The following is a 57,671-nucleotide window of genomic DNA, read 5'->3' as shown; positions in this document are numbered from 1 at the left end:
GGCGGCCGCACCCCGTCGGACTTCCCGCTCGCCACGCTCGACCAGGCCACCGTGGACCGGCTGGCGGGCGACGGCTCCGGGGTGGAGGACATCTACCCGCTCACCCCCACCCAGGCGGGCATGCTGTTCCACCGGCTGTCCCAGGACGACCGGCGCGTCTACTTCCAGCAGTTGGCGTTCGTGCTCGACGGGGTGCCGGACCCGGAGGCGCTGGCCGCGGCCTGGCAGCGGGTCACCGACCGCACCCCGGTGCTGCGCAGCCGCGCGGTGTGGGACGGGGTGGCCGAACCGCTCCAGGTGGTGGAGCGCGCGGTACGGGTGCCGGTCATCCATCTCGACTGGCGGGAACTGACCGGGGACGGCCGCCGGGAGGAGCTGCGGCGGTTCCTGGCCGAGGACCGGGAGCGCGGTCTCGACCCGGGCGCGGCACCGCTGTCGCGGCTGGCGCTGGCCCGGCTGTCGGCCACCGAGGTCCAGCTGGTGTGGACCTTCGACCATCTGATCCTGGACGGCTGGAGCCTGTTCCAGGTGCTGTCGGACGTCTTCCACTGCCATGCGCGGGCCCGTGAGGGCGCGGGCGGCGCGGCGATGGCCGACGGACTGCCCAGCCGCCGTCCGTTCAGCGACTATGTGGCGTGGCTGCGGGAGCGCGACGGGGAGCGGGCCGAGCGGCACTGGCGGTCCCGGCTCGCCGGGCTGTCGGAACCCACCACGCTGCCGTTCGACCGGGAGCCCACCGAGACCCATCACGCGGAGTCCACCGAGGCGGTGCGGACCACCCTGTCCGCCGACACCTCACGTCGGCTGGCCGAGCTGGCGCGGGACGAGGGGCTGACGGTCAACACACTCCTCCAGGGGGCGTGGGCGCTGCTGCTGTCCCGGCAGACCGGCCGGGCGGAGGTGGTGTTCGGCACGACGGTGTCCGGCCGCCCCGCCGAACTCCCGGGCGCGCCGGACATGAACGGGCTGTTCATCGCCACCCTGCCCACCCGGGTGCGGGTGCCCTCCGGTGCCACCGTGCTGAGCTGGCTGCGGGAGCTGCAGTCGGCGCAGACCGAGGACCGGCGGTTCGACTTCGTCGGTCTGCCCCGGCTGCGGTCGTGGACCGGGCTGGCCGAGCGGGTCAACCTGTTCGACAGCATCGTGGTGTTCGAGAACTATCCGGTGGGCGGTGACCTGGCCGCCGCGCACGGGCTGGAGCTGCGGGAGCTCGACGGTGTCGAGACCACCAACTACCCGCTGAGCCTGGTGGTCTACCCGGGTGAGGAACTGACGCTGCGGCTCGGCTACGACCCGGCGCTGTTCGACGCGGCCACCGTGGAGCGGATGGCGGAGTACCTGTCGGTGCTGCTCTCCGCCATGGCCGAGAGCCCGGACCGGGCACCGGCCCGGCTGCCGATGCTCACCCCGGAGCGGCTGCGCGTGCTCCAGGAGTGGAACGACACCGCGGTCCCGGTGGCCGGGGGCACCCTGCCGCGGCTCTTCGCCGACCGGGTCCGCGAGACCCCCGACGCCATCGCGCTGGACGGCGCGTGCGGTCCGGTGACCTACCGGGAGCTGGACGTCCGCGCCAACCGGCTGGCCCACCGGCTGACCGGACTCGGAGTGCGTCCCGAGCACCCGGTGGCGGTGCTCATGGACCGTTCGGTGGAGCTGATCGTGGCGCAGCTCGCGGTCGTGAAGGCGGGCGGGGTCTACGTCCCGCTGGATGTGCGCGCGCCCGAGGACCGGCTGCGCACGGTGCTGGCCGAGGCGTCGGCGCCGGTGCTGCTGACCGACCGCGCCTGGGAGCGCACGGCGGCCGGGATCCCGCACGGCGGCCGGACCGTGGTGGTGGCGCCCGGGCGGGACGGCGCGGAGGACGACGGTCCGTGCGATCCGCCGCGGGTGGCGGTCTTCCCCGACTCCGCCGCGTATCTGATGTTCACCTCCGGGTCCACCGGGCGGCCCAAGGGGGTCGCGGTGCGCCACCGCGACGTGGCCGCGCTCGCCGCCGACCGCGCCTTCGCCGGGCACGACCGGGTGCTGGTGCACTCCCCGCAGGCGTTCGACGCCTCGACCTACGAGGTGTGGGTGCCGCTGCTGCGGGGCGGCACCGCGGTCCTCGCGCCCGAGGGGGACGTGGACGCGGACACCGTGCGCCGGGCGATCGACGACCACGGGGTGAGCTGTCTGTGGCTGACCGCCGGGCTGTTCCGGCTGCTCGCACAGGACGCGCCGGAGTGTCTGCGCGGTGCCCGGGAGGTGTGGACGGGCGGTGACGTGGTGCCCGCGGCGGCGGTGCGCCGGGTGCTGGACGCCTGCCCGGAGCTGACGGTCGTCGACGGCTACGGACCCACCGAGACCACCACCTTCGCCACCCGGCGGGCCTTCCGCGCCGGGGAGGAGCTGCCCCGCGCGCTGCCCATCGGACGGCCGCTGGACAACACCCGGGTCCATGTCCTGGACACCGCCCTCCAGCCCCAGCCGCCGGGCATCCCGGGCGAGTTGTACATCGCGGGGGCGGGACTCGCGCGCGGCTACCGCAACCGCCCGGGGGCCACGGCCGAGCGGTACGTGGCCGATCCGTTCGGTCCGCCGGGGTCCCGGATGTACCGCACCGGGGACATCGTGGCGTGGACCGACGACGGTGAACTGACCTTCGTGGGGCGGGCCGACGACCAGCTGAAGATCCGGGGCTTCCGGATCGAACCGGGCGAGATCGAGGCCGCGCTCGTGCGCCACGAGGCCGTGGCGGAGGCCGTGGTGAACCTCGCCCGGGACGGTGCACGAGCCCTGCTGGTGGCCTACGCGGTCCCGGTCCGCGGCGGTGTGCTGCCCGGGGCCGAGGAGCTGCGGGAGTTCCTCGGCGCCGCCCTGCCGGACTACATGGTGCCCGCGGCCTTCACGACCCTGGACGAACTGCCGCTCACCGGCAACGGCAAGGTGGACCGGCGGCGGCTGCCCGCACCGGACTGGACCGCGGCGGCCGGCGCCGGATACGTGGCGCCGCGTACCGACGCCGAACGCGCGCTCGCGGAGATCTGGGCCACCCTGCTGGGCCGGGAGCGGATCGGGGTCGAGGACAACTTCTTCATGCTGGGCGGGGATTCGATCCTCAGCATCCAGGTGGCGTCCCGGGCCCGGCAGGCGGGGCTCTCGCTGACGCCCCGGGAGCTGTTCCGGCACCCCACGATCGCCTCGCTGGCGGCCGTGGCGCGCAGCGACGCCCGTCCCGCGGCCGACACCGGGCCGGTCTCCGGGGAGCTTCCGCTCACCCCGATCCAGCACTGGTTCTTCGCCACCCAGACCGCCCGGCCCGGCCATTTCAACCAGTCCGTGGTGGCCGAACTCGCCCCGGACACCGATCTTCCGGCGCTGCGCACGGCACTGGCCGCGCTGCCCGTCCACCACGACGCGCTGCGGATGCGCTTCGAGCGGCGGGCGGACGGCGGCGTGCGGCAGTACTGCCCGCTCCCGGACCCGGCGGCCGCGGTACCGCTGCGCGAGGTGGACGTGTCCGGCCCGGACGCGGCGGAGCGAAAGGCCGCGCGGGACGCGGCCATGGCCGGGGCCAACGCCGGACTCGCCCTGGAGGAGGGGCCGATGCTGGCGGCGCTGCTGCTGCGCGGCGCCCCCGGTGAGCCTCTCTCGCTCTTCCTGACCGTGCACCACCTGGTGGTGGACGGGGTCTCCTGGCGGGTGCTGCTGGAGGACCTGGACACCGCGTACGGCCAGACCGTCCGGGGGGAGCCGGTCGCCCTCGGCGCGCGGACCACCTCGCTGCGGGACTGGTCCCGGCGGCTGGCCGAGCACACCGCCGCGGGCGGCTTCGACGGCGAACTGCCCCACTGGGCCTCGGTGGCGGCCGAATGCGCCACCGAACTCCCGGTGGACGGCGCCGGGGAGAACACGGTGGCCGCCATGGGGACGGTCACCGTGCGGCTGGACCGTGAGCTGACCACCGCGCTGCTCCAGCGGGTGCCCGGGGTCTACCGCACCCGGATCGACGACGTCCTGCTGGCGGCGCTGGGCCGGGTGCTGACCGACTGGACCGGGCGCCGCCGGGTCGCCGTCGACCTGGAGGGCCACGGGCGGGAGGAGTACCTGCTCGACGGGGCGGATCTGTCCCGCACCGTCGGCTGGTTCACCACCATGTTCCCGGTGGCCCTGGATGTTCCGGCGGGCGGCTGGGGCGAGACGCTGAAGTCCGTCAAGGAGCAGCTGCGGGCGGTGCCCGCGCGCGGTATCGGTTACGGGGCGCTGCGCCACCTCGCCCCGGCGGACCACCCCGCGGCCGGGGTGCTGCGGGACGCCCCGGCGCCCCGGATCAGCTTCAACTACCTCGGGCAGTTCGACTGGTCGGACGCCGGGGAGGACACCGCGTCCCTGGTGCGCGGCGTACGGGGCGGGCTGGGCGGCGACGCCGCGCCGGAGTCCGCGCGCGCCCATCTGCTGGACGTGGTGGGCCGGGTGGAACAGCGGCGGCTGGAACTCACCTGGTACTACGGCACGGCCACGCACACCGAGGAGACGGTGTCCCGGCTGGCCCGGGAGACCCTCCGCGCCCTGGAGGAGATCGTCGGCCACTGCGCCGGACCCGGCGCCGGGGGCCGCACCCCGTCGGACTTCCCGCTGGCCCGGCTGGACCAGGCCGCGGTGGACCGGATCGCCGCCGACGGCCGGGAGGTGGCGGACATCTACCCGCTGACCCCGATGCAGGCGGGCATGCTCTTCCACCACCTGGTGGACCCGGCCTCGGACGCCTACGTCAACCAGGTGCAGCTGACGATGACCGGGGTGACCGACCCCGGGGCACTGGCCACCGCCTGGCAGCGCACCGCTGACGCCAACCCGATCCTGCGCACCCACCTGGTGTGGGCGGACACCCCGGAACCCCTCCAGGTCGTCCGGCGGCGGGCCGCGGTGCGGATCGTCCACCACGACTGGACCGAGCGGCCGGAGCGGTGGCGGGACGCCGAACTGGACCGGCTGCTCGCCGAGGACCGGGCCGAGGGGATCGACCTGGGGACCGCCCCGCTGATGCGGCTGGCCCTGATCCGGCTGTCCCCCGACGAGGTACGGCTGATCTGGACCTTCCACCACGTGCTGCTGGACGGGTGGAGCGCGGCGCAGGTCTTCGACGAGATCTGCGAGCGGTACACGGAACTCACCACCGGACGCGCCGCGGTGGTCCCCTCCCGGCAGCCCTTCCGGGCCTATCTGGGCTGGCTGGCCGAACAGGACACCGCGGAGGCCGAGCGGTTCTGGCGGGAGGCGCTGGCGGGCTTCACCTCGCCGACCGGACTGCCCCGCGACCGGCCCGCGGTGGAGGCGCACCGCACGGCCTCCTCGGGCACCCACAAGGTCACCCTCGGGGCCGAGGAGTCGGCCCGGCTGCGGACCGCGGCCCAGCGCAACGGGCTGACCATGAACACGGTGGTGCAGGGGGCCTGGGCGCTGCTGCTGGCGCGCTACAGCGGCACCGACGACGTGGTGTTCGGCACCACGGTCTCCGGGCGTCCGGCCGCGCTGGCGGGTGTGGAGTCGATGGTCGGGGTGTTCATCAACACGGTGCCCACCCGGGTCCGGGTGGACGGCGGCACACCGCTGCTGGCCTGGCTGCGGGAGCTGCAGACCGCCCAGTCGGAGTCCCGCCGCTTCGACTTCGTGTCCCTGGCACAGCTGCGGAGCTGGAGCGATGTGCCCGGCGGGAGCAACCTCTTCGACAGCATCGTGGTGTTCGAGAACTACCCCTTCGACAGCGAGGCCATCGCCGCGCACGGTCTGGGCATCCGGCAGGAACGGGATCTGGAGCCGACGAACTACGCGCTCAGTGTGGTGGTGGCGCCCGAGGAGCGGCTGTCGGTCTCACTGGACTACGACCCGGCCGCGTTCGACGCGCCGACGGTCCAGCGGCTGGGCGCCACTCTGCGCGGACTGCTGGCGGAGATGGCGGCCGATCCGGCGCGCCGGGTGGCGGAGCTGCCGCCGGCGGACGCGGAGGAGACCCGGCGGATCCTGGAGGAGTTCAGCGGACCGGTGGCCCCGGCGCCGCACGCGGTGTTGCCGGAGCTGTTCCAGGCGCGGGCGGCCCTGACCCCGGAGGCGGTGGCCGTCCGCGGGGAGGGCGGATCCCTCACCTACCGGGAGCTGAACGAGCGCGCCAACCGGCTGGCCCGGCTGCTGGTCGCGCGGGGCGCGGGACCCGAGCGCTTCGTGGCGCTCTCCCTGCCGCGCACCCCGGACCTGGTGGTGGCGCTGCTCGCGGTGCTGAAATCGGGGGCGGGATACCTGCCGGTGGATCCGGCGTACCCGGCGGAGCGCATCGCCTTCATGCTCGGGGACATCGCCCCCGACATCGTGCTCACCACCGGGGAGCAGGCGGCGCGGATCCCGGCCGGGAGCGCCGCTCTCCTCCTGCTGGACGGCGCGGAGTGCGCGGAGCGGATGGCCGGGGAGGACGCCCACGACCTCACCGACGCCGCGCGGCACCGCCCGCTGGACCCCGCCCACCCCGCCTACGTCATCCACACCTCGGGCTCGACCGGCACCCCCAAGGGCGTGGTGGTCACCCACGCCAGTGTGGCGGCCCTGGCGGCCTGGGCGGCGGCGGAGTTCGGTGCGGAAGGGCTCTCCCACGTGGTGGCCTCCACCTCGCTCAACTTCGATGTGTCGGTGTTCGAGATCCTCTGTCCGCTGCTGGCCGGGGGCTCCCTGGAGATCGTCCGCGATCTGCTCACCCTCACCGAGCGGACCGGCCCGTGGTCGGCGAGTCTGCTGAGCGCGGTGCCGTCCGCGCTGGGCCAGGTGCTCGGCAGGGGTGCGGTGTCGGTGTCCGCCGACACCGTGGTGCTGGCGGGCGAGGGGCTCGCCGCCCGCACCGTCCAGGAGGTGCGCGCGGCCGTCCCGGGCTGCCGGGTGGCCAATATCTACGGGCCCACCGAGGCCACCGTCTACGCCACCGCGTGGATCTGTGACCCGGCGGACCCCGGCCGGACCCCGCCCATCGGGTCCCCGGTCGCCGCCACCCGGGCGTACGTCCTGGACGCGCGGCTGCGGCCGGTGCCGGTCGGCGTACCCGGGGAGCTGTACCTGGCCGGGGCCGGACTGGCCCGCGGCTACGCCGGACGGCCGGGGCTGACCGCGGACCGGTTCACCGCCGACCCCTTCGGCCCCGCGGGGGGCCGGATGTACCGCACCGGCGATCTGGTGCGCTGGGACGCCGAAGGGCAGCTGGAGTACCTGGGCCGGACCGACGACCAGGTCAAGGTGCGGGGGTTCCGCATCGAACTGGGCGAGGTCGAGGCGGCGCTGGCGCGCCACCCGGAGGTGGCGGAGGCAGCCGCGTCCGTGGTGGACACCGCGGGCCACAAGCGGCTGGCCGGCTATGTGGTCCCGGCCCCGGGCGCGTCGGTGGACCCGGCGGCGCTGCGGGCGTTCCTCGCCCGTACGCTGCCCGACCACATGGTCCCGGCGGCCGTGGTCTCCCTGGAGCGGCTGCCGCTGGGGCCGAGCGGCAAACTCGACCGGCGGGCGCTGCCCGCGCCGGACTGGGCCGCCCCCGCGGCGGGACACGTGGCGCCGCGCACGGAGACCGAGAAGGCGCTGGCCGGGATCTGGGCCGAGGTGCTGGGTCTTGAGTCGGTCGGGGCCGAGGACAACTACTTCGCCCTCGGCGGCGATTCCATCCTCAGCATCCAGATCGTGTCCTCGGCCCGCCGTGCCGGGATCGAACTGACACCGCGCCATCTCTTCGTCCACCAGACCGTGGCGGCGCTGGCCGCCGCCACCGAGGGCGCGGTGTCCTCCGCGGCCACCGCGGAACAGGGTCCGGTCCTCGGCGAGGTGCCGCTCACCCCCATCCAGCACTGGCTGTTCGAGAGCCTGCCGGAGAGCCCCTGGCACTTCACCCAGTCGCTCTCCGCCGAGCTGGCCGGACCGGTGGACACCACCGCGCTCGGCGCCGCGCTGACCGCCCTGCTGGAACACCACGACGCCCTGCGGCTGCGGTTCGAGCGCACCGGGGACGGTCCGTGGCGGCAGCACAGCGCCCCGCCCGGTGCGGAACCGGTGCTCGAACGGATCGATCTGTCCGGCCACCGGCCCGCGGGCCGGGAGGCGGCGCTGCGGGAGGCCACGGCACGGATCGAGGCCGGATTCGACCTGGTCCGTGGCCCGTTGCTGCGGGCCGTCCTGTTCACCCGGGGCGACGGGGAGCGCCCCGTCCTGCTGCTCACCGCCCACCACCTGGTGGTGGACGCCGTCTCCTGGCGCATCCTGCTGGAGGACCTGGACACCGCCTACCGGGCGCTGGCCGAGGGCCGCACACCCGAACTCGGGCCCAAGACCACCTCGTTCCGCGAGTGGTCGCTGCGGCTGCGCGATCACACCGCGGCCGGGGGCTTCGCCGCCGAGCGGGAACACTGGGCGGCGGTGGACGGCCACGGTGAACTGCCCACGGACAGCGAGGGGCCCAACACGGTGGCCTTCGAGGAGTCCGTGGCCGTCCGGCTGGACACCGGCACCACCCGCGCCCTGCTCCAGGACGTGCCCGGGGTCTACCGGACCCGGATCAACGACGTCCTGCTGTGCGCGCTGGGGCGGGTGCTGGGCCGCTGGACCGGCCGGGACCGGGTGCTGGTGAACCTGGAGGCGCACGGCCGCGAGGAGATCTTCGAAGGCGTGGACCTCTCCCGTACCGTCGGCTGGTTCACCAGCATGTTCCCGGTCGCGCTGGAGGATTGCGGCGGGGACGGGCTCGCGGAGTCGCTGAAGTCGGTCAAGGAGCGGCTGCGGGCGGTGCCGCGGGGCGGACTGGGCCACGGCGCGCTGCGCCATCTGCTGCCCGGCGGCGCGGACCTCCCGGCCGCGGCACCGCGGATCAGCTTCAACTATCTGGGGCAGCTGGACTGGAAGCTGCCCGGCGCGGGCCCGGACGGCGGACTGCTGCACTCCCTGCGCGACGGTCTGGACGGCGGGATGAGCGCGGACGCGCCCCGGGCCCATCTGATCGACGTGGTCGGCCGGGTGACCGGTGGCGAACTGGAGCTGTCCTGGGCGTACTCGCGCAGTCTGCACCGGCGCGACACCGTCCTGCGGCTGGCCGGGGAGATGGCCGCGGAGCTGCGGTCGATCGTCGCGCTGTGCGCCGCTCCGGGCGCGGGCGGCCGGACGCCGTCGGACTTCCCGCTGGCCGCCCTGGACCAGGAGACCGTGGACCGGCTGGCGGGCGACGGACGGGACGTGGCGGACATCTATCCGCTCACCCCGACCCAGTCCGGGCTGGTCTTCCACGGACTGGCCCAGCGGGGCCAGGGGCTCTACGTGGAGCAGGCTACGTTCGTCCTGGACGGGGTCCGGGACATAGCCGTGCTCGCCGCCGCGTGGCAGCACGTGGTCGACCGCACCCCGGTGCTGCGCAGCGAGGTGGTGGTACACGGGGTGCCCGAACCCCTCCAGATCGTGCGGCCCGCCGCCACCGTGCCCGTCGGGGAACACGACTGGACGGCGCTGGACGAGGACGGCCGCGCCGCCGCGCTGGAGCGGCTGCTCGAGGAGGACCGCGCCCGCGGGATCGACCTCACCGCGGCGCCGCTGCTGCGGGTCGCCCTGGCCCGGCTGTCGCCCACCGAGGTGCGGGTGCTGTGGACCTTCCACCATGTGCTGCTCGACGGGTGGAGCGTCTTCCAGGTGCTGTCGGACGTGTTCGCCGCGCATGCCGCGCTGGCCGCGGGGACCACACCCCGTCTGCCCTCCCGCAGGCCGTTCGCGGACTACGTGGCCTGGCTGGGCCGTCAGGACCGCAGCCGGGCCGAGGAGCACTGGCGGACGGTGATGGCCGGGTTCGCGGCGGCCACCGCGCTGCCGTATGACCGCAGGCCCGCGCCGCACACCCCGACCCGCTCCGCGCGCTGGCTCTCCCGGCGGCTCGCCGAGCGGGAGACCACGGCGCTCCAGGAGTTCGCCCGGCGTCACCGGCTCACCCTGAACACCGTGGTCCAGGGCGCCTGGGCGCTGCTGGTGGCGCGCTGGAGCGGTGAGCGCGACGTGTGCTTCGGGGCCACGGTCTCCGGACGGCCGACCGAACTGCCCGGCGCCGACGACATCACCGGCATCTTCATCAACACCCTGCCGGTGCGGACCGAGGTGGACGGCGACGCCCCCACCGCGGCCTGGCTGCGGACGCTCCAGACCCAGCAGGCGGAGGCGCGCGGCTTCGGTCACGTACCGCTGTCCCGGATCCAGGGCTGGAGCGGGGTGCCGGGCGGCGCCAACCTCTTCGAGAGCCTGGTGGTGTTCGAGAACTACCCCATCAACAGCTCGGCGGCGGCGGAACACGGACTCGCGGTCCGCGACCTCCATGCCCTGGAGAGCACCAACTACGCGCTGACCGTGGTGGTCTCCCCCGGCGCCGAGCTGGCGGTGGAACTCGGCTATGACCCCCGGCTGTTCGACGAGATCACCGCCGAGCGGCTGGCCGGCCAGCTGACCCAGGTGCTCGGCGCCCTCGCCGCGGCCCCCGACGAACTGCCCCTGGACCGGATCGACATCCTGCCCGCCGCCGAGCGGCTGCGGATCCTCGCCGAGGGGGACGACACCGCCCGCGAGGCGCCGCTCGCCACCCTGGCCGAGCTGTTCGAGGCGGCGGTGGACCGTCATCCCGACGCCCTCGCGGTCCTCTCCCCCGGCGCCGAGCTGACCTACGCCGGGCTGGAGCGGCGGGCCAACCGGCTCGCCCACCACCTCATCGCCCGGGGGGTCGGTCCGGGCGGGATCGTGGCGCTGGTCCTGCCGCGTTCGGTGGAGATCGTGGTGGCCCAGCTCGCGGTGGCCAAGGCGGGGGGCGCCTATCTGCCCGTCGACCCCGACTACCCGGCCGGGCGGATCGACCTGATGCTCCGGGACGCCGCACCGCTGGTCACCCTGGAGGGCCCGGACGCGGTGGACGTGCCCGGCGGACCGGACCACCGGCCCGGCGAGGCGGACCGGCGCGGTCCCGTCGGCCCGGACGACGCGGCGTACGTCATCTACACCTCGGGCTCCACCGGGACCCCCAAGGGGGTGGTGGTCACCCACCGCGGGCTCGGCGGCTTCGCCGCCGCCGAGGCCGAGCACTACCAGGTGCGGCCGGGCGACCGGGTGCTGCAGTTCGCCTCACCCAGCTTCGACGCCTCCGTGCTGGAGCTGTGCATGTCGCTGCCGGCCGGGGCCACCCTGGTGGTACCGGAACCCGGTCCGCTGCTGGGCGGTCATCTGGCGCGGGTACTGCGGGAGCGGCGGATCACCCACACCCTCATCCCGCCCGCGGCCCTGGCCACGCTGCCCCCGGGCACCGAGGAGGAACTGCCGGAGCTGCGGACGCTGATCGTCGGAGGGGACGCCTGCGGTGCGGAGCTGGCAGGCCGCTGGGCCCCGCACCACCGCATGATCAACTCCTATGGCCCCACCGAGACCACGGTGGTGGCCACCTGGTCCGACCCGCTGGAGCCGGACGGCACCCCACCGCCGATCGGACGGCCGGTGCCGGGCACCCGGGCGCGGGTGCTCGACCGGCGGCTGCGCCCGGTGCCCCCAGGGGTCCCCGGTGAGCTGTGGATCTCCGGCCCGTCGCTGGCCCGCGGCTATCTGGGCCGTCCGGGACTGACCGCAGAACGGTTCGTGGCGGACCCCTACGGACCGCCCGGGAGCCGGATGTACCGCACCGGCGATCTGGCCCGCCAGGACTCCCGGGGCCGGATCCACCACCTGGGACGCACCGACCACCAGCTGAAACTGCACGGCTACCGGATCGAGGCCGGGGAGGTGGAGACCGCGCTGTGCGGCCATCCGGACCTGGTGGATGCGGTGGTGACGGTCCGGGAGGACGAGCCCGGAGTGCGCCGTCTGGTGGCCCATGTGGTCCCCGGCGCCGGGGTCACCGCCCCGGACGGAGCCGAGCTGCGCGCCCTGCTGGCCCGCACCCTGCCGGACCACATGATCCCGTCGGCCTTCGCCGTCCTGGACCGGCTGCCGCTCACGGAGAACGGGAAGACCGACCGGGCGGCGCTGCCCGTGCCCACCCCCGCGACCGCCCCCGCCGCCCGCTTCGTCGCCCCGAGCACCCCCACCGAGGAGGTGCTCGCGGAGATCTGGGCGGCGGTGCTGGGCGCGGCACAGGTCGGCGCGGAGGACGACTTCTTCGCTCTGGGCGGTGACTCGGTGCGCAGTCTGCTCATCGCATCGAGGGCGAAGGAGACGTTCGGTGTCGAGCTGACCCCGCGGGACATCCTGACCGCGCGCACCGTCCGCGGCCTCGCCGACCTGGTCGAGGAGTACGTCCTGCGCGAACTCGAAGACGCCGCCGTGAGCGGCGACCACGACGAACGGTAGAGGACACAACAGACGATGACGTCTTCGAGGAAGAGCCGCGCCGCCGCCCTGCCGGAGGAGTTGCAGGAGGCGCTGCGGCGCCGGCTGGCGGGCAGGGCCGGACGCGCCGAGGCGATCCCCCGCGCGGACCGCGCCCGGCCGCTTCCGCTGTCCTTCGCGCAGACCCGCCTGTGGTTCCTGCACACCCTCCAGCCGGACGAGGCGGGGTACAACAGCGCGGTGGCGCTGCGGCTGACCGGTGTCCTGGACCGCCCGGCGCTCTCCCGGGCGCTGGACGGTCTGGTGGCCCGGCACGAGGCGCTGCGGACCACGTTCGAGGAGAGCGGCGGCCGTCCCGTACAGGTGGTGTCCGAACCCGCCCCGCTGCCGCTGTCGGTGACGGACCTCGGCGGTGCGGCGGACGGCGCGGCGGAGCTGGACCGGCTGCTGCTGGAGGAGTACTCCCGGCCGTTCGACCTGCGGACCGGACCGCTGCTGCGGGCGCTGCTGATCCAGGTGGCCGACGAGGCCCACGTCCTGTTGCTGACGGCCCATCACATCATCACCGACGGCTGGTCGATGGGGGTGCTCACCGATGAGCTGTGCGCGCTGTACGGCGCCGCGGCGACTCCCGGGGCCCAGGATCCGCTGCCGCCGGTGCCGGTGCAGTACCCGGACTTCGCGGTGTGGCAGCGGGACCGGCTGTCCGGGGAGACACTGGAGCGTCAGCTCGGCCACTGGACGGAGCGGCTGAAGGACACCGTACCGCTGGCGCTGCCCACCGACCGGCCGCGGCCCGCGGTGCGCACCTCGGCGGGCGCGGTGCACACCTTCACCGTGTCCGCGGCCACCGCGTCCCGGCTGCGGGCGCTGGCCACCGAGCGGCGCACCACCCTCTTCGCCGCGCTGGTGGCGGTCTGCCAGGGGCTGTTCGCCCGCTGGTCGGGGCAGGACGACATCGCGATCGGCACGGTCACCTCGGGGCGGAGCCGCACCGAACTGGAGCGGGCCGTCGGCTTCTTCGTGAACACGGTGGTACTGCGGTCGGCGGTGGACACCGCGCGCCCGTTCCAGGAACTCCTCGATGACGCGGGCGCCCTGGTGCTGGACGCCTTCGCACACGACGAGACCCCCTTCGAGCGGCTGGTGGAGGCGGTGGGGGCGCGCCGGGAGGCGGGCCGCAACCCCCTGTTCGACGTGATGGTGCTGCTGCACAGCACCCCGCGGGGCACACCCCGCCCCGCCGGGCTGACGGCGGAGGGCGTGGACGTGCCCCGGCGGTCCTCGACCTTCGACCTCAGCATCGAGTTCGTGGACGACGGGGCGGAGGGCGGTGAGCTGCGGGGGCTGCTGGAGTACAGCACCGAGCTGTTCGACACGGCGACCGTCGAGCGGATGGCGGGCCATCTGCTGACGCTGCTCGACGGGGTGACGGCCGAGCCGGAGCGGCCGCTGCGGGAGGTGCCGCTGCTGACCGACGCGGAGCGGCGCCGGGTCACCGAGGCCGGGCGCGGTCCCCTCCGCGCGATCCGCCCGACCACGTTCCCGGAGGTGTTCGCGACACAGGCGGCCCGTACCCCGGAGGCCACCGCCCTGGTCGCCGGGGAGACGGAGTACACCTTCGCGGAACTGGACGCGGCCGCCGACCGGCTGGCCCGACTGCTGACCGGGCGCGGGGTGGGCCCCGAGCGGGTCGTGGGGGTGCGCCTGCCACGCACCGCAGACATGGTGGTGGCGATCCTGGCCGTGCTGAAGGCCGGCGGGGTCTATCTCCCGCTCGACCCCGAACTCCCCGAGGAGCGGCTGGCGTTCCTGGTCGCCGACGCGGAACCGGCACTGGTGCTGGACGAGGCCGCGCTGCGGGAGCTGTCCGCCGAGGCGCCGGTGACCGGTCCCCGGGACACCGGCCGGACCGCCGCACCGCACCCGGACGGCGCCGCGTACATCATCTACACCTCCGGTTCGACCGGCCGCCCCAAGGGGGTGGCGGTGTCCCATCGGGCGATGGTGAACCTGCTGGTCAACCACCGTCATGGGCTGGTGGCCGAGGCCGGTGGCGGACGGCTGCGTGCCGCGCTGACCGCCTCGTTCTCCTTCGACACCTCCCTGGAGGGCCTGCTGCTGATGGCCGACGGCCATGAGCTGCACCTGATCGACGAGGCCACCCGGCTGGACCCGGCCGCCCTGGTCCGCCGGGTCGTCGAGCGCCGCGTCGACTTCCTCGATCTCACCCCCTCCTATCTGCGCCAGCTCCTCCCGGCCGGACTGCTCAGCGACTCCCGCCACCGTCCGCGGGTGCTGATGCTGGGCGGCGAGGCCGTCGGTGAGGCGCTGTGGCGCGAGCTGGCCGAGGTGGACGGCACCACCGCCTACAACTTCTACGGCCCCACCGAATGCGCGGTCGACGCGCTCTCCGCCCGCGTCACGGGGACCGGGCGGCCGGTGGTGGGGCGGCCGCTGGGCAATCTGCGCGCCCAGGTGCTGGACGCCCGGCTCCATCCGGTGCCGGTGGGCGTGGCGGGTGAGCTGTATCTCTCCGGTGAGCAGCTCGCACGCGGCTATGTGCGCCGCCCCGGGCTGACCGCGGAGCGCTTCGTGGCCGACCCCTGGGGACCGCCCGGCAGCCGGATGTACCGCACCGGCGATCTGGCCCGCTGGACCGCCGACGGGGAACTGGACTACCTCGGCCGGGTGGACGACCAGGTGAAGATCCGCGGCCACCGGATCGAACCGGGCGAGATCGAGGCCGCGTTGCTCGCCCTGCCGTCGGTGGCCGAGGCGGCCGTCGTCGCCGTGGCCGACGACCGGGGCCACGCCCGGCTCGCCGCGTACTACGTCCCGTCGCCCGGCGGGGAGCCGCCGGCCGCCGCCGAGTTGCGGGCCGCCCTGGGACGGACCCTGCCGGGCCATATGGTCCCGGCGGTCTTCACCGCGCTGGACACCATGCCGCTGACCACCAGCGGCAAACTGGACCGGCGGGCCCTGCCCGCCCCGCGGGCCGAGGCGGACCGGCGGGAGCACGGATACGTACCGCCGCGCACCCCGGTGGAGAAGGAGCTCGCGCGGATCTGGGCCGAGGTGCTCGGCGCCGGGCCGGTGGGCGCCACCGACAACTTCTTCGAGCTCGGCGGGGATTCGATCCTCGGCATCCAGACCGTCTCCCGGGCCCGCCAGGCCGGGCTGCGGCTCACCTCACGCGATGTCTTCCTCCATCAGACCGTGGCCGAGCTGGCCACCGCGGTGGCCGAGCGGAGCGCGCCGGACACCACGGACACCGAACCCGCCGACGACACCGGGCCCGCACCGCTGACCCCGATCCAGCACTGGTTCTTCGCCACCCACGGTCCGCTGCGCCACTTCACCATGTCGATGGTGGCCGATCTGCCCCACGACCTGGACGAGACCGCGCTCGCCGCCGCCCTGGACGCCGTGGTGGCCCACCATCCGGCCCTGCGCACCCGGTTCACCGCCACCGACGGCACCTGGTGGCAGCGGACCGACGGCGCCGCGTCCGGCCCCCTGCTGCGCCGCCACGACCTGTCGGCGCTGGACGGCGAGGAGGAGCACACCGCCGCGGAGGCGGCGGCCGGGGCCGCCCGCGCCGAACTCGACCTGGAGAGCGGCTCCTTGCTGCGCGCCGCGCTGCTGCTGCGCGGTGCCGGGGCCCGGCCGCGGCTGTTCCTGACCGCACACCACCTCGCCGTGGACAGCGTCTCCTGGCGCATCCTGCTCGGCGATCTGGAGGGCGCCTACCGCCGGGCTGCCGCCGGGGAGCCGATACGGCTCGAAGCGGCCGGAACCCCCTTCACCCGCTGGGCCCACCGGCTCACCGCCCAGGTGCGCGCCGGCGCACTGGACGGTGCGCTGCCGTACTGGGAGGGCGTCGGCCGGACCGGCGGCGCCCCGCTCCCGGTGGACCTCCCGGGCCGGGCGACCGCGGGCTCCACCCGTACCGTCCGGGTGCGGCTGGACCGGGAGACCACCGACGCACTGCTGCGCCGGGTGCCCGGGGTGTACCGCACCCAGGTCAACGATGTGCTGATGAGCGCGCTCGGACGGGTGCTGGCCGACTGGACGCGCGATGACCGGGTGCTGGTGGCCATGGAGGGCCACGGCCGGGAGGAGATCGACGAAACGGTCGACCTGTCCCGTACCGTCGGCTGGTTCACCACCCAGTACCCGGTGGCGCTCACCCTGCCCGGCCAGGACTGGGGTGCGGTGCTGAAGTCGGTCAAGGAGCAGTTGCGCGCCCTGCCCCACCGGGGGCTGAGCTTCGAGGCGCTGGCCCACCTCGGCACGCACGGTTCCCCCGCCCGCGCGCTGGCCGGGCTGCCGCTGCCCGAGGTGTGCTTCAACTACCACGGCCAGTGGGAGTCCTCCGGGGACGAGGACGGGTTCACCCTCACCGGCGAGAGCCTGGGACCGGACCTCGCGGCCGGGGAGCCGTCCACCTACGCACTCGATGTCTCCGGTCTGGTGGCCGACGGCGAACTGGAGCTGACCTGGCTCTACTCCGACCAGGTGCACCACGCCGCCACGGTGCGGCGGCTGGCCGAGGCCATGCTCGGCGCGCTGCGGGAGATCGTGTGGCACTGCGGACGGCCGGACGCCGGCGGTCGCACCCCCTCCGACTTCCCGCTCGCCCGGCTGGACCAGGCGGCCGTGGACCGGCTGGCCGGGGACGGCCGCGAGATCGAGGACATCCACCCACTGACCCCCCTCCAGGAGGGCATGCTCTTCCACCGGCTGGTCGGCGGCGCCGAGGACGTCTACCTCGACCAGGCCACCCTGGTCCTGGACGGGGTGGCCGACCCGCGGGCATTCGCCGCCGCCTGGCAGGAGACGGTGGACCGCACCCCCGTGCTGCGCGGCGGTGTGGTGTGGGAGGACGTCGAACGGCCGGTGCAGGTCGTCCACCGGCGGGTGGACGTCCCGGTGACCCACATCGACTGGCGCGCGCTGTCCGGGGAGCGGCGCGAGGAGGAGCTGGAGCGGGTCCGGGCCGAGGACCTGGCGCACGGTGTCGAGCTGAGCGCACCACCGCTGATGCGGCTGACGCTGGCCCGGCTCACCGATGACCGGGTGGCGCTCATCTGGACCTCGCACCATCTGGTCCTGGACGGCTGGAGCCTGGCGCAGGTGTTCACCGAGGTGTGCGAGCGGTACGCCGCGGGGACGCGGGGCGACCGTCCCGTCCTGCCCTCCCGCCGTCCGTTCCGCGACTACCTCCAGTGGCTGGACGGCCAGGACGAGGCGGAGGCGCGGGAACACTGGCGCGCGCTGCTCGCGGGCTTCACCGCGCCCACCCCGCTGCCCTGGGACCGCGGCCCCCTGGAGTCGCACCGGGCCCGGTCCTCCGCCACCCTGGCGGTGGCACTCGGCAAGGACGCCTCGGACGAGCTGCGCCGTACCGCGCAGGGCCACGGGCTCACCGTCAACACCCTGGTGCAGGGCGCCTGGGCGCTGCTGCTGTCGCGGTACAGCGGTGAACGGGACGTGGTCTTCGGCACCACCGTCTCGGGCCGCCCGGCCGAACTGGCCGGGGTGGAGGCGATGGTGGGCATGTTCATCAACACCCTGCCCACCCGGGTCCGGGTGGACGGGACCCGCAACACCGTGGAGTGGCTGCGGGAGCTCCAGTTGGCCCAGGCCGGGTCACGGCGGTACGAGGCGGTCTCGCTGGCCCAGCTGACCGGCTGGAGCGAGCTCCCGGCGGGCACCGCGCTCTTCGACAGCATGGTGGCCTTCGAGAACTACCCGTTCGACGACTCCTCGGCGCGCGAGGCGGGTCTGCGGATCGCCGAGGTGCGGTCGACCGACGCCACCAACTTCCCGCTGAGCCTGCGGGCCCATCTGTCGGACCGGCTCGGCTTCGACCTCGGCTACGACCCCGGTCTGTTCGACGAGCGGACCGCGGCCGACCTCGCCGACCGGCTGTGTCTGCTGCTCCGCCAGATGGCCGCCGACCCGGCCCGGCCCTTGCGGGCACTGCCGTGGACCACCGACGCGGAGCGCGCCCGGCTGGTGGGCGCATGGGCCGGAGGGGACACCGCACGGTGGCCGTCTCCCGAGCGGACCGTGGTGGAGGCGTTCGCCGAGCAGGTGGCCCGCACCCCCGGCGCCACCGCCGTCAGCTGCGCCGGGGAGACATTGTCCTACGCCGAACTCGACGCGCGGTCCGGACGGCTGGCCCACCGGCTCACCGCCCAGGGCGCCGGACGGGAGCGGTATGTGGCGCTGGCGCTCCCCCGGTCGCTCGACATGATCGTGGCCATCGTGGCGGTGCTGAAGACGGGTGCGGCCTATCTGCCGGTGGACCCCGATCTGCCCGCCGCCCGGATCGCGCATCTGCTCGCCGACACCGCACCGGTGCTGGTGGTGACCACCCGTGAGCTGGCGCCACGGTGTGCCGGGGAGGTGGCGGCGCTGTGCCTGGACGACCCGGCGGTGTCCGGGGATCTGGCGGGCCGTCCCGCCACCGTCCCGGCCGGGTGCGGACCGCTGCCGGACAGCCCCGCCTACGCCATCTACACCTCCGGCTCGACCGGACTGCCGAAGGGCGTGGTGGTGCCGCACCGCAACGTGGTGCGGCTGTTCACCGCCACCGACCCCTGGTTCGGCTTCGGCCCGGACGACGTGTGGACGATGTTCCACTCCTACGCCTTCGACTTCTCGGTGTGGGAGATCTGGGGCCCGCTGCTGCACGGCGGACGGCTCGTGGTGGTGCCCTACGCCGTCTCGCGCTCCCCGGAGGAGTTCCTGCGGCTGCTGGCCGAGGAGCGGGTCACCGTCCTCAGCCAGACACCCTCGGCGTTCGCCGCGCTGGCGCGCGCCGACGAGGAACACCCGGGCACCGGACTGGCCCTGCGCACCGTGGTGTTCGGCGGTGAGGCGCTGGAGCCCCGGCGGCTGGCGGGCTGGTACGCGCGCCACGGCGACACCGCGCCGGTGCTGGTCAATATGTACGGCATCACCGAGACCACCGTGCATGTCACCCACACCGCGCTGGACCGGGCGGGCGCGGCCCGCGCCACCGGCAGCGGGATCGGCACCGGCATCCCCGATCTGCGGGTGTACGTGCTCGACGAGGGTCTGGAACCGGTGCCGCCTGGCGCCGCCGGTGAGCTGTACGTGGCCGGGGCGGGGCTGGCCCGAGGCTATCTGCGCCGCCCGGGGCTGACCGCGTCCCGTTTCGTCGCGGACCCGTTCGGCCCGCCCGGCACCCGGATGTACCGCACCGGCGACCGGGCCCGCTGGACCGCGGACGGCACCCTGGAGTACCTGGGCCGCGCCGACCACCAGGTGAAGATCCGTGGCTTCCGGATCGAGCCCGGTGAGGTCGAGGCGGCCCTGACCGCCCGTCCGGACGTGGCCGACGCGGTGGTGACCGTGCGCGAGGACCAGCCCGGGGTGCGGCGGCTGGTGGCGTACACGGTGGCGGCGGAGGAGTCCGCACGGCCGTCCGCCGCCGAGCTGCGGGAGACGCTCGGCCGCACCCTGCCCGCGCATATGGTCCCGGCCGCGTACGTCCCGCTGGACGCGCTGCCACTGACCGTCAACGGCAAACTGGACCGGGCGGCGCTGCCCGCGCCCGGCGCGGAGGGCTTCGCCACCAGCGGGGAGCGCGTCGCCCCGCGCACCCCGGCCGAACGGACCGTGGCCGGGGCGCTGGCCGAGGTGCTGGGCGTCACCGAGGTCGGCGCGGAGGACAACTTCTTCGCGCTGGGCGGGGATTCGATCCTGGCGATCCGGGTGGCCTCGCGGCTGCGGACCGCGTTCGGTACGGAGGTGTCCCCGCGCGCCCTGTTCACCCATGCCACGGTGGCCGCCCTGGCCGCCGCGCTCACCGCGCCCGCCGCGGCGGAGACCGGGCGGGCCATCCCGGCCGTTCCGCGCGGCGGGGACCTGCCGCTGTCCTTCGCCCAGCAACGGCTGTGGTTCCTCGACTCCTTCGACGACGACGGCACGGAGTACCTCACCCCGTTCGGACTGCGGCTGCGCGGAGAGCTGGACACCGCCGCGCTGGGCGCCGCGCTGGACGGGCTGGTGGCCCGGCACGAACCGCTGCGCACCACCTTCGCCGAGGTGGACGGGCGCGGTGTGCAGCGGGTGCGGGAGCCGTACCGGGTGGAGCTGCCGCTGCGCGACCTGAGCGGGACCGACGGGGCCGGGCGCGCGCGGGAGCTGGAGGAGTTGCTGGCGCGGGAGACCGCGACCCCCGTCGACCTGCGCACCGGCCCGCCGCTGCGGGCATCCCTGATCCGGCTGGCGGACACCGAGCACATCCTCACCCTGACGATGCATCACATCGTCACGGACGGCTGGTCCACCGCCGTCATCGGCACCGATCTGACCGAGCTGTACGCGGCGGCGGTGGCCGGCCGGCCCGCCGCACTGCCCGCACTGCCCATCGGTTACGCCGACTACGCGGCCTGGCAGCGCGATCCGGACGGCGGGGCCGCACCGGTGGAGGCGCAACTGGAGCACTGGCGGCAGCGGCTGGCGGGGCTGGTCCCGCTGGAGCTGCCGACCGACCGCCCCAGGCCGCCGGTCCAGACCCGGAACGGGGCGCTGCTGGAGTTCGCCCTGGACGCCGAGCTGGTGGCGGGGTTGCGGGAGACCGGCCGCCGCGCGGACGGCACCCTGTTCACCGCCCTCCTCGCCACCTGCCAGGTGCTGTTCGCCCGCTGGTCGGGACAGGAGGACATCACCGTCGGCACGGTGACCTCCGGCCGGGAGCGGTCCGAACTGGAACATCTGGTGGGCATGTTCGTGCACACACTGGTGCTGCGGAACCGGGTGCGCGCCGACCGGCCGTTCCCGGAGCTGCTGGCCGAGGTGCGCGCCACCGTGCTGGACGCCTTCGCCCACCAGGACGTGCCGTTCGAGCGGATCGTGGACGAGCTCCAGCCGGAGCGGGACACCAGCCGCAGCCCGCTGTTCCAGGTGATGGTGGCCCTGCACAACCTGGGCGGAGAGGTGCCGCGGCTGCCCGGTCTGACCGTGGAGGCCGTCCGGATGCCCGGCCGCACCACGGGGTTCGACCTCGGGATCGACTTCGTGGAGCACGGGGACACGGTCACCGCGTTCGTGGAGTACAGCACCGATCTGTTCGATCCGGAGACCGTGGAGCGGATGTGCGCGTCGCTGCGGCTGCTGCTGGCGGCGGTGGCACAGGACCCGGACCGCACGGTGGGCGAACTGCCGCTGCTCTCGGAGGATGAGCGCCACACGGTGCTGGAGGAGTGGAACGCCACCGCCCTCGCGGTGCCGGACACCACCTTCCCCCGGCTGTTCGAGGAGCAGTCGGCCCGGACCCCGCACGCCACCGCGCTGGTGGCCGAGGACGCGGCCTGCGACTTCGCGGAGCTCAACGCCCGCGCCAACCGGCTGGCCCACCATCTGATCGGCCTCGGGGTCGCCCCGGAGACGGTGGTCGCGGTCCGGCTGCCGCGCACCTCCGCGCTGCTGGTGGCGCTGCTCGCCGTCCTCAAGGCGGGCGGGGCATATCTGTACCTGGACCCCGAACTGCCCGAGGAGCGGTCGCGGTTCCTGCTCGAGGACGCGGGCCCGGAGGTGGTCCTCACCCCGGAGAGCCTGGCCGCCGCGCCCCTCGGCGGACTGCCCGCCACCGATCCGGTGGACGGCGACCGGCGGGCCCCGCTGTGCCCGGAGCACACCGCGTACCTCAACTACACCTCGGGCTCCACCGGCCGCCCCAAGGGCGTGGCCGTGGAACACCGCCAGCTGGTCAATCTCTGCCATGACCACCGGACCGCACTGGTCGAGCCGCACACCGCCGGGGGCGGCCGGCCGCTGCGTACCGCGCTCACCGCCGCGTTCTCCTTCGACACCTCCTGGGAGGGCCCGCTGATGCTGGCCCTGGGGCAGGAGGTGCATCTGATCGGCGATGCCGAACGGCTCGACCCGGCCGCGCTGGTGGAGCTGATCCGCGGCCGCGAACTGGACTTCCTCGACCTCACCCCGTCCTATCTCCACGAGCTGGTGGCCGCCGGGCTGTTCGCCCCCGGACATCACCACCCGCGCGTGGTGATGGTGGGCGGTGAGGCCCTGGACCCGGCGCTGTGGCGGGAGCTGCGCGCCCTGCCGGAGACGGCCGCGTACAACTTCTACGGACCCACCGAGTGCACGGTGGACGCGGTGTACGGACCGCTGGCCGGGCTCGGCGACCGGCCGCTCATCGGGCGGCCCGGGCGCAATCTGCGGGCCTATGTCCTGGACGGCGCACTGCGGCCGGTGCCACCGGGGACACCGGGCGAACTGCATCTGGCCGGTGCCCAGATCGCCCGCGGCTACCACGGCCGCCCCGGGCTCACCGCGGAGCGGTTCGTGGCGGACCCGTACGGTCCGCCCGGCACCCGGATGTACCGCACCGGCGACCGGGCCCGCTGGACCGCGGACGGGACGCTGGAGTTCCTGGGCCGCACCGACGAGCAGGTCAAGATCCGTGGCTTCCGGATCGAGCCCGGTGAGATCGAGTCGGCGCTGCGCGACCATCCGGCGGTGGCGGACACCGTGGTGGTGGTCCGGGAGGACACCGGCCACCGGCGGCTGGTGGCCTACCTGGTGGCCGGGGAGCCGGGGTCCCCGTGCGATCCGGTGGAGCTGCGCGCCTGGCTGAAGCGGACCCTGCCCGACTACATGGTCCCGTCCGCCTTCGTCACCCTGGAGCGGATCCCGCGCTCGGACAGCGGGAAGGCGGACCGGCGGGCGCTGCCCGCACCGCCGCTCCCGTCCGAGGACGGGGAGTACACCGCGCCGCGCACCCCGGTCGAAGCCGAACTGGCCCGGATCTGGGCCGAGGTGCTGGGCGTCCCCCGGGTCGGCGTGGCGGACAACTTCTTCGCGCTGGGCGGCGATTCGATCCTCAGCATCCAGATCGTCTCCCGGGCCCGTCAGGCCGGTCTGCGGCTGACCTCCAAGGACATCTTCCGCCACCAGACGGTCGCGGAACTCGCGGTCGGCACCGTCGCGCTCGCCGCTCCGGGGCCCGTGGCCGCCGCGGCACCCTCCGGTCCGGCACCGCTGACCCCGATCCAGCACGCGTATCTGGAGCACCGGCGGCCCGGCGAGGCGCACCACTTCACCATGACCCACCGGCTGCGGCTCACCGACGACCTCGACGTGACCGCGCTGCGGCGCGCGGTACACGCCCTGGTGACCCACCATCCGGCGCTGCGCACCCGGTTCACCGTCCGCGACGGGCAGTGGCGGCAGGAGGTGCTTCCCACGGCCCCGGCCGAGGTGTTCCAGCGCTACGACCTGTCCGGACTCGGTGACGAGGCGCGGGAGGAGGCGGTGCGGGAGGCCACCGTCCGGGCCCAGACCGGTCTGGACTTCGGCGCGGGAGCGGTGGTGCGCGCGCTGCTGTTCACCGCCGGCCACCAGCAGCCGCCCGAGCTGCTGCTCACCGCCCACCACCTGGTGGTGGACGGGGTGTCGTGGCGCGTCCTCCTGGGCGATCTGGAGACCGCGTACCGGCAGGCGGCCGACGGTGGCACGCCCGAACTCCCGCCGGTGGGCAGTGGCTGCGCCCAGTGGGCGGCCCGGCTGGCGGAACACGTACGCTCCGGCGGCCTCGACGACGAGCGGGCGTACTGGACGCGCACCGCGCGGACACCGGCCACCGCACTGCCGGTGGACCGGGACGGCGTCAACACCCAGGAGACCGCCGCCACGGTGACCGCCGTCCTCGGGCGGGCCGAGACCGGTGCGCTGCTGCGCGATGTCCCCGGGGTGTACCGCACCCGGATCAACGATGTGCTGCTCAGCGCCCTCGGCCGCACCCTGGCCCGGTGGACCGGCGGGGACACCGTGCTGATCGGGGTGGAGGGCCACGGCCGTGAGGACCTGTTCGACGACATCGATCTGTCGCGCACGGTCGGCTGGTTCACCGCCGAGTTCCCGCTCGCGCTGACCGTGGCGGGCGACGCGGACTGGCGGGACACCCTGCGGTCGGTCAAGGAGCAGCTGCGGGCGGTGCCCCGGCGCGGTCTGGGCCACGGCGCGCTGCGCCAGCTCGCGGCGGAGGGATCCGGGGCCGGGGCGCTGCGCGCCGGTCCGGAGCCGCAGGTGTCCTTCAACTACCACGGCCGCTGGGAGGTGTCCGACCGCGGCGCCGCGTCCGGCCTCTGCCGCGAGACACTGCCGGTGACCGGCCGGGACACGCCGGGCGGGGAGACCCGCGGCTGTCTGCTGGAGATCACCGGCGCGGTCCAGGACGGCCGGCTGGAGCTGGGCTGGACCTATCCGTCCCGGATGTACGACGAGGCGACGGTGCGGGGGCTGGCCGACGGCGTGATGGCCGCGCTGCGGGAGATCGTGGAGCACTGCGCCACGCCCGGTGCGGGCGGCCGCACCCCGTCCGACTTCCCGCTCGCCGGACTGGACCAGCACCAGGTGGATCTGCTCGCGGGCGACGGCGCCGCGGTGGAGGACATCTGTCCGCTGACGCCGCTGCAGTCCGGGATGGTCTTCCACGGGCTGGTGGAGACGGACACCGGCGAGGGTGGTGGCGCCTACGTCGACCAGATGGCGCTGCGCATCGGCGGGATCACCGATCCGCACGCCTTCGCCACCGCCTGGCAGGCCGTGGTGGACCGGACGCCGGTGCTGCGCAGCGCGGTGCGCTGGCAGGGGCTGGCCGCCCCGGTGCAGGTGGTGTACCGCGAGGCGGTGCTGCCGGTGGCGCACCACGACTGGCGGGAACTGTCCCCGGCGGCGCGGGAGGCGGCGCTGCGGCGGCTGCTGGCCGAGGACCGGGCGGCCGGGATGGAGCTGACGGCCGCACCGCTGAGCCGGATCGCGCTGGCCAGGCTCTCCGACGACGAGATCACCCTGGTGTGGACCTCGCACCATGTGATGCTGGACGGCTGGAGCACCGGCCAGGTGTTCGCCGAGGTGTGCGAGGGCTACGCCGCGCTCACCGAGGGCCGCACGCCCCAGCCGCCCGCGCGCCGTCCGTTCCGGGACTTCCTGCACTGGCTGGGCGAACAGGACCAGGAGCGGGCCGAGGGCTGGTGGCGGGAGGCGCTGGCGGGGTTCACCGAGCGCACCCCGCTGCCGTACGACCGGCAGCCGGCCGGGGCGCACCGCGCCGACTCCGGTGAGCTGACCCGGCTGGAGCTGAGCCGGGAGGTGTCCGCACGGCTGCGGGAGACCGCACGCCGCCACGGGCTGACCGTCAACACGGTGGTGCAGGGCGCGTGGGCGCTTCTGCTGTCCCGTTACGGCGGGGTGCCCGACGTGGTGTTCGGCACCACCGTCTCGGGCCGTCCGGCCGAACTGCCGGGTGTGGAGACGATGGTCGGCATGTTCATCAACACGGTGCCGACCAGGGCCGTGGTGGAGGGCGGCCGGGAGGTGGCGGCGTGGCTGCGGGAGCTCCAGGAGCACCAGAGCGACTCCCGCCGCTTCGACTTCGTGTCGCTGCCGCGGATCCAGGCACTGAGCGCGCTGCCGCCGGGTGAGGCGCTCTTCGACAGCATGGTGGTCTTCGAGAACTACCCCTTCGACGAGTCCTCCGCGGCCGGGGCCGGGATCGTCCTCCACGAGGTGCGGGCCGAGGACTCCACCAGTTTCCCGCTGTGTCTGCGCGCCTATCTGGGCGAGACGCTCGGCTTCGACATCGCCTACGACCCGGCGCTGTTCGACGCGGCCACGGCGGAGCGGGCGGCGGGCCATCTGCGGACCCTCCTGACCGGTATCGCCGACGGCGCCGGGGGCACCGTGGACGCGCTGGAGCTGCTGACCGGGCCGGAGCGCCGGGCGGCCGCGGCGCAGTGGCACACCGCGGCCCCGCCGCCGCCCGCCACCTCGCTCCCCGGGGCGTTCGCCGCACAGGCCGCGCTGACCCCGGACGCGGTGGCGGTCACCGACGGCGCCACCACGCTCGACTACCGCGCGCTGGAGGACTGGTCGGACCGGCTGGCGGGGGTGCTGGTGCGGTCCGGGGTGCGGACCGAGGACCGGGTCGGGCTGCTGATGGACCGGTCGGCCGAACTGGTCGTCGCGCAGCTCGCGGTGGTCAAGGCCGGCGGGGTCTACGTACCGGTGGACACCCGGGCCCCGGGTGAGCGGCGGCGGGCGCTGCTGGAGAGCGCGGGCGCGGCGGTGACGCTGACCGCCGCCGAGGTGGCGGCGGCGTGTGACGCCGATCCGGCCGCGCCGTCCGCCCCGGCACACCGGGACCAGCTGGCGTATGTGATGTTCACCTCCGGGTCGACCGGGGAGCCGAAGGCGGTGGGGGTACGCCACCGCGACGTGGTGGCACTCGCCCGCCACCGTGGATTCGACGGCGGCGGCCACCAGCGGGTGCCGCTGCACTCGCCGGTGGCGTTCGACGCCGCCACCTACGAGGTGTGGGTGCCGCTGCTGCGCGGCGGACAGGTGGTCGTGGCACCGCCGGGCGAACTGGACGCCGGGGCGCTGCGGACGCTGGTGGCCGGGCACGGGGTGACGGGTCTGTGGCTGACCGCCGGGCTGTTCCGGCTGCTGGCCCAGGACGCGCCGGACTGTTTCGCGGGGCTGCGCGAGGTGTGGACCGGTGGCGACGTGGTGCCCGCGGCCTCGGTGCGCCGGGTGCTGGCCCGGTGCCCCGGGCTGACCGTGGTGGACGGCTACGGGCCGACGGAGACCACGACGTTCGCCACGTCCTTCGCGATGTCCGGGGCGGACACGGTGCCGGAGACGGTGCCGATCGGCCGTCCGCTGGACCACACCCGGGTCCATGTACTGGACGCACGGCTGCGGATCGTGCCCCCCGGTGTGGTCGGTGAGCTGTATGTGGCCGGGGAGGGCGTGGCCCGTGGCTATCTGGACCGGCCCGGCACGACCGCCGCGTCGTTCGTGGCCGACCCCTACGGGCCGCCCGGGGAGCGGATGTACCGCACCGGGGACCTGGCGCGGCGCCGGCCGGATGGTGCGGTGGAGTTCGCCGGACGCGCCGACGACCAGGTGAAGGTGCGTGGTTTCCGGATCGAGCCCGGTGAGATCGAGGCGGTCCTGACCGACCGCCCGGACGTGGCCGACGCGGCGGTGGTGGCCCGGGAGGACCGGCCGGGAGCGAAGCGGCTGGTGGCCTATGTGGTGGCGGCGGACGGCGGCGCGGTGGACGGTGAACTCCTGCGCTCCCATGCCGCGGAACGGCTGCCCGACTACATGGTGCCGTCGGCCGTGGTGACGCTCGCGGCGCTGCCGCTGAGCCGCAACGGCAAGGTGGACCGCGGTGCGCTGCCCGCCCCGGCCCCGGCCCCGGGCGGTGTCCCCTCACGGGAGCCGCGCGGTGCGGCGGAGCGGGTGACGGCGGAGGTCTGGGCCGAGGTGCTGGGAGTGGAACGGGTCGGCGCCGAGGACGACTTCTTCGCGCTGGGCGGTGACTCGATCCTCAGCATCCGGCTCACCTCTCGGCTGCGGGAGGCGTTCGGCCGGGAGCTGTCGCCCCGGATGGTGTTCACGCATCCGACCGTCGCCGCGCTCGCCGCGGCCCTCGGCGCGCCCGAGGCCCGCACCGGACGGCGGCTCACCCCGATCGTGCCGGTGCGCCGGGACGGCGAGCTGCCGCTGTCCTATCCCCAGCAGCGCCTGTGGTTCCTGGACTCCTTCGAACCGGACAGCGCGGAGTACATCACCCCGCTGGCGCTGCGGATGCGCGGGGAGCTCGACCTCGGAGCGCTGGGCCGGGCGCTGACCGCCCTGGTGGCCCGGCACGAGTCGCTGCGGACCACCTTCGACGCGGTGGACGGCCGGGGCACGCAGATCGTGCACCCGCCGGCCGCGGTCCGGCTCGACCCCACCGATCTGTCCTCGCTCACGGACGAGGCACGCGAGTCCGAACTGGCGGAGCTGCTGGCGTACGAGCGGGCCCGCCCGTTCGACCTGCGGCACGGTCCGCTGCTGCGTATCGCGCTGATCCGGATGGACGCCCGCGACCATGTCCTCGCCCTGACGCTGCACCACATCATCACCGACGGCTGGTCCACCGGGGTGCTCACCAGCGATCTGCGGGAGCTGTACCGGGCGGAGCTGAACGGTGAGGCGGCCGCCCTGCCGCCGCTGCCGGTCGGGTACCCGGACTACGCGTCCTGGCAGCGCACCGAACTGGCCGGATCACACGCCGAGGAGGAACTCGCCTACTGGAGACATCAGTTGGCGGGAGTGCCACCGCTGGAGCTGCCCACCGACCGGCCCCGTCCGGCGGTACAGACCCGCAACGGCGCCACCGTGGAGTTCGGCCTGCCCGTGGACGTGACCGGACGGCTGAAGGCCGACGGCCGGGCCCGGGGCACCACCCTGTTCATGACCCTGGTGGCGGCGTCCCAGATCCTGCTGGCCCGGCTGTCGGGGCAACGGGACATCGCCGTGGGCACGGTGACCTCGGGCCGGGACCGCACCGAGGTGGAGCGGCTGATCGGGTTCTTCGTCAACACCCTGGTGCTGCGGTCCACGGTGGACCCCCGGCGTGGGTACGGCGACTTCCTGACCGAGGTGCGCGGCACGGTCCTGGACGCGTTCGCGCACCAGAGCGTGCCGTTCGAGCGGGTGGTGGACGAGGTGCAGCCGGCCCGGGACACCAGCCGGACACCGCTGTTCCAGGCGATGGTGGTCCTCCAGAACATCCCCGCCCCGGCGATGGAGCTGCCCGGTCTGACGCTGGAGGATGTCGAGCTCGATGTGCACACCGCCAGCTTCGACCTCACCCTGGAGTTCGCCGAGGGGGCGGACGGCGCGCTGCGCGGACTGATCGGCTACAACACCGATCTGTTCGACACCTCGACCGCCGAGCGGATGGCGGGGGCCCTGACGTCGCTGCTCACCGGGATCGCCGAGGATCCGGACCGGCCGGTGGGCGCACTGCCGCTGACCACCGCGGAGGAGCTGCGGCGCACCCTGGTGGAGTGGAACGACACCGGACGGCCGGTGGCGCCCGCCACCCTGCCCGAGCTGTTCGCACGGCAGGTGGCGGCGGCGCCGGAGGCCACGGCCGTCCGGCACCCGGCGGGTGAACTCAGCTACGCCGCGCTGGACTCGGCCGCGAACCGGCTGGCCCACCGGCTGGCCGGGCGGGGCGTGGGCCCGGAGCGGCTCGTCGCACTGGTGCTGCCGCGGTCGGTGGAGATGGTGGTGGCCCAGCTGGCCGTGGTGAAGGCGGGCGGTGCGTTTCTGCCCGTCGACCCGGCCTACCCCGAGGAGCGGAAGGCGTTCATGCTCCGGGACGCCGCGCCCGCGGTGGTACTGGACGACCCGGCGTCGGTCTGGGTCGAGGGAGGTCCGGCGGACCCGCCGGACACGGCGCATCCGGCACCGGACCACCCGGCGTACATCATCTACACCTCCGGATCCACCGGGGTGCCCAAGGCCGTGGTGGTCGGCCACACCGGGCTGGCGAACTTCTCGGTCGCGGTCACCGCGCACTACGAGGTCCGCGCCGGGGACCGGGTGCTCCAGTTCGCCTCGCCCAGCTTCGACGCCTCCGTCCTGGAGCTGTGCGCCGCGCTGACCGGCGGGGCCACCCTGGTGGTCGCGGACGAGGGCCCGCTGCTGGGCGACCGGCTGGCCGGGGTCCTCCGGGACCAGCGGATCACCCACGCCCTGATCCCCCCGGCGGCCCTGGCCACCGTTCCGGAGACGGACCTGCCGCATCTGCGCACCCTGATCGTCGGTGGTGACGCGTGCACGGCCGCGCTGGTCGACCGCTGGGCGCCCGGCCGCCGGATGGTCAACTCCTACGGCCCGACCGAGGCCACGGTGGTGAGCACCTGGTCCGGGCCGCTGACCGCCGGTTCCCCGGCGCCCCCGATCGGCCGTCCGATCCCCGGCAGCCGTGCCTACGTCCTGGACGAGGCGCTGCGCCCGGTGCCGGTCGGAGTGGCCGGGGAGCTGTACGTGGCGGGCCCCGGACTGGCGCGCGGCTATCTGGGCCGGGCGGGGCTGACCGCCGCGCGGTTCACCGCCGATCCGTTCGGCCCCGCGGGCGGGCGGATGTACCGCACCGGAGATGTGGTGCGCTGGGAGGCGGACGGAACCCTGCGGTTCCTCGGCCGGGCGGACGACCAGGTCAAGGTGCGCGGGTTCCGAATCGAACCCGGAGAGGTGGAGGCCGCGTTGCGGCGCAGCCCCGAGGTGCGCGAGGCGGTCGTGGCGGTCCGGGACACCTCCGCCGCCGCGGAACCTCCATCGGGGCAGAAGCGGCTGGTCGGCTATGTGGTCCCGGAGCCGGGCGCCACCCCCACCGCCGCGTCCCTGCGTGACTTCCTGGGCCGGATCCTGCCCGACCACCTGGTGCCCTCGGCGTACGCCACCCTGGACGCCCTGCCGCTCACCCCGAACGGCAAGGTGGACCGGCGGGCGCTGCCGGACCCCGATCCGGCGCCGGCCTCCTCCGGCGCCGGACACATCGCGCCGCGCACTCCCCTGGAGAGCCGGATCGCGGCGATCTGGGCGGACGTCCTGGGTCTTGAACGGGTCGGCGCCCACGACAACTTCTTCGACCTGGGCGGGGACTCCATCCTCTCCATCCAGGTGGTCTCGCGGGCCCGGCAGTCCGGTCTGCACATGTCCACCAAGGACCTGTTCACCCATCAGACGGTGGCGGCGCTGGCGGAGGTGGTGACGGCCGAGCGGGCCCGGGAGCGGTCCGGGCCGGTCACCGGATCCCTTCCGCTCACCCCGATCCAGGACTGGTTCTTCACCACCCACACCGTCCAGCCACATCACTTCAACCAGTCCGCGCTGCTGGAACTGCACCAGGATCCGGACGAGTCCGCGCTGGAGCGGGCCCTCACGGCCCTGCTGACGCACCATGACGCGCTGCGGATGCGCTTCGTGCGGGACGGGGAGGAGTGGCGGCAGGAGAACCCGGGGGCCGACCCCACCGCCACCGTGCTGATCCGGCACGATCTGTCCGCACTGCCACCGGCGGAGGCCGACGCGGCGATGGAGGAGGCGGCGGACGCGCTGCACGCGGGCTTCGCGCTGGACCGGGGACCGCTGCTGAAGGCGGCGTTGTTCCGGCGCGGGGACACCCGGCGTCCCTTCCTCTTCCTGGCCGCCCATCACCTGGTGATCGACGGGGTGTCCTGGCGGATCGTGCTGGACGACCTGGACACCGCGTACCAGCAGGCCCTCCGGGGCGAACCGGTGGACCTCGGCCCGAAGACGACCTCGTTCCGCGACTGGGCCACCGGGCTCGCCGCCCATGTCGCCGACGGTGGCCTGGACCACGAGGCCGACCACTGGGCCGCCGCGCTGGGGGCCCGGCCGCTGCCCGTCGACCACACCGCCGGCATCCCGGGCGCGGAGAAGGACACGGTGCCGGTCGAGGTCGGTGAGACGGACACCGAGGCGCTGTTGCGTTCGGCCCCCACCGCCTACCGCACCCGGATCAACGACGTCCTGCTGGCCGCGCTCGCGCTGGCGCTCGCGCGCTGGACGGGACAGGGCCGGGTGACCGTCGAACTCGAGGGCCACGGCCGGGAGGACGTCGTCGAGGGCGCCGATCTCTCCCGTACGGTCGGCTGGTTCACCACGATGTACCCGGTCTCCTTCGAGGTGCCCGGAGGGGGCGAGGGCGGCGACCTCGCCGCGACCGACTGGCGCGGACTGGTCAAGTCGGTGCGGCGGCAGTTGCGGACGGTACCCGGCAACGGCTTCGGCTACGGGGCACTGCGCACCTTCGGCACACCACAGGTCCGGGAGCGGCTGACCGGCACCGGCCCGGGGCCACAGATCGTCTTCAACTACCTGGGCCAGTGGGACGCCCGCTCCTCGCAGGCCCAGGGCGGTCTGTTCCACGCCGAACACGGCTCCTTCGGCCAGGACCACGCCCCGGGCCAGGGCGGATCCCATCTGCTGGAGGTGGTGGGCGCGGTGCAGGACGGCCGGCTGGGCTTCACCTGGTACTACCACCCCGCCGTGCACGAACGGTCGACGGTGGCGGCGGTGGCCGCGGACTTCGCGGACGCGCTGCGCCGGATCGCCCGGGACTGCCGGGGCGACGGATGACCGGGGAGCGGAGGGCCATGGCACCGGACGGGCCCGGCGTCACCGCCGGGGAGCGGACCGCCCCGGAGCCGCCGCTGTCCCGCAACCGTGACTACCGGCTGCTGTGGGGCAGTCAGGCGCTGTCGGAGTTCGGTTTCCACGCGACGATGATCGCGTTCCCGCTGCTGGTGCTGGCGCTCACCGGCTCCGGCGCCGCCTCCGGCCTCGTCATGGGCACCATCGCCGCCGCCCAGATGGTGGCCGGGCTGCCCGCCGGGGTGCTGGCCGACCGCTACGACCGCAAGGTCATCATGCTGGTGTGCGAGGGGGCGCAGACGGTGTCCGCCGTCACCCTGGCGGTCGCGGTGTGGACGGACACGGCCACCGTGGCGCATATGGTGGTGGTAGCCGCGGTGTTCGGGGCGTGCGCGGCCCTCTTCGAACCGGCCGAGAGCGCGTCGCTGCCCGCGCTGGTGACCGATGCCCAACTGCCCACGGCCGTGGCGATGAACACCGCCCGCGCCTCGATGGGTCAGCTCTCGGGCACCGCCACCGGCGGTTTCCTCTTCGCCGCGGGACGCTTCGTACCGTTCCTCGCGGACGCCGTCACCCACGCGGTGTCCTTCACCGCCCTGCTCTTCCTGCGGCTGCCGCGGCGGGAGCGGCCCGCGGGCCCGGCGCCGCATCCGGGCCGGGAGGTGCTGGACGGACTGCGGTGGGTGTGGCGGGAGCGCCCGATCCGGGTGACCGTGCTGTGCGCCATCGTGCTCAATCTGTTCTTCAGCGCCTTCTACATCGTGGTCGTGGTGCTCGCCGGGACCCGGGGGGTGCCCTCCGGGGAGGTCGGTGTCATGGCGGCCATGCTGGGCGCGGGCGGACTGGCGGGGGCACTGGTGGCCCCGGCGTGGCACCGGCGGCTCGGTCCCTACCGGGCGATCGTGGCGGTGTTCTGGGCGCTGGCCCTGCTCACCCCGCTGGCCGTGCTGGTGCACGACGGCTATCTCACCGGGGTGCTGTTCGCGCTGATGGCGCTGTTCCCGCCGACGGCCAACACCGCCATCATGACGGACCAGTTGTTGCGCACCCCCGACGCGCTGCGCGGGCGGCTGACCAGTGTGCTGGTGCTCGCCTGCGGCGCGGCAGGGGCGGCGGGACCGGCGCTGGGCGGTCTGCTCACCGAACTCCTGCCGGGCGACGGGGCGATCCTGGTGTGCTCGGCGGGGATCACCGTCGCGGCGGTCCTCACCACGGCGGGTCCGACCCTGCGCGGACTGCCCCGGGACCGCCCGGAGGAGGAGCCGCCCGGGGACAGCTGACACCGCACTTCCGACAGGCCATCACCACGCGCGTCAATCGCCGTGGACCGCAAGGAACGGGAACGAGGAGAGAACATCATGGACGACAACGCCCGCTACCAGGTGCTGCGCAACGACGAGGACCAGTACTCGCTGTGGCCCGCCGACCTCGAGGTGCCCGAGGGCTGGCACCCGGTCGGCAAGGAGGGCACCAAGGAGGAGTGCTCGGCCCATGTCGACGAGGTGTGGACCGATATGCGGCCGCGCAGCCTGCGCGAGCGCATGGAACAGGCGGCCTCCTGACGGTTGCGTCCGGGCGGCGACGGGGCCGGTGCGCGATGCGCCCGGCCCCTCGCCACGAGGTCACTCGGGCCAGCCGACCGCACCGTCCCTGACCACGAGCGGGCGGGGAGCGATGTCCTCGAGGAAGCGCAGACATCCGACGCGGACGACGCCCTCCTCGTACGCGTGCATCGGGTCGGCCCGGTGGGCCAGCCAGCCGAGCACCACTCCGACCGGGGCGAAGAGGTCCGGATGCAGTTCCTGACGGGAGGTCAGCGCCCAGCCCGGCCGTCCCCGTCCGGTCCGCCGGACCAGTTCGGAGGAGACCACACCGCCCACCCGCCAGGCCGCGCCGTGCCGGCTGAGCAACGCCTCCGGATGGTCCTCCACCCGCGGCTCCCCCGCTTCGTCCTCCACCACGACCGGGAACGCGCTGAGGATGGTCAGCCGCCGCGGCCGGGGGCCGAGACCCAGGTGCCAGCGGAGCTCGGCGATCTCCTCCTCGGACGGCTCGTCGGACAGATCCATGGCCAGGGTCAGTTCGTACACATCGCTCACGCACCGCACGCTACAAGCCGGCACCGGCCGCGGTGGAGCTCAACTCCCGGGCACGTAGAACGCGGTGGTGTTGCGCATCGCCGTGTCCGCCTCGTCCGCCGTCGCGCCCGAGGCCCGGTGGGCCTCGCCCCACGCCCGGCTGCTGCGGGTCATGAGGTCACGCGCCTCCGGCGAGACGCCCCACGCCTCCGGATCGGTGATGGTCTCACCCCGCAGATGGCGTCCGAGGCCGAGCAGCCCGAGGTCCCAGCCGACACCGACGGCGCCCGGACCGTAGGTGGCCCAGCGCTCCGCGTCGACGGTGGCCAGGTGTTCCAGCTCGAGCGCGGTCCGGTCCTCGCCCTCGGGCGTGAGCCGTACCGCCACCTCGCTGACCTCCGCCTCGTCCGCGGGCTCACCGAAGATCCAGCTCACCCTGAGCAGCCGGGGCGGTTCGCACTCCAGGATCCGTCCCCCCGCGTTGCCTTCCAGCTGGTAGCTGCCACCGGGCCGGAGGTCGCCGGTGACCGGCAGGAACCAGCGGCTCAGCCGCTCGGCGTCGGTGCACGCCGCCCAGACCTCCCCGACCGGTGCCGCGTAGTCGCGCCGCAGGGTGACGGTGCGGGCCGCCGCGCCGGACGGGAGCTGTCGGGTGCCCACCGCGCGGTGGACGGTGGCGAAGGGATCGGTGCTGTCGCTCATGGGGGTGTCCTCTGCCTGGCGGGGGTGTCCAGGGCACCACGGAAACACACGGTGGACAACCGCCGGAGCACACACCGGACGCCTCAGGGTGGCGTGTCGCCGCGCGCCGCCGCCCGCTCCAGCACCTGCGGCAGGTCCGCCAGCCGGTCGAGTCCGCCGACCACCCTGGCCATGCGGTGGTTGTGGGACAGCCGCTCGCGGTGGCGGTGCAGAAAGGCCCAGTAGCCGGTGGTGTACGGGCAGGCCCGCTCCCCCGTGCGCTCCTGGGGACGGTAGGCGCACGGACCGCACAGATCGCTCATCCTGCTGATGTACGCACCGCCGGAGGTGTACGGCTTGGTGGTCATCAGCCCGCCGTCGGCGTACTGCGACATCCCGACGACGTTGGGCAGCATCACCCAGTCGTACCCGTCCACGAAGCAGCGGTGGAACCAGTCGGTGACGGCCGCGGGGTCCCAGCCGTCCTGGAGGGCGCGGCTGCCGAGCACCATCAGCCGGGGGATGTGATGGGTCCATCCGGTGTCCCTGACCTGGGCCAGCACGGTGGACAGACAGCGGGCGGTCACCGCGTCGGCGTCCAGCTCCAGGAACCACTCGGGCAGCGGCGCGGTGTGCCCGAGGGCGTTGCGGCTCCGGTAGTCCTCGCCGAAGTGCCAGTACAGGTGCCAGACGTACTCGCGCCATCCGGCGATCTGCCGGATGAACCCCTCGACGCTGTTCAGGGGCGCGGCGCCGTCCCGCCAGGCCCGCTCCGCACGGTCCACGCAGTCGGCCGGGTGCAGCAGTCCGAGATTGAGCGGCGCGGAGAGCAGACTGTGGCTCATGACGGGGTCGGCCGCGAGCATCGCGTCCTCATGCGGTCCGAATCCGGGCAGCCGGTGGGTGATGAAGTGGCGCAGCGAGGCCAGCGCCTCCCGCCGGGTGGCCGGGAACCCCCGGGGTCCGTCACGGCCGACGAAGGACACGGTGCCGTCGCGTTCCCAGCGGTCCAGGTCATGGCGGACCCGCTCGTCGATCTCGTCCTCGGCCGGACGCCAGGGGTCGGGGGCGCCGAGGGTCCGGGCGGTACGGGGTGGCGGTTCGCGGTTGTCGTGGTCGAGGTTCCAGCGGCCGCCCGCGGGCTCGTCGCCGTCCATGAGCAGATCGTGTCCGGTGCGCACCCAGCGGTAGAAGTCCTCCATCCGCGTCCGGCCGCCGGTGTGCCCGGCCGCCCAGTCCGCGAACGCCTCCTGGCCGACCAGGAAGCCCCGGGCAGGCAGCACCTCCACGGCGGGGAGCGAGCGGACCAGCTCCAGCGCATGGCGGGAGGTGGGGTGGCAGACGGTGACGGGGCCCTTCCCGATGGCTTCGGCCAGCCCCTCCCGGTAGGTGTCCGCCTGGACGTAGACCACCCGGTCGCCGAGTTCGGCCGCCCGGTGGCGCATGGCGGAGAGCACCAGATGGGCCTTGGCGCGGTGGAACCGGCGGCGGCGCAGCACCGAGCGGGCCTCGATCATCACCACCGGGGCCCGGCGGTCGGGGCCGTGGTGGCGGGGGTCGAGGAAGTGGGGTCCGAGCTGGTCGCCGAAGAGCCAGTGCGCACGGGGTGCCATCCGGCTCACGCTAGGCCCTGTCCTGCCGGTCTTCGTGGAGCGGCCCGCGGCGGACACCGGACGCCGAGTAAAGATTTCTGAGTTCTCGCCACAGACCCTTGTGCTGGCCGTTCAGCCGTCTCTACTGTGGCCCGCCATGGAACACGAACTCCCCGCCCAGCGGTCCGGGGGCGACGACGAATCCGTGGGCGAGCGGCTGCGCACCCTGCGCCGGGCCCGTCGTCTGACGCTCAGGGCCGTCTCCGGGTCCGCAGGGATCAGCGAGGGCTATCTGAGCCAGATAGAACGCGGTCAGGCCAACCCCAGCATCGCCACCCTCCAGCAGATCTCCTCCGCGCTCGGGCTCAAGGTGGCCGATCTGTTCGGCGACGACTTCACCAGCGGGCCGAGCGTGCTGCGGGCCGACGAGGCGCCGCGGCTGGCGCTCGGGGTGCTCGGCGGACGCAAGTTCCGGCTGACCCCGGGGCCGCAGCACCATCTCGAGGTGTTCCTCGGGGAGTTCGACGCCGGAGGTTCCACGGGCGAGACCCTGTACAGCCACGGCGACTCGGAGGAGTTCCTCTACGTCCTCGAGGGCACCGTCAAACTCTGCCTGGGCGAGCGCTCCTTCACCCTCGGCGGCGGCGACAGCATCCGCTATTCCTCCGCCGTACCGCACCGGCTGTGCGAGACGGCCGGCGCCGCCGCCCGGGTGCTGTGGGTGATCAGCCCGCCCAGCTACTGACCCGTCCGCACCCACCAGAGAAACCGGGCCACCCACGACCGCCCGACCAGCGGCCGGACTACACGATTGGCTGAGTGCCGCAGTGCTGAACGGAAACGTGTCCTTCTGGTACCGCCAGACCGGTTTCCCCGAACGACGGCCGCCGCTGGACGGCGATCTCACCACCGATGTGTGCGTGGTGGGCGCGGGCTTCACGGGTCTGTGGACCGCGTACTACCTCAAGCGGGCCGCGCCCGAACTCGACATCACCGTCGTGGAGCGGGAGTTCGCCGGGTTCGGCGCGTCGGGGCGGAACGCGGGCTGGCTGAGCAGCAAGATCGCCGGATCGGCCGCCACCTACGCCAGGCGGCGGGGCCGCGACGCCGTGATCGCCCTCCAGCGCGAGATGGTCCGGACCGTGGACGAGGTGATCGCGGTGGCGGAGGCCGAGGGCATCGGGGCCGATATCGTCCGCAGCGGCTATCTCACCATCGCCCATGGGGCGGCCCAACTGCCCCGGCTGCGGACGGTGTACGAGCAGGCGGGGCACTGGGGAATGCCGGACCTGAGGTGGCTGAGCGCACCGGAGGTCACGATGCGGCTCCGGCTGGACGGGGCGCTGGCCGGGTACCACAATCCGCACTGCGCCCGGGTGCACCCGGCCAAGCTGGTGCGCGGGCTGGCCGAGGCGGTGGCGGCGCGCGGGGTACGGATCCTGGAGTCCACCCCGGTGACGGCGATCGCGCCCGGCCGGGTCAGCACTCCGTTCGGCACCGTCCGCGCCGACCGGATCGTACGCGCCACCGAGGGGTTCACCAGTGCGCTGGAGGGCGAGCGGCGCACCTGGCTGCCGATGAACTCCTCGATGATCGTCACCGAACCGCTCCCCGACCGGCTGTGGAAGCGGCTCGGCTGGGAGGGTCAGGAACTGCTGAGCGACGCCACCCATGCGTACACCTATGGGCAGCGCACCCCCGACGGGCGGATCGCGATCGGCGGCCGGGGTGTGCCGTATCGTTTCGGCTCACGCACCGACCGGAGCGGGCAGACCTCGGCGGACACCGTGCGGGCCCTGCGCTCGATCCTGACCTCCCTCTTCCCGGACACCGCGGACACCGCCATCGACCACACCTGGTCGGGGGTGCTGGCCGTGCCCCGCGACTGGTGTGCCTCGATCGACTTCGACCCGGCCACCGGGCTGGGCTCCGCCGGCGGCTATGTCGGCCACGGGGTGGCCGCCACCAATCTGGCCGGACGCACCCTGTGTGATCTGCTGCTGGGCCGCTCCACCGAACTCACCGGACTGCCCTGGGTCGGCCACCACACCCGCAAGTGGGAACCGGAGCCGCTGCGCTGGCTCGGCGTGCACGGGATGTACGCCGCCTATCGCGCGGCCGACCGGATCGAGGCCGCCGGCCGGACCACGACCTCCCCCATCGCCCTGCTCGCCGACCGGATATCTGGACGCTGACCCATGAACCACAGCACCGCCACCGCCAAGGCCACGGGTGAGTCCGGGGCCGCCGACCATACACGGGCCGCCCGCCGGGCGGGGCTCGCCTCCTTCATCGGCACCACCGTCGAGTGGTACGACTTCTACATCTACTCCACCGCCTCCGCGCTCGTCCTCGGCGATGTCTTCTTCGGTGGCGGCGGTGGTACGACCGGCGCGCTGGAGGCGTTCGGCACCCTGTGGCTGGGGTTCCTCGCCCGGCCGATCGGCGGTCTGCTCTTCGGACACCTCGGCGACCGTATCGGCCGTAAGAAGACGCTGGTCACCACCTTGCTGATGATGGGCATCGCCACCACCCTCATCGGACTGCTGCCCGGCTACGACGAGGTCGGGGTGGCCGCGCCCGCGGCTCTGGTGGTGCTGCGCATGCTCCAGGGCATCGCGGTCGGCGGCGAGTGGGGCGGCGCGGTGCTCATCGCCAGTGAGCATGCGCCCAAGGGACGGGCGTTGTCCTTCGGCGCCTTCGCCCAGCAGGGCTCACCCGCCGGATCGATCCTGGCCACCGGGATGTTCGCGCTGCTCACCCAGCTTCCGGACGAGTCGTTCGACGCCTGGGGCTGGCGCATCCCCTTCCTCTTCTCCGCCGTGATGGTGGTGATCGGCCTGGCGGTGCGGCTGAAGGTCGAGGAGTCCCCGGAGTTCTCCCGGCTGCGCGAGGAGAAGCGGGTGGCGCGGGTCCCGCTGCGGGACCTGGTCACCGGACACCCCGGAACCCTCGTGCTCGGTGTGCTCGCCAGCTCGATCGGCATCGCCGCCACGTACTTCATCACCACGTTCATCCTGTCGTGGGCCACCGGCGATCTGGGCATGGACCGCTCCACCATGCTCAATGTGCTGCTCGTCTACAGCGTGGTGCAGTTCTTCGTCCAGCCCTTCGGGGTGGTGCTGGCCGAGCGCTTCGGTCCGCGCCGGACCGTGGCCACCCTGCTGGGCCTCAACTTCTGCCTGGTACCGGTGATGTACGCCTGTGTCTCGACCTCGGACGCGGTGCTGGCGGGCCTGGGCATCTGTCTGCTGGGGGTCACCGGCGCGATGAACTACGCGATCCTGGCCGGACTGCTGGCCGCCGCGTTCCCCATCGCGGTGCGCTACACCGGTATCTCGCTCTCCTACCAGCTGTGTTCGGCGCTCATCGGCGGTACGGCACCGCTGGTCGGCGAGTGGCTGCTGCGCTCCTCCGGCGGCTCGATCGTGCCGGTGGTGATCTACCAGATGGTGCTGGTGGTGGTGTCCCTGATCTGTTCGGTGGCCCTGCTGGCACGGGCACGGACGGTCCGCGACTGACCGCCGTCACGGACGGACCGGAGCCCGTGGCGGTGCCGCCGCTGCGGGCTCCGTACGCGAGCGCTGCTCAGCCCGCCCCGGGGGCGGACATCACCAGCTCGAACGGGGCCGAGCCGCACGGCTCCCCGTTGATCTGGAGCTCCACCGTGTGCTCCCCGGGGTGGAACACCCGGGTGCTGATCTGCCGGAAGGAGCGCACCCGGCTCAGGGTCTCCGACTGCCCCGGCTCCAGGGTGGTCGTGGTCAGCTTGTACACCTTCGGGGCGGTGCCGCCGTTGGCCTTGCGGTAGTGGACGAGGTAGTCGATGGCCAGCCGCAGGGGGGTGGTGCCGGTGTTCTCCAGGGTGAAGCCGAAGCGCAGTTCCCCACCGACCCGGACGACCGGCTCGGCCACCGTGGGACCGGAGACGGCCAGCGTGGTGACGGGTTCGAAGCCCAGCAATGACAGGGCGCGTGGATCGCCGCGCTTCACCACCGTGCGCAGGGCGTGCCGGATCACCCGGGGCGTCTCGGCGCCGGGTGCCGCGGCCCAGGCGGTGGCGGTCTCCACGGCCAGCTCCGGCCGGTCGTGGCTGATGTCGTTGAGGTGGTTGGCCACCGAGCGCCGCACATACTCCGAGGGGTCCCGGTACAACGCGTGGAGCAGCGGCAGGGTGGCCTCGGGCCGGGCGAAGAGCGCGGGCACCCGGACCGCCCAGGGCAGCCGCGGCCGGGTGCCCTCGCTGGCGAGCCGCCGCACATGCTCATCGGGGTGGGCGGTCCACTCCGCTATCACCGCCATGGCCCGGTCCGGATCGGCGTTCAGCAGCCGCCGGATGGCGTATTCGCAGGTCAATCGAGGTGTGAGCGCGGCGAGCAGGCCGAGCGCGTCCTCGAAGACATCCCCCGGGTCCTCGGGACGCTCCGCCAGGTGCTCCAGCGCCCGCGCCGCCACGGCCTCGCTCACCGGCCAGATCAGCCAGCCGGTGAAGCCCTCGTCGCCGAGCGCGGCCCGCACCCGCCCGGCCAGCTCCGGGTAGTCGCCCCGCAGATCGGTGAGCAGGGCGTCGCGGACGAGGTCGCTGCGCTGCCGCAGCCCCCGTCCGTCCAGCGCCGTCACCGTGGCCCGGACGGCGGTGAGCGGCCGCCCCGGGTCCACGGCCTCCATCCGGGCTGCGAGGTCCGCCACCACCCCGGCCCCCAGCAGTTCGTCCGCGGTCGGCACGGAGCGTCCCCCTGTCATCAGTGCGATCGGGCGGTGTCCGGACGTGTGCTCCGGAGAACCGCGGGATTCACTTTAACAGTGGGCATCGGGCGCCCCGGGCGGGCGAGTTCACACGCACGGGAATTCCGTGCGCGGCCGTCCGGAGAACCGAAAGCGGACCACCGGTCCCTTTCTTTTCCGGCACAGGTCCTTTTGCCGGGGCGTTACGCCGTCTTATGCTGCGCGATACGCACGGAGCCGACTACCCCCGGAAAGGGGCAGTGGCAATGCAATCGAGTACGGACACCTCCCTGCGGCCCGACGACGGAGACGCCTTCCGGCAGGCGCTCCGGTCGGTCCAGAAGCGCTCACGGCTCCCGGTCGTCTTCGGCGGCCAGGTGTGCGAGGGCGTCCTGCGGCTGTCCCAGTTCGCCGGGGTGCGGACGGCGGCGCTGCGCGGGCTCGGCATCAGATCGGCGGCCGGTCTGGGCGGCCGGGTCCTGGCCAGTGCGCGGCCCGCCTCGGTGGCCGACTACGAGGCGGCCCGGTCGATCACCCATGACTACGACGGCCCGGTGTCCGCGGAGGGCATACGGTCCGTGGTCGCCGTCCCCGTCGTGGTCGCCGTCCCCGTCGTGGTCACCGGAACGGTGCGCGGGGTGCTGTACGGCGCCAGCCGTACCGTCACCTCCCTCGGCGACCGGACCACGGACACGGTGGTCGATGTCTCGCGGCGACTGGCCGGGGAGCTCGCGGTACGGGACGAGGTGGACCGGCGGCTGCGCCTCCAGCGCGCGGCGGAATGCGAACCCGCCGGCCCCGACGAGCGGTTCAGGGCCGAGGAGGTCCGTGAACTCCACGCCGAACTGCGGCTGATCGCCCAGGCCGTGGGGGACGAGGCGCTGCGCGCCCGGCTCTGTGCCGCTTCCCGGCGGCTGGCCGGACTCGGCTCCGCCACCCCGCAGCCGGAGGTCTCGCTCGCCCCCCGGGAGCTGGATGTCCTCGCCCAGATCGCGCTGGGCTGCACCAACGCCGAGGCCGCCGACCGGCTCTCGCTGCGCCCCGAGACCGTCAAGGCGTATCTGCGCGGCGCCATGCGCAAGCTGGACGCCCGGACCCGTTTCGAGGCCGTGGTCACCGCCCGCCGCCGGGGCCTGCTCCCGTGACGGCGGGGCCCGCTCCCCTGACGGCCGGTCCTCAGGCGAGCAGCGGGGCCAGCCGGTCGGCGTGCTCCCGCAGGACCGCGATCAGCTCACGGTTGGGCTGGGCCACCCGCGCCGGCGGGCCGGACAGGGCGAGCCCCGCGACCAGGGCACCGGTGGCGGGATGGCGTACCGGAACGGCGAGACAGCCGCGGTCCGGACGCAGTTCACCGCACTGCCGCGCGAGTTGGCCGGCGGACACCTCCTTGAGCTCGGCGGTCAGCCCGGCCCGGTCGGTGATGGTGTGCCGGGTGAACCGGCGCGGTTCGGGGAGGGCGAGGCCGTCGGTGTCGTCCCCCGCGGCCCCGGTGTCCTCGGCGAGCAGCAGTTTGCCCAGCGCGGAGGCGTGCGGATGGCGGGCCAGCAGGGCTTCCTCGGACGGCGGGTGGTCGGGGTCGGGATCGGTCAGCACGATCCGCCCGGTGGTGAGGTCGGCCAGGTGCACGCCCCAGCGGATCACCTCCCGGAGGTGGTCGAGCACGGCACGGGCGGCGGTCGGCAGCCGCGGGGCGACGGGGACGCACAGCCGGGCGGCCCGGCGGCCGAGCGCGAAACCGCCCAGGCCCGGCAGCCGGACCAGGTACTCCTCGGCGACCAGCAGGTTGAGCAGCCGGTAGGTGGTCGCCGAGGGCAGTCCGACGGCGTGCGAGATCTCCTTCGCGGTCGCCCCCGGCCCGATCGCGATCACCTCCTCCAGTACGGCGAACGCGTTGCGCACCGCCCGCGGCTGGCGTCCGGGCAGGGCGGCGGGCTCCCTCGGCGGGCTCATCCGCGCTCCCGCGGGGCGACCGGGCCGTGGAGCAGATCGGCGGCGCTGGTCTCGTCGTAGACCCCCACCCCCGCGAGCTGCCGGGGGCGGCGCAGCCGCAGCCAGCCGAACCACAGCGCACCGGCGGCCGGGACCGCGCCGATCGCCACCAGGGCCCAGCCGGACCGGGTGGTGACGAAGGCGCCCAGGACCACCATGAGCACCGGTGCGCAGACCGCCGTGACCAGCACCGGCGCGACGGTGAGTTCGCCGATGCGGTGCAGGAAGACGGGGGCCGCGAGACAGATCAGCAGATAGGCCACGAGATAGCCGAAGGCGGAGGTGTTGAGCAGCGCCGGCAACGCACGGCTCGCGTCCACACCCGCGAGCCGCAGCGCCACGGGCACGGCGGCCAGCGGTGGCAGGGCGACGGCGATGGCGAGGTGCGGCGTACGGTGCCGGGGGTGGGCGGCCCCGAGGGCGCGGGGCGCGATGCCCTCCCGGCCCATCGAGAACAGCACCCGGACCAGGGCGGTGGCGCTGGCCAGCGCGGCGGCGAAGAAGGACAGCGCGATCCCGCCCTCCAGCAGCACCGAGAGCCAGGGCAGCCGCTGGGCGGTGGCCAGGGTCTCCACCGGTTCCCGCTGCCCCGCGAGCCCGCCGGGGACCTGGTCGAGGCCGAGCTGCTGGGCGGAGGCGGCGAGCAGCAGGAGCAGCCCGGAGGCGCCGGCCGTCCACTGCACGGCGCGCGGCACCGTGCGGAACGGGCGGCGGGCCTCGACCCCGAGGGCCGCGGCCGCCTCGAAGCCGATGAAGGCGGCGAGCGCGGGCAGCACCCCGGCGGCCGTGGCGCCGAGGTCGGGGCGCGCCAGACCGAGGGCGTGCAGATGGTCCGGGAGTCCGTGGCGGGCCAGCAGCGTTCCGAAGATCGCCAGCATCAGGGTGATCGAGACCGCCTCGAGCAGCAGCATCACCCGCGCGGCCAGCCGGATGCCGAGCACCATCAGGGCGGTCGCGGCGGCGGCGAGCACCAGCAGGAGGGTGATGAAGACCGGGGCGGTACGGCCCGCGCCGACCCCGGTGCGGGCGAGCAGGATGCCGAGGTAGTTGGCCGAACCGCTGAGGGCGGCCATGGTCAGCGCGCCATAGCCGACCAGCAGCGCACAGCCGCTGGTGAAGGCGGCGATGGGTCCCAGGCCCTTGGCGGTGAGACTGTACAGCGACCCCGCCGCGGCCATCCGCCGGGTGAACTGGCCGACGCACGAGCCGACGAGCAGGGCCACGACGGTGGCGACGGCGAACGACCAGAGGGTGGCGGACCCGGCCAGGGAGGCCACGATCGCGGGGGTCGCGGCCATGGCGGCGGTCGGGGCGGCGCCGGACACCGACTGGGCGAGCACCTGGAGCGGATCCAGCCGCCGCCGGGCCAGCCCGTGCACCGGGGACCGGGCCCGCAGCCGGTGCGGCTCACGGGTGGCGGCCTCGGCCAGGGCCACATACCCGGCGGTACGCGGCGACCTCGGCAGCCGCTCCTCCACCGGGGGCCCTCGCCGCTCGCCGGGACGCATCGGGCTCCTCCCGTGTGCTGGGGACCGGGCCGCCTGGAATCCTCGCGGAAGGCGGCCGGGAATTGTGTCCGCGCGGTCCTTCGTGGCGAACAAGGTAACGCACGGTGGCGCGCGGTCCCACCGCCCGGACCGAATGAGAATTCCCGGTGCGCGATTCCCGGGTTATGAGAATGCACGCCCGGGGCATTCCCCGGTGGCGCGAGAGCGGCGGGCCGGGATTTCCCGGCCGGGAGACCGAGCCTTGACCGCCCGGTGACGGCCCCGCGAACGTCGGTGCCCATCGCCATCCGCCTCGACCAGATCCCTGGGAGGATCCATGGACGCGGGGAGAACATCCAAACTCACCGGCTCGCTGGGAGTCCGGTCGGTCGTCTTCATGGTGGTGGCCGCGGCGGCGCCGCTCACCGTCATCGCCGGGGCGGTCCCGGTGGGCATCGCGCTCGGCAACGGGGCGGGGTTCCCCGCCACCTTCGTGGTGTGCTGCGCGATCCTCACCCTGTTCGCGGTGGGCTTCTGCGCCATGACCCGCCACGTACCGCACGCGGGCGCCTTCTACGCCTACGTCCAGCGGGGCCTGGGCCGGGTGACCGGTCTGGGCTCGGCGTTCCTGGCGCTGGCCGCGTACACCGCCGTCCAGCTCGCGGTCTACGGCTACTTCGGCGCCACCCTGCGGGATCTGGTGGTGCACTACGGCGGGCCGGGGCTGCCGTGGCCGCTGTACGCGTTCGCCGCGCTCGGTCTGGTGGCGGTGCTCGGCTACCGGCATATCGAGCTGTCCAGCCGGGTGTTGGGGGTGCTGCTGGTGTGCGAGGTCGGCATCGTGCTGGTCTTCGACCTGGTGGTGACCGTCCGGGGCGGGGATTCGGGACTGTCCACCGCACCGCTGCACCCCTCGGAGATCGGCTCGGGATCGCCCGGCATCGGCATCATGTTCGCCATCGCCAGCTTCCTGGGTTTCGAGGCCACCGCCGTATTCCGGGACGAGGCCCGCGACCCCGAACGCACCGTCCCGCGCGCCACCTATCTCGCCCTGCTGCTGATCGGCGGCTTCTACGCGCTGTCGTCCTGGGCGCTGGTGTCCGCCTGGGGCGAGCGGAAGGCGGTGGGCGAGGCGGGTTCCGATCCGGCGGGCATGCTGATCGCCTCGGTGACCCGCTACCTCGGCGGCGCTGGCGGCGATCTGGTCCGGATCCTGCTGGTGACCAGCCTGTTCGCGGCGCTGCTGTCGTTCCACAACGTGGTGGCGCGCTATGTGTTCTCGCTGGGGCGGTCCTCGGCCCTGCCCCCGGCCTGGGGCCACTGCCACCCCCGCCACGGCTCGCCGCACCGGGCGTCGCTGACGCAGAGCGCGGCCGCCCTGGTCCTGCTGGCGGTGTTCGCGGCGGCCGGTCTCGACCCGGTCAGCGAGGTGTTCGCGTGGATGGCCGGGACCGCCACGCTGGGCGTGCTGGTGCTGATGTCGCTCACCTGTCTCGCGGTGATCGTGTTCTTCCGGCGCACCCGGGCGGACACCCGCCCCTGGCATACCCTGATCGCCCCGCTGCTGGGTCTGGCAGGACTGTGCGGCGCTCTGGTGCTGACCGTGTCGAACTTCCCGCTGCTGATCGGTGGTTCCACCGGACTCGCCGTGTCCATCGAGGCGGTGCTCGCCACCTTCTTCGCCGCCGGTGTGGTGCTCGCGAAGCTGCGGGACGGCGCCGCCCGCACCCCCGGACACCATCCGGAACCGCCCGACCCGACCCACCGTGAACTGGAGGAACTGGCATGAGCACCGCGCCCCTCGCGGCCACCGCCGCCCATCCGCTGGACATGGTCACCGAGGAGGAGATCCGTACCGTCAGGGAGGTGCTGACCGGTGCCGGACTGCTCACCGGGAGCGTACGCATGGCGTTCTGCGCACTGGAGGAGCCGGAGAAGGCCGTGGTGCTGGCCCACACCCCCGGTGCGCCGGTCGACCGCCGCTTCCGGACCCTGCTGCTGGACCTGGCCACCGGCGGCTCCCGTGACGTCATCGTCTCGGCCACCCGCTCCGCGGTGGACCGGGACACCGAGCTGGATCCGGCGGTGACCGGCCAGCTCCCCATCACCGACACCGAGTTCGACCTGGTGGAAGAGGTGCTGCTGGGCAGTGAGGAGTGGTGCTCGGCCCTCAAGCGCCGTGACCTCGATCCCGGTTCGGTGCGCACCGTCCCGCTGTCGGCGGGGGCGTACGACGACCACCCCGCCGAGGCGGGCCGCCGGATCGTCCGTGCGCTGGGCTTCCAGCAACTGCACGACAGGGACCACCCGTGGGCCCATCCGGTGGACGGTCTGGTGGCCTTCGTGGACCTCACCCGCCGCGAGGTGCTCCGGGTCGTCGACCACCGCAACCACCCGGTCCCGGCCGAGCCCGGCAACTTCGACGACCCCGAGCAGACCGGTCCGTACCGCACCACGCTGCGGCCGATCGAGATCACCCAGCCGGAGGGGCCCGGTTTCACCCTCGAGGGCAATGAACTGCGCTGGGAGAACTGGAGCCTGCGGATCGGGTTCAACGAACGCGAGGGGCTGACCCTGCACCAGATCGCCTTCGACGAACGGCCGGTGGTCTACCGGGCGTCCGTGGCCGAGATGGTGGTGCCCTACGCCGACCCCTCCCCGGTGCGCTTCTGGCAGAACTACTTCGACTGCGGCGAGTACATGTTCGCCCGCTACACCAACTCGCTCGAGCTCGGCTGCGACTGCCTCGGAGAGATCACCTACGCCGATGTGGTGATCGCCGACGATCTCGGTGAGCCCTCCGTGATCCGTAACGCCATCTGTCTGCACGAGGAGGACTACGGCGTCCTGTGGAAGCACAGCGACATGTTCGCGGGCTCCAGCGAGACCCGCCGCCAGCGCCGCATGGTGATCTCGTTCTTCACCACCATCGGCAACTACGACTACGGCTTCTACTGGTACCTCTACCTCGACGGCACCCTCCAGTGCGAGACCAAGGCCACCGGGGTGGTGTTCACCTCCGCCTACCCGGAGGAGGGCCACCGGTTCGCCAGCGAGATCGCCCCCGGTCTGGGCGCCCCCTACCACCAGCACCTGTTCTCCGCCCGGCTGGACATGATGGTCGACGGTCCGCGCAACGCGGTCGACGAGGTGGACGCGGTGCGGGTGCCGATCGGCCCGGACAACCCGTACGGCAACGCCTTCGCCGAACAGCGCACCCGGCTCACCCGGGAGTCTCTCGCCCAGCGTCCGGCCGACGGTTCCAGGGCCCGCACCTGGCACATCGTCAACCCGGAGCGGACCAATCGGTTCGGCCGCCCCACCGGCTACGCCCTCCACCCCGAGGGCGGTCCCACGCTGTTGGCCGACGACTCCTCGGTCATCCGCGGCCGCGCGGCCTTCGCCACCCGGCATCTGTGGGTCACCCCCTACCACCCCGATGAGCGCTATCCGGCGGGCGACTTCGTGAATCAGCACCCGGGCGGCGCGGGACTGCCCGCGTGGACGGCGGCCGACCGCGCGGTGGACGGCGAGGACATCGTGGTGTGGCACACCTTCGGACTCACCCACTTCCCGCGCCCCGAGGACTGGCCGGTGATGCCGGTGGACTACGCGGGCTTCACCCTCAAACCGGTCGGCTTCTTCGACCGCAACCCCACCCTGGACGTACCGCCCGGCACCGGTGGCCACTGCCACGGCAAGGGCTGAGGGGGCGGCTTGCGGTGATGGCGCTCGCGGCGCTGCTCGGACTGCTCGGCAGCGGCTGCTGTCTGGCGGCCCACCGGACACGGCCACCGCGCCGCTGGGTACCGCATCTGGTGATGGCCGCCGCCATGGTGGCCATGGCCCTGCCCGGGGCGGCCGATCCGCTCGGGCCCGCGCTCTGGTGTCCCGTCCTGGCCGCCGCCACCGGCTGGACCGCGCTGACGGAGGCCGAACCACCGCGGGTCCGGCTGCCGGTGGCACTCGATCTGCTGGCCATGGCAGCGCTGTCCTTCCTGCACTGGCGCGGTGCGGCGGGGGGCGGCACCACAGCCGCGGTGGCCCACACCCACTCCGGCGCCGGGACCGGCCGGGGCGTCACCGCCGTGTCCTGGTACGGCGGAGGCACCGGCCTCACCCTGGCCGCCCTCGTAGTGATCGCCCTGTGGGCCGCGGCCCGCATGGCCCTGCTGCGCCGTGTCCGGACCCGGCGGGGACGGGCCGGGCTCGGCGCTCTCGCCACCGCGGGCGCCCTCGGCCTGATGCTCCCGTGAGCCGTGCGGACCCCGCCCCGGCGACACCCCTGCGCATCCCACCCTCCGACACCTCCCCCCCTCCGACAGCTCCTCACCCTCCGAGAGAAGGACGAACCATGACCACCACACTGGACAACGTCGTCTCCCCCGCCGTGCGCGACTTCCTCGCGGGCGACCGGAAACTGCTGATCGACGGCGAGTGGGTGGACGCCGCGGCCGGCGCCACCTTCGCCACCCACGACCCGGCCACCGGACGGAAGCTCACCGAGGTGGCCCTCGCCACCGCCGAGGACGTCGACCGGGCCGTGGCCGCCGCCCACCGCGCCTTCGAGGGCCCCTGGAGCCGCATCACCCCGTCCGAGCGTCAGCGTCTCGTCTGGCGGATCGGTGACCGGCTGCTGGAGCGCGCCGAGGAGTTCGCCCAGCTGGAGTCGCTCGACAACGGCAAGTCGGCGGGGGTGGCCCAGGCGGTGGACGTCACCTGGGCGGCGGACATCTTCCACTACTACGCGGGCTGGGCCACCAAGGTGGAGGGCAGGACGATCCCCGTCTCGGTGCCCTGGGTGCCGGACGCGCAGTGGCACGCCTACACGCTCCGCGAGCCGGTGGGGGTGTGCGGGCAGATCATCCCGTGGAACTTCCCGCTGCTGATGGCCGCGTTCAAGGTGGCCCCGGCCCTGGCCACCGGCAACACCGTCATCCTCAAGCCCGCCGAGCAGACCCCGCTGACCGCGCTGCTCCTCGGCGAGGTCATCCAGGAACTCGGCCTGCCGCCGGGCGTGTTCAACATCCTCACCGGGTACGGCGAGGCGGGTGCCGCCCTCGCCGCCCACGACGGTGTGGACAAGGTGGCCTTCACCGGTTCCACCGAGGTCGGCAAGAAGATCGTGGACGCGGCGCGGGGCAACCTCAAGAAGGTCTCCCTGGAACTCGGCGGCAAGAGCCCCAACATCGTCTTCGCCGACGCGGATCTGGACGCGGCGGTGCCCGGGTCGGCCAACGCCTGGCTGTTCAACCACGGGCAGTGCTGTGTGGCGGGCACCCGGCTCTTCGTGGAGGACACCATCTTCGAGGAGTTCACCCAGGCCGTCGCGGACTTCGCCGGACAGGCGGTGCTCGGTCCGGGCCTGGATCCGGACACCCAGGTCGGCCCGCTGATCGACCAGGAACAGCTGGACCGGGTCACCGGCTATCTGCGGCAGGGGCTGGCCGATGGCGCCCGCGCGCTGACCGGCGGTGGCCGCCACGGCGACACCGGCTTCTACGTCCAGCCGACCGTCCTGGTGGACGTACGGCCCGAGGCGAGCGTGGTGCGCGAGGAGATCTTCGGACCGGTGGTGGTCGCCCAGCCGTTCAGCGCCGCGGAGGGCGTGGCGGCACACGCCAATGACACCGACTTCGGTCTCGCGGCCGGGGTGTGGACCCGTGACCTCTCACGGGCCCACCGGGTCGCCCGGCAGCTCAAGGCCGGGACGGTCTGGGTCAACACCTACAACGCCTTCGACACCGCGATGCCCTTCGGCGGCTACAAGCAGTCCGGCTGGGGCCGGGAGCTCGGCGAGGGCGCGATCGACCTCTACACCCAGGTCAAGGCGGTCAACGTACAGCTGTGACAGCGGGGTCGTCCCCCTGGGGACGGCGGGCCCCCGTACCCGCCGTCCCCGGTCCGGTCCGGGGGTCAGCTCAGTCCGGCGAACTCCTGGCGCAACCGGGCGGTCAGCTCCGCCGGGGCCTTGTCCGGCGAACCGGTGTCGTACGGCGGCTGCGGGTCGTACTGGAGCATCAGCTGGACGGTCTGGGCGACGGTGTCCCCGGCGAGCCGCCCGGCCAGGGCCAGGGCCATGTCGATCCCGGCCGAGACCCCCGCCGCGGTGACGTACTTGCCGTCGAACACATAGCGTTCGTCCACGGCCTGCGCCCCCAGCTCCGCGAGCCCTTCCATGGCGGTCCAGTGGGTGGTGGCGCGGCGGCCGGTGAGCAGCCCGGCCGAGCCGAGGATCAGCGATCCGGTGCACACCGAGGTCGTCCAGGTCGTGGTGGCGTCCACGGCCCGCAGCCATTCGAGCACCGCGGGGTTCTTCTGCTGCTCGCCCGGGAACGGGCCGCCGGGCACGAGGACGATGTCGGGCCGTGTCACCTCCTCCAGGGTGGCCCCGGCCACCAGCTGGAGGCCGCCGCTGTCGTTGCCCACCGGACCGCGCCGCTCGGCCACGAACACCGGCTCGGCGCCGGGCAGTGAGGCGAGCGTGTCGTACGGGCCGACGGCGTCGAGCGCGGTGAAGTGTTCGTAGAGCAGGATCGCGATCTGCACGAGGGTGCCTCTCGGTCGGTGTGATGACGCCTGGCGGTGGACCGCCGGGCGGGCTGGCGGGGAGCGCGTCGCGGGGCGCGGATGCCCGGGAACGCGTCCTCAGGGGTGGAAACGGCGCCGGTACTCGGCGGGGGCCGCGCCCAGGTCACGGACGAATGCACGGCGCATGGCCTCGGGTGTGCCGTAGCCGCAGGCGCGGGACACCTCCTCGATCCCGTCGTCGGTGTCCTCCAGCAGCCGCCGCGCCACCTCCAGCCGCGTCTGGTCCACATAGCGGCCGGGCGAGGTGCCGACCTCCTCCCGGAAGGCGCGGGCGAAGTGGCGGGGCGACAGGTTCGCCCGTTCGGCCAGGGCGGTGACGGACAGATCCGCACCCGGGTGTTCGGCGATGTACTGCTGGATGTCGCGCAGCGGACGGCGCTGGGCGCTCTGCGCCGCGAGCTGGACGCTGAACTGCCGCTGACTGCCGGGACGGCGGAGGAAGACCACCAGATAGCGGGCGACGGTGAGGGCCACCTCGCGGCCGAGGTCCTCCTCCACGAGGGCGAGCGCGAGGTCGATACCGCTGGTGACCCCGGCGGAGGTGGACACCGTCCCGTCGCGGATGAAGATGGGATCGGGGTCCACCTCCACGGCCGGGAACCGCTGCGCCAGCCCCTCGCACAGCGCCCAATGGGTCGTCACCCGGCGTCCGTCCAGCAATCCGGCCGCGGCCAGCGCGTAGGCGCCGGTGCACACCGACACCAGACGGAGTGCCGCCGGGGCGGTCTCGCGCAGCCACTCCACGACGCCGGGATCCATCGCCCGGGTGCCCTCGCCGCCCGGGACGATCAGGGTGTGCGGGGCGGGGGCGCCGCGCAGCGCCAGGTCCGGAACGACCGTCAGTCCGCTGGAGGTGCGCACCGGTGAGCCGTCGAGGCTGCCGGTCCTGATGTCGTACGCGCCGGGGACCGCCGAGGCCGCGCCGGTGAAGACCTCCAGCGGGCCGGTGAAGTCCAGGCTCTGTACGCCGTCGAAGAGCACGATGAGCACGGTGCGCCGTTCCATGGGTCCATGCTGGCCGTTGGGAACGGTGGCAGCAATGACGCGCTTCCCACCTTTACTGCCATGCCCGTCGGTGCCCGGAATCTCGTGATCATCGCCACAACGGAGCGCGGGCGCTGGCCGCGCGCCCCATCCGCACACCCGCTCCACCAGAAGGGGAACGCGCTCCGGATCCGCGTCCACGTGGCGTCCGGACGCCCGGGGCCCCCGTTGACTGCCGCCGTCCGGGCCGACCAAGGTAGGGCGAATCCCGGGGGCGGCGTCCCCTTGAGAACCCCAGGGGAGTTGAGGCGGAGATGGACCAGAAGCGTCGTCCCGAGAGACCGGTGCGTCCGGACGGCGCCGTGGACCGGCCGGACCATCCGCTGTTCGCCGCGATCCTGCGGGCCGCGCTGGAGGGCCGGACCGGGGCGGTCGTCGTGGACCTGTCCCGGGTGCGTACGGTCACGGCGGACGGTATGCGCGGACTGCTGGACTGCGTACGCTCGTTACGGATGCTGGGCGGCACGCTGTACCTGGCGGCCGCTCCCGAGGCCGTCGCGCGGCTGCTGCGGCTGACGCTGGTCGGCACCGGGGTGGGGCTGTTCCCCACCGTGACGGAGGCTCAGCGGGCCGCTGCCACCCCCGGGAGCGGTACGGCCCCGGGGACGGAGCGAGCGGCGACCACGGCCCGGGAGACCGAACTGGAGCGGCTCCGCCGCGAGACCGCGGATCTGCGCGGCAAGCTCCGCTCGCATCCGCTGATCGCCCAGGCGCAGGGCATCCTGCTGGAGCGCTACCGGCTGGCCGGCCCGGAGACGGCGTTCACCCTTCTGAAGGAGAGCTCACAGGCGCACAACGTGAAGCTGCGCACTCTCGCGGCTGCGCTCGTGGCCGTACCGCGTCCGGCGCCCGGCAGCGCGTGGTGGTTCCCGGGCCGGGTGCGCCGTCCGGCTCCCCCGCTGCCGCTGCTGCCGGAGATGGACGACACGGGCGCCAACCGCGGCGCGGTGGTGAAACGGGTCCTGCACCAAGCCCTGGAGACGGTGGGTTCGGACATGGGGGACCTCCAGCTCGTCGATCCGGCACGGCGGCTGCGGATGGAGCAGCACCACGGCTTCGACCAGGAGTTCATCGACTTCTTCGCGGTGGTCGGCGAGGGGGAGACGACCTGCGCCCTGGCGGCCGAGCGGGCCCGCCCCGTCATGTCGGACATCGCCACCGACCGCGTGTTCTCCCCCGAGGCTCGGGACATCATCCTCGCAACCGGCTCCCGCACCGTGCACAGCTTCCCGATGACCGGCGGTTCGGGCCGGGTCGTCGGGGTGTTCTCCCTGCATGTGACGGAGTCCGGCCGGAGCCTCGCGGCGGGCGAGGAGCGGATCCTCGCCCAGCTCGCCGCGCAGGGGGGCGCCTGGCTGGAATGGCACGAGCAGACGGTCCTGCGCGACGCCCTCGAACACCTGCACCAGCGAGCCCGTCGCGACCGCGGTACGCCGTCCGCCGCCTCCGGCCCCCCGCACGGGTGAGGACGGCCTTGACGGGCGGCCCGGCCGGGTACCCCTGGCGTGAACGGGTTCCTCGGGGCCCCGGCGTTCGGGAGGACGATCATGGCGGTACCGGCCCTCGCCCGCTCCGGCAGCGCCTCCGCGCCGCGGATGCTCCAGATCTACCTCAACGACCATCTGGCCGGTGCCACGGCAGGCGTCGGGCTCGCCCGCCGGCTGGTCCGTGACCACCGGCACTCGGCGTACAGCGGTGAGCTGACCCGGCTCAGGGCGGAGGTCGCACGTGACCGCAAGGCCCTGCTGTGGTGCATGGCCGCGCTCGACGTACCGACCCGCCGCTACAAGGTCTACGGGGCGTGGGCGGGTGAGCGGCTCACCCGGCTGCGGCCCCGGGGCCGCAGCCGCCGCCGCTCGGGGCTGAACACGGTGCTGGAACTGGAGGCGATGCGGCTGGGGGTGGAGGGCAAGGCACTGCTGTGGCGCACCCTGCTCGCGGCGGCCGTGCACGACTCCCGTCTGGAGACCGGCCGTCTGGCGGAACTGCTGGACGCGGCGGGAGGCCAACTGGCCGTCCTGGACTCCCTGCACGCCCGCGCCGTCTCGGCGCTGGTCTCCCACGGCGACGCCCCGGCGCCCCGCCCCGAGGCGGCGTCCGCCTGACCCCCTCCCGGCGGATCCGCACGGCGGCCGTGGCAGGATGCGGAAGGCGGGGGGTGACGGGGGTGACCGAGGTGAAGAGTGACGGTGCGGCACGGCGGTCGGTGATCGCGGTGACCACGACGGGCCTGGTCGTCGGTATGGCGTTCCTGGCCGAACTCCTGTGGCTGTGGGGCATGGCCCATCCCTCTCCCGGGGAGGACAGCCCCGCCCTCGGCCTCTTCGCACTGCCGCTCTTCGTCCCGTGCGCGTTCCTGCTCGCGCTGGCCCTCACCGTGACCCTCGTCCTGCCCTCACTGTGGTGCGCGCGGCGGGTGGGCGCGCGGACCGGCCGGGAGGACGCGTGGTGGTGGCCACCGCTGCTGGGGGCCGCCGTGTCCGCCGCTCCCGTGGCGCTGACCGGACTGGCGGCGCTGCCCGCCGGGGCCGTGGCGGCGCCGGAGGTCTATCTGGTGTGGTGGGGGCTGGTCGCGGCGCTGGTCGCCCCCGGCACACTGTTGGCCCGGCTGGCCCGGCGCCGTGCCGTGGAGGGGCGCCCGCTCAGGGCGGTGCGCACCGTACTCGGCAGGGGTATCGGCGCCGTGGTGGTGTCCTTCGTGGCGGTCCTCGGCGGCGCCGCCGTGGTCGCCGCGTTCCTCAACTGAGCCCGGTCGCGGGTGGGTTCAGGGCCCGGCCCCGGAGGCGGGAGGCGGCACCACGGGCTGCGGGGCCGGTTCGGCGAGCCGCGGAGGGTGGTCGTAGCGCATCGCGACCGGACTTCCCGCGCCCTGCCGCCACAACCTGCTGAGCTCGGCGTTGGCCACGCGTTCGGCCGCGCGGTCGTCCGGCAGCGGCAGGTGGAGCGCCGTCAGCAGATCGAAGCGGTGCAGATCGAAGGCGACCGCCAGCACCTCGCCGTACGCCACCGCCGCGTGTACCGCGGCCGCGTAGGCGGCCCAGCAGATGACGGCCGGGGCCAGTGCCAGCAACAGCCACCCGTGCGACCGCCACAGCAGCGCCACCGAGAGGGGGACGACGGCGGCCGCGGTGACACAGAACCGGGCCGCCGCGTCCAGCGCGTCTCGGCCCTCGGCCACCGCACCGCGCATCCGGTCGCTCAGCACCGGCTCCAGCCGGGTCCACACCACCACCGCGTCCAGGCCGTAGAACCGTCCGGCGCGGCGCTCGGCCGCCGTGAGCGCGTTTCCGAGCCCGGTGGGACGCATCAGGTGGTCCTCCACCGGGAAACGGCTGCGCTGCCAGGCGCCGCGCTCGCCCTCGCGCTGTACGAGGGCGGCGGTCGGCACCGCGTTGCCGTGCGGCCAGCCGAGCGGACCCCGGCGCCGTCGCTGCAGCGCCGTGCACCAGGCGGCGGGCCAGGCGAGCCAGCGCGGCCAGTACCCCTCCAGCCAGCGCACCAGGGAGAGTTGCAGCGGCATGGTGATGACGCCGACGAGGGTCACCCCCAGCACGAGCAGCAGCAGCTCGCCCGCCTTCAGCCCGGCCGCCGTCCGCCAGGCCCGCTCGAACCGCACCGGATCGGGGGCGCCCGCCCACACCAGCACCAGGACGAACACGGTGCCCGCGGCGGTGGGCAGGGTCGAGACGAGGAAGAATCGGCCGGAGAGCGCGGGCGACAGGGGCTTCGCCACGCTGTCGAGCTTCACCGGCGCCCCCGTACCGCACCGCGTGCCGTCCGGCTCATCCCACCCATGCGGTCTCCCCGTGTCCCGGGTCCCTGGCACACCGGGGCGACTCCCCCGTGTCCATGAACATCATCCTGCTCTCCTCCCCGCACACCCCGCACCGGAAGAGATAGACCTCGTACTCGGTGGAACGTCCGGGCAGCGGCAGCAGTGGGTCGCCGACACCCGTGACATGTTCGAGGGGCGAGTCGTCGAAGTCGTCGGGGATCCGCTGTTCATCCGTCATGGTGTCCTCCCGGTGGCGGGAATGAGATAGGGGGCGAGGACCTCGGCCAGGGCCGGGTCGTTCAGATAGGTCCTGCGGCCGCCTCCCAGGGGATTTCCGGTCCCCTCGCAGGTGATGTTCCGTGCGACGCCCTCGAACTTCTCGGGCAGCGGGCCGAAGGACAGCGGATCCCGCCGGCCGTCGAGGTTCACCCAGCTCCGCACCCCCGGCGGCCGCTTCCCCCGGCCGTCCACGGGCGCGGGTTCGAGCCGGGGGAAGATGCCGTCCAGGCCCATCGGCGTCCCCATCGTCACCAGGAGTTCGACGGACAGCTCGGGCCGCTCCCACAGCGCCTCGTAGGCGATGACGGAACCCATGCCGTGCGCGACCAGGACCCGCGGCCGCTGGGCGGCGACCGCTTCCGCGACGGTGTGCCGCGCCGCCTCCCGGCGGGTGTCGTCGGACAGGTAGGTGACGAACTCCCGGATGACGACGGGCAGCCAGTCCGGGATCGCGGGGAACCGCCGGCTGAGGGAGTTCATCAGGCCCCGGAGGGAGAACCTGCTCCGGGTGGTTCCCTCCGGCAGCAGTTGCTGTGCCGCGGTCACCACGTCCGGGTCGAGGCCGTCCGGTTCATCCGGATCCGGTCGCAGCACGGACCGGTAGGACAGCGTGCGCAGGTCCACACCGTCCGCGGAGACCGGAAGACCGGTCCTCAGCAGATGGGGGCCCAGTCCGGCGGTCCACGGATCCAGTTCGGACGGGTGGAGGAACAGCACCCGCGGCACGGGGGCGCAGGGCCGCCCCAGGGGAGTGCCGCGGTCGAGGTGCCAGGCCCGCGGAATCCCCTCGCCGTCCACGGTGACGGCCGCGGGCCGTCCGTCGGCGCCGGTCATGGCGGTGAACGCCTCGACGGCGCCGAGCCCCTCGGGGGCGCGGTCCTCGGCGGTGCCCGGACCGTCCAGCGGATAGACGGTCAGCCCGGACCGGGAGCCCAGCACCGCCGCCCTGCCCCCGGCCCATGCCACGAGGCCCAGATCGGGCAGGAGTTCGTCACGGGGGCCGAAGTGCACCCGGCGCAGCCGGTCCCCCTCCCCGGGAACGTGGCAGGACAGCATCAGGGGC

General features: G+C 74.0%; 26 protein-coding genes (2 of these 26 cut by a window edge). 15 read left to right on the top strand and 11 right to left on the bottom strand.

What is annotated here, in order from left to right; all coding sequences use genetic code 11:
* The 4 genes from AC07FT_RS09440 to AC07FT_RS09425 all read left to right on the top strand — a co-directional run.
* Positions 1-12,351: the 3' portion of a non-ribosomal peptide synthetase gene (locus tag AC07FT_RS09440; RefSeq protein ID WP_479175353.1), read on the top strand. The gene continues 6,315 nt to the left of window position 1, outside the view; only the last 12,351 of its 18,666 coding nucleotides appear in the window; its start codon lies off the left edge, out of view; its stop codon occupies positions 12,349-12,351.
* Positions 12,352-12,366: 15 nt separating this feature from the next.
* Positions 12,367-32,352 carry a non-ribosomal peptide synthase/polyketide synthase gene (locus AC07FT_RS09435; RefSeq protein WP_479175351.1) on the top strand — a complete coding sequence of 6,662 codons (19,986 nt, stop codon included), beginning with the start codon at positions 12,367-12,369 and terminating at the stop codon, positions 32,350-32,352.
* A 17-nt stretch (positions 32,353-32,369) separates the two neighbouring features.
* Complete coding sequence (locus AC07FT_RS09430) at positions 32,370-33,647, top strand: MFS transporter (RefSeq protein ID WP_479175349.1); 1,278 nt, start codon at positions 32,370-32,372, stop codon at positions 33,645-33,647.
* Between the two features lie 78 nt (positions 33,648-33,725).
* Entirely contained in the window at positions 33,726-33,929 is a 204-nt protein-coding gene (locus tag AC07FT_RS09425; protein ID WP_254741619.1) for an MbtH family protein, read from the top strand.
* 60 nt (positions 33,930-33,989) lie between these two features.
* Here the strand turns inward: AC07FT_RS09425 and AC07FT_RS09420 are convergent, their stop codons facing one another.
* The 3 genes from AC07FT_RS09420 to AC07FT_RS09410 form a co-directional block, all read right to left on the bottom strand.
* Positions 33,990-34,466, bottom strand: a complete 477-nt coding sequence (locus AC07FT_RS09420) for a hypothetical protein (RefSeq protein WP_479175347.1) — start codon at positions 34,464-34,466, stop codon at positions 33,990-33,992.
* Positions 34,467-34,505: 39 nt separating this feature from the next.
* Positions 34,506-35,147: an SRPBCC family protein gene (locus AC07FT_RS09415; RefSeq protein WP_479175345.1), complete on the bottom strand. Its 642-nt coding sequence runs from the start codon at positions 35,145-35,147 to the stop codon at positions 34,506-34,508.
* A gap of 83 nt (positions 35,148-35,230) precedes the next feature.
* Positions 35,231-36,739 carry a cryptochrome/photolyase family protein gene (locus tag AC07FT_RS09410; protein WP_479175344.1) on the bottom strand — a complete coding sequence of 503 codons (1,509 nt, stop codon included), beginning with the start codon at positions 36,737-36,739 and terminating at the stop codon, positions 35,231-35,233.
* Between the two features lie 136 nt (positions 36,740-36,875).
* Here AC07FT_RS09410 and AC07FT_RS09405 point away from each other — a divergent pair, with 136 nt between their 5' ends.
* The 3 genes from AC07FT_RS09405 to AC07FT_RS09395 all read left to right on the top strand — a co-directional run bounded on the left by AC07FT_RS09405 (position 36,876) and on the right by AC07FT_RS09395 (position 40,239).
* A complete protein-coding gene (locus AC07FT_RS09405; RefSeq protein WP_431774503.1) occupies positions 36,876-37,463 on the top strand; it encodes a helix-turn-helix domain-containing protein in 588 nt (195 codons plus the stop codon).
* Positions 37,464-37,545: 82 nt separating this feature from the next.
* The gene (locus tag AC07FT_RS09400) at positions 37,546-38,913 is read left to right on the top strand and encodes an NAD(P)/FAD-dependent oxidoreductase (RefSeq protein ID WP_479175342.1); all 1,368 of its coding nucleotides are present in this window, start codon (positions 37,546-37,548) and stop codon (positions 38,911-38,913) included.
* A gap of 3 nt (positions 38,914-38,916) precedes the next feature.
* Positions 38,917-40,239 (top strand): MFS transporter, encoded by a 1,323-nt coding sequence (locus AC07FT_RS09395; protein WP_479175340.1) that lies wholly within the window; start codon positions 38,917-38,919, stop codon positions 40,237-40,239.
* A 67-nt stretch (positions 40,240-40,306) separates the two neighbouring features.
* Here AC07FT_RS09395 and AC07FT_RS09390 read toward each other — a convergent pair whose 3' ends face one another.
* Positions 40,307-41,443: a DNA alkylation repair protein gene (locus AC07FT_RS09390; protein WP_479175338.1), complete on the bottom strand. Its 1,137-nt coding sequence runs from the start codon at positions 41,441-41,443 to the stop codon at positions 40,307-40,309.
* Positions 41,444-41,709: 266 nt separating this feature from the next.
* Between AC07FT_RS09390 and AC07FT_RS09385 the strand changes: the two genes are divergently transcribed.
* Positions 41,710-42,588 (top strand): helix-turn-helix transcriptional regulator, encoded by an 879-nt coding sequence (locus AC07FT_RS09385; RefSeq protein ID WP_479175336.1) that lies wholly within the window; start codon positions 41,710-41,712, stop codon positions 42,586-42,588.
* Between the two features lie 31 nt (positions 42,589-42,619).
* Here the strand turns inward: AC07FT_RS09385 and AC07FT_RS09380 are convergent, their stop codons facing one another.
* Both AC07FT_RS09380 and AC07FT_RS09375 read right to left on the bottom strand, forming a co-directional pair.
* Positions 42,620-43,393, bottom strand: coding sequence for an IclR family transcriptional regulator (locus tag AC07FT_RS09380; protein ID WP_479175334.1), 774 nt, complete (start codon positions 43,391-43,393; stop codon positions 42,620-42,622).
* Entirely contained in the window at positions 43,390-44,940 is a 1,551-nt protein-coding gene (locus AC07FT_RS09375; RefSeq protein ID WP_479175332.1) for an APC family permease, read from the bottom strand. The genes AC07FT_RS09380 and AC07FT_RS09375 overlap by 4 nt, the downstream gene beginning before the upstream one ends.
* A gap of 316 nt (positions 44,941-45,256) precedes the next feature.
* On the opposite strand from AC07FT_RS09375, the gene AC07FT_RS09370 reads away from it, so the two are divergent.
* From AC07FT_RS09370 to AC07FT_RS09355, 4 genes are all read left to right on the top strand, one after another.
* Positions 45,257-46,708, top strand: coding sequence for an APC family permease (locus tag AC07FT_RS09370; protein WP_479175330.1), 1,452 nt, complete (start codon positions 45,257-45,259; stop codon positions 46,706-46,708).
* The gene (locus AC07FT_RS09365; RefSeq protein ID WP_479175328.1) at positions 46,705-48,627 is read left to right on the top strand and encodes a primary-amine oxidase; all 1,923 of its coding nucleotides are present in this window, start codon (positions 46,705-46,707) and stop codon (positions 48,625-48,627) included. Before AC07FT_RS09370 ends, AC07FT_RS09365 begins: the two co-directional genes overlap by 4 nt.
* Positions 48,628-48,641: 14 nt before the next feature.
* Entirely contained in the window at positions 48,642-49,175 is a 534-nt protein-coding gene (locus tag AC07FT_RS09360) for a hypothetical protein (RefSeq protein WP_479175326.1), read from the top strand.
* Between the two features lie 98 nt (positions 49,176-49,273).
* Positions 49,274-50,770, top strand: a complete 1,497-nt coding sequence (locus tag AC07FT_RS09355; protein WP_479175324.1) for an aldehyde dehydrogenase family protein — start codon at positions 49,274-49,276, stop codon at positions 50,768-50,770.
* A 65-nt stretch (positions 50,771-50,835) separates the two neighbouring features.
* On the opposite strand, the gene AC07FT_RS09350 is transcribed toward AC07FT_RS09355, so the two are convergent.
* Positions 50,836-51,468: a DJ-1/PfpI family protein gene (locus AC07FT_RS09350; RefSeq protein WP_479175322.1), complete on the bottom strand. Its 633-nt coding sequence runs from the start codon at positions 51,466-51,468 to the stop codon at positions 50,836-50,838.
* Positions 51,469-51,567: 99 nt separating this feature from the next.
* Positions 51,568-52,515 carry a GlxA family transcriptional regulator gene (locus tag AC07FT_RS09345; RefSeq protein WP_479175320.1) on the bottom strand — a complete coding sequence of 316 codons (948 nt, stop codon included), beginning with the start codon at positions 52,513-52,515 and terminating at the stop codon, positions 51,568-51,570.
* 293 nt (positions 52,516-52,808) lie between these two features.
* Here AC07FT_RS09345 and AC07FT_RS09340 point away from each other — a divergent pair, with 293 nt between their 5' ends.
* The 3 genes from AC07FT_RS09340 (at position 52,809) to AC07FT_RS09330 (ending at position 55,300) form a co-directional block, all read left to right on the top strand.
* The gene (locus AC07FT_RS09340) at positions 52,809-54,020 is read left to right on the top strand and encodes an ANTAR domain-containing protein (protein WP_479175318.1); all 1,212 of its coding nucleotides are present in this window, start codon (positions 52,809-52,811) and stop codon (positions 54,018-54,020) included.
* 81 nt (positions 54,021-54,101) lie between these two features.
* Positions 54,102-54,659 (top strand): hypothetical protein, encoded by a 558-nt coding sequence (locus tag AC07FT_RS09335; RefSeq protein ID WP_471196153.1) that lies wholly within the window; start codon positions 54,102-54,104, stop codon positions 54,657-54,659.
* A 62-nt stretch (positions 54,660-54,721) separates the two neighbouring features.
* On the top strand, positions 54,722-55,300 hold the full coding sequence (locus AC07FT_RS09330; RefSeq protein WP_479175316.1) for a hypothetical protein: 579 nt from the start codon (positions 54,722-54,724) through the stop codon (positions 55,298-55,300).
* Positions 55,301-55,318: 18 nt separating this feature from the next.
* Here AC07FT_RS09330 and AC07FT_RS09325 read toward each other — a convergent pair whose 3' ends face one another.
* The 3 genes in view from AC07FT_RS09325 to AC07FT_RS09315 are tightly spaced (at most 49 nt apart) and all read right to left on the bottom strand, a layout consistent with a single transcriptional unit that may run on beyond the window.
* Entirely contained in the window at positions 55,319-56,287 is a 969-nt protein-coding gene (locus AC07FT_RS09325) for a hypothetical protein (protein ID WP_479175314.1), read from the bottom strand.
* 49 nt (positions 56,288-56,336) lie between these two features.
* On the bottom strand, positions 56,337-56,567 hold the full coding sequence (locus AC07FT_RS09320; protein WP_471196145.1) for a hypothetical protein: 231 nt from the start codon (positions 56,565-56,567) through the stop codon (positions 56,337-56,339).
* Positions 56,564-57,671: the final stretch of an SAV_2336 N-terminal domain-related protein gene (locus AC07FT_RS09315; protein WP_479175312.1), read on the bottom strand. The gene runs 4,040 nt beyond the window's last position; only the last 1,108 of its 5,148 coding nucleotides appear in the window; its start codon lies beyond the right edge, outside the window; the stop codon is at positions 56,564-56,566. Before AC07FT_RS09315 ends, AC07FT_RS09320 begins: the two co-directional genes overlap by 4 nt.

This window comes from Streptomyces sp. NPDC045899 (assembly GCF_056431485.1).
This window is presented reverse-complemented; position numbering and strand designations above follow the sequence as displayed.

Excerpts from the sequence above, each read along its gene's own strand:
- AC07FT_RS09435 (WP_479175351.1), top strand. The coding sequence starts at position 12,367 with ATGACGTCTTCGAGGAAGAGCCGCGCCGCCGCCCTGCCGGAGGAGTTG.
- AC07FT_RS09415 (WP_479175345.1), bottom strand. The coding sequence starts at position 35,147 with ATGAGCGACAGCACCGATCCCTTCGCCACCGTCCACCGCGCGGTGGGC.
- AC07FT_RS09410 (WP_479175344.1), bottom strand. The coding sequence starts at position 36,739 with ATGGCACCCCGTGCGCACTGGCTCTTCGGCGACCAGCTCGGACCCCAC.
- AC07FT_RS09335 (WP_471196153.1), top strand. The coding sequence starts at position 54,102 with ATGGCGGTACCGGCCCTCGCCCGCTCCGGCAGCGCCTCCGCGCCGCGG.
- AC07FT_RS09345 (WP_479175320.1), bottom strand. The coding sequence starts at position 52,515 with ATGGAACGGCGCACCGTGCTCATCGTGCTCTTCGACGGCGTACAGAGC.
- AC07FT_RS09425 (WP_254741619.1), top strand. The coding sequence starts at position 33,726 with ATGGACGACAACGCCCGCTACCAGGTGCTGCGCAACGACGAGGACCAG.
- AC07FT_RS09375 (WP_479175332.1), bottom strand. The coding sequence starts at position 44,940 with ATGCGTCCCGGCGAGCGGCGAGGGCCCCCGGTGGAGGAGCGGCTGCCG.
- AC07FT_RS09370 (WP_479175330.1), top strand. The coding sequence starts at position 45,257 with ATGGACGCGGGGAGAACATCCAAACTCACCGGCTCGCTGGGAGTCCGG.
- AC07FT_RS09355 (WP_479175324.1), top strand. The coding sequence starts at position 49,274 with ATGACCACCACACTGGACAACGTCGTCTCCCCCGCCGTGCGCGACTTC.
- AC07FT_RS09385 (WP_479175336.1), top strand. The coding sequence starts at position 41,710 with ATGCAATCGAGTACGGACACCTCCCTGCGGCCCGACGACGGAGACGCC.
- AC07FT_RS09320 (WP_471196145.1), bottom strand. The coding sequence starts at position 56,567 with ATGACGGATGAACAGCGGATCCCCGACGACTTCGACGACTCGCCCCTC.
- AC07FT_RS09405 (WP_431774503.1), top strand. The coding sequence starts at position 36,876 with ATGGAACACGAACTCCCCGCCCAGCGGTCCGGGGGCGACGACGAATCC.
- AC07FT_RS09430 (WP_479175349.1), top strand. The coding sequence starts at position 32,370 with ATGGCACCGGACGGGCCCGGCGTCACCGCCGGGGAGCGGACCGCCCCG.
- AC07FT_RS09340 (WP_479175318.1), top strand. The coding sequence starts at position 52,809 with ATGGACCAGAAGCGTCGTCCCGAGAGACCGGTGCGTCCGGACGGCGCC.
- AC07FT_RS09365 (WP_479175328.1), top strand. The coding sequence starts at position 46,705 with ATGAGCACCGCGCCCCTCGCGGCCACCGCCGCCCATCCGCTGGACATG.
- AC07FT_RS09380 (WP_479175334.1), bottom strand. The coding sequence starts at position 43,393 with ATGAGCCCGCCGAGGGAGCCCGCCGCCCTGCCCGGACGCCAGCCGCGG.
- AC07FT_RS09395 (WP_479175340.1), top strand. The coding sequence starts at position 38,917 with ATGAACCACAGCACCGCCACCGCCAAGGCCACGGGTGAGTCCGGGGCC.